This window comes from Cellvibrio fontiphilus, assembly GCF_042646205.1.
In the GTDB taxonomy this organism is placed as follows: domain Bacteria; phylum Pseudomonadota; class Gammaproteobacteria; order Pseudomonadales; family Cellvibrionaceae; genus Cellvibrio; species Cellvibrio fontiphilus_A.
Map to the genome: position 1 here is coordinate 57,672 of NZ_JBHRTF010000015.1, position 57,671 is coordinate 115,342.

At 49.8% G+C, this 57,671-nt stretch carries 55 protein-coding genes (2 of these 55 cut by a window edge); 16 read left to right on the forward strand and 39 right to left on the reverse strand.

The features are described 5' to 3' along the window. Positions 1-1,082, forward strand: the 3' portion of a protein-coding gene (locus ACFODX_RS16465; protein WP_378121180.1) for an endo-1,4-beta-xylanase. Its footprint begins 736 nt before the window's first position; only the last 1,082 of its 1,818 coding nucleotides appear in the window; its start codon lies off the left edge, out of view; its stop codon occupies positions 1,080-1,082. A 136-nt stretch (positions 1,083-1,218) separates the two neighbouring features. On the opposite strand, the gene ACFODX_RS16470 is transcribed toward ACFODX_RS16465, so the two are convergent. Together ACFODX_RS16470 and ACFODX_RS16475 are read right to left on the reverse strand one after the other, a co-directional pair. Then, complete coding sequence (locus tag ACFODX_RS16470) at positions 1,219-1,752, reverse strand: cytochrome b/b6 domain-containing protein (protein ID WP_378121182.1); 534 nt, start codon at positions 1,750-1,752, stop codon at positions 1,219-1,221. After that, positions 1,752-2,018 (reverse strand): PepSY domain-containing protein, encoded by a 267-nt coding sequence (locus ACFODX_RS16475; protein WP_378121184.1) that lies wholly within the window; start codon positions 2,016-2,018, stop codon positions 1,752-1,754. Before ACFODX_RS16475 ends, ACFODX_RS16470 begins: the two co-directional genes overlap by 1 nt. 336 nt (positions 2,019-2,354) lie before the next feature. Here ACFODX_RS16475 and manD point away from each other — a divergent pair, with 336 nt between their 5' ends. Together manD and ACFODX_RS16485 are read left to right on the forward strand one after the other, a co-directional pair. Further along, a complete protein-coding gene (gene manD, locus ACFODX_RS16480; protein ID WP_378121186.1) occupies positions 2,355-3,563 on the forward strand; it encodes a D-mannonate dehydratase ManD in 1,209 nt (402 codons plus the stop codon). A gap of 53 nt (positions 3,564-3,616) precedes the next feature. Continuing rightward, a complete protein-coding gene (locus ACFODX_RS16485) occupies positions 3,617-4,741 on the forward strand; it encodes a glycoside hydrolase family 43 protein (protein ID WP_378121188.1) in 1,125 nt (374 codons plus the stop codon). A 27-nt stretch (positions 4,742-4,768) separates the two neighbouring features. Here ACFODX_RS16485 and ACFODX_RS16490 read toward each other — a convergent pair whose 3' ends face one another. From ACFODX_RS16490 to ACFODX_RS16565, 16 genes are all read right to left on the reverse strand, one after another. After that, complete coding sequence (locus tag ACFODX_RS16490; protein ID WP_378121190.1) at positions 4,769-5,482, reverse strand: DUF6445 family protein; 714 nt, start codon at positions 5,480-5,482, stop codon at positions 4,769-4,771. Between the two features lie 17 nt (positions 5,483-5,499). Beyond that, positions 5,500-7,023, reverse strand: coding sequence for a tryptophan halogenase family protein (locus ACFODX_RS16495; RefSeq protein WP_378121192.1), 1,524 nt, complete (start codon positions 7,021-7,023; stop codon positions 5,500-5,502). 21 nt (positions 7,024-7,044) lie between these two features. Continuing rightward, positions 7,045-8,442 (reverse strand): tryptophan 7-halogenase, encoded by a 1,398-nt coding sequence (locus ACFODX_RS16500; RefSeq protein ID WP_378121194.1) that lies wholly within the window; start codon positions 8,440-8,442, stop codon positions 7,045-7,047. Next, the gene (locus tag ACFODX_RS16505) at positions 8,439-9,992 is read right to left on the reverse strand and encodes a tryptophan halogenase family protein (protein WP_378121197.1); all 1,554 of its coding nucleotides are present in this window, start codon (positions 9,990-9,992) and stop codon (positions 8,439-8,441) included. The genes ACFODX_RS16500 and ACFODX_RS16505 overlap by 4 nt, the downstream gene beginning before the upstream one ends. A gap of 132 nt (positions 9,993-10,124) precedes the next feature. Beyond that, entirely contained in the window at positions 10,125-13,634 is a 3,510-nt protein-coding gene (locus ACFODX_RS16510) for a TonB-dependent receptor (protein WP_378121199.1), read from the reverse strand. Between the two features lie 349 nt (positions 13,635-13,983). Then, on the reverse strand, positions 13,984-15,282 hold the full coding sequence (locus ACFODX_RS16515; protein WP_378121201.1) for an adenylosuccinate synthase: 1,299 nt from the start codon (positions 15,280-15,282) through the stop codon (positions 13,984-13,986). 42 nt (positions 15,283-15,324) lie between these two features. After that, positions 15,325-16,497 carry an ATP phosphoribosyltransferase regulatory subunit gene (locus ACFODX_RS16520; RefSeq protein WP_378121203.1) on the reverse strand — a complete coding sequence of 391 codons (1,173 nt, stop codon included), beginning with the start codon at positions 16,495-16,497 and terminating at the stop codon, positions 15,325-15,327. 261 nt (positions 16,498-16,758) lie between these two features. Further along, on the reverse strand, positions 16,759-17,634 hold the full coding sequence (gene hflC / locus ACFODX_RS16525) for a protease modulator HflC (RefSeq protein ID WP_324259728.1): 876 nt from the start codon (positions 17,632-17,634) through the stop codon (positions 16,759-16,761). Next, the gene (hflK, locus tag ACFODX_RS16530) at positions 17,634-18,764 is read right to left on the reverse strand and encodes an FtsH protease activity modulator HflK (RefSeq protein ID WP_378121205.1); all 1,131 of its coding nucleotides are present in this window, start codon (positions 18,762-18,764) and stop codon (positions 17,634-17,636) included. The genes hflC and hflK overlap by 1 nt, the downstream gene beginning before the upstream one ends. A 46-nt stretch (positions 18,765-18,810) precedes the next feature. Continuing rightward, a complete protein-coding gene (gene hflX, locus ACFODX_RS16535) occupies positions 18,811-20,139 on the reverse strand; it encodes a ribosome rescue GTPase HflX (RefSeq protein WP_378121207.1) in 1,329 nt (442 codons plus the stop codon). A 37-nt stretch (positions 20,140-20,176) separates the two neighbouring features. Then, a complete protein-coding gene (hfq, locus tag ACFODX_RS16540) occupies positions 20,177-20,443 on the reverse strand; it encodes an RNA chaperone Hfq (RefSeq protein WP_324259725.1) in 267 nt (88 codons plus the stop codon). 143 nt (positions 20,444-20,586) lie between these two features. After that, positions 20,587-21,588, reverse strand: a complete 1,002-nt coding sequence (gene miaA / locus ACFODX_RS16545; RefSeq protein WP_378121209.1) for a tRNA (adenosine(37)-N6)-dimethylallyltransferase MiaA — start codon at positions 21,586-21,588, stop codon at positions 20,587-20,589. A 1-nt stretch (position 21,589) separates the two neighbouring features. Next, positions 21,590-23,488, reverse strand: coding sequence for a DNA mismatch repair endonuclease MutL (gene mutL / locus ACFODX_RS16550; protein ID WP_378121211.1), 1,899 nt, complete (start codon positions 23,486-23,488; stop codon positions 21,590-21,592). Between the two features lie 15 nt (positions 23,489-23,503). Further along, on the reverse strand, positions 23,504-25,198 hold the full coding sequence (locus tag ACFODX_RS16555) for an N-acetylmuramoyl-L-alanine amidase (protein ID WP_378121213.1): 1,695 nt from the start codon (positions 25,196-25,198) through the stop codon (positions 23,504-23,506). Positions 25,199-25,326: 128 nt separating this feature from the next. Beyond that, positions 25,327-25,788 carry a tRNA (adenosine(37)-N6)-threonylcarbamoyltransferase complex ATPase subunit type 1 TsaE gene (gene tsaE, locus ACFODX_RS16560; RefSeq protein ID WP_378121215.1) on the reverse strand — a complete coding sequence of 154 codons (462 nt, stop codon included), beginning with the start codon at positions 25,786-25,788 and terminating at the stop codon, positions 25,327-25,329. 8 nt (positions 25,789-25,796) lie between these two features. After that, on the reverse strand, positions 25,797-27,302 hold the full coding sequence (locus ACFODX_RS16565) for an NAD(P)H-hydrate dehydratase (protein WP_378121217.1): 1,506 nt from the start codon (positions 27,300-27,302) through the stop codon (positions 25,797-25,799). Positions 27,303-27,462: 160 nt separating this feature from the next. Here ACFODX_RS16565 and ACFODX_RS16570 point away from each other — a divergent pair, with 160 nt between their 5' ends. The 8 genes from ACFODX_RS16570 to ACFODX_RS16605 all read left to right on the forward strand — a co-directional run bounded on the left by ACFODX_RS16570 (position 27,463) and on the right by ACFODX_RS16605 (position 36,279). Beyond that, the gene (locus ACFODX_RS16570; RefSeq protein WP_378121219.1) at positions 27,463-29,259 is read left to right on the forward strand and encodes a DUF1631 family protein; all 1,797 of its coding nucleotides are present in this window, start codon (positions 27,463-27,465) and stop codon (positions 29,257-29,259) included. 25 nt (positions 29,260-29,284) lie between these two features. After that, positions 29,285-29,671, forward strand: coding sequence for a PilZ domain-containing protein (locus ACFODX_RS16575; protein ID WP_378121221.1), 387 nt, complete (start codon positions 29,285-29,287; stop codon positions 29,669-29,671). Positions 29,672-30,023: 352 nt separating this feature from the next. Continuing rightward, complete coding sequence (locus tag ACFODX_RS16580) at positions 30,024-30,182, forward strand: hypothetical protein (RefSeq protein WP_378121223.1); 159 nt, start codon at positions 30,024-30,026, stop codon at positions 30,180-30,182. A gap of 68 nt (positions 30,183-30,250) precedes the next feature. After that, on the forward strand, positions 30,251-31,423 hold the full coding sequence (locus tag ACFODX_RS16585) for a hypothetical protein (RefSeq protein ID WP_378121225.1): 1,173 nt from the start codon (positions 30,251-30,253) through the stop codon (positions 31,421-31,423). Between the two features lie 10 nt (positions 31,424-31,433). Beyond that, a complete protein-coding gene (locus tag ACFODX_RS16590; RefSeq protein ID WP_378121227.1) occupies positions 31,434-33,242 on the forward strand; it encodes a DUF1611 domain-containing protein in 1,809 nt (602 codons plus the stop codon). Beyond that, positions 33,235-35,010, forward strand: coding sequence for a peptidase domain-containing ABC transporter (locus tag ACFODX_RS16595; RefSeq protein ID WP_378121229.1), 1,776 nt, complete (start codon positions 33,235-33,237; stop codon positions 35,008-35,010). Before ACFODX_RS16590 ends, ACFODX_RS16595 begins: the two co-directional genes overlap by 8 nt. Then, on the forward strand, positions 35,007-35,558 hold the full coding sequence (locus ACFODX_RS16600) for a hypothetical protein (RefSeq protein ID WP_378121231.1): 552 nt from the start codon (positions 35,007-35,009) through the stop codon (positions 35,556-35,558). The genes ACFODX_RS16595 and ACFODX_RS16600 overlap by 4 nt, the downstream gene beginning before the upstream one ends. 10 nt (positions 35,559-35,568) lie before the next feature. Next, entirely contained in the window at positions 35,569-36,279 is a 711-nt protein-coding gene (locus tag ACFODX_RS16605) for a S8 family serine peptidase (protein ID WP_378121233.1), read from the forward strand. Here ACFODX_RS16605 and ACFODX_RS16610 read toward each other — a convergent pair. Next, the gene (locus tag ACFODX_RS16610) at positions 36,274-37,101 is read right to left on the reverse strand and encodes a substrate-binding periplasmic protein (RefSeq protein ID WP_378121235.1); all 828 of its coding nucleotides are present in this window, start codon (positions 37,099-37,101) and stop codon (positions 36,274-36,276) included. The two genes, ACFODX_RS16605 and ACFODX_RS16610, sit on opposite strands and share 6 nt — an antisense overlap. On the opposite strand from ACFODX_RS16610, the gene ACFODX_RS16615 reads away from it, so the two are divergent. Further along, on the forward strand, positions 37,100-37,399 hold the full coding sequence (locus ACFODX_RS16615) for a hypothetical protein (RefSeq protein WP_378121237.1): 300 nt from the start codon (positions 37,100-37,102) through the stop codon (positions 37,397-37,399). The genes ACFODX_RS16610 and ACFODX_RS16615 overlap by 2 nt on opposite strands. Here ACFODX_RS16615 and ACFODX_RS16620 read toward each other — a convergent pair. After that, positions 37,362-38,111: an SIMPL domain-containing protein gene (locus ACFODX_RS16620; RefSeq protein ID WP_378121239.1), complete on the reverse strand. Its 750-nt coding sequence runs from the start codon at positions 38,109-38,111 to the stop codon at positions 37,362-37,364. The genes ACFODX_RS16615 and ACFODX_RS16620 overlap by 38 nt on opposite strands. A gap of 171 nt (positions 38,112-38,282) precedes the next feature. On the opposite strand from ACFODX_RS16620, the gene queG reads away from it, so the two are divergent. The 3 genes from queG (at position 38,283) to ACFODX_RS16635 (ending at position 41,801) form a co-directional block, all read left to right on the forward strand. Continuing rightward, the gene (gene queG, locus ACFODX_RS16625; protein WP_378121242.1) at positions 38,283-39,395 is read left to right on the forward strand and encodes a tRNA epoxyqueuosine(34) reductase QueG; all 1,113 of its coding nucleotides are present in this window, start codon (positions 38,283-38,285) and stop codon (positions 39,393-39,395) included. Positions 39,396-39,664: 269 nt separating this feature from the next. Beyond that, complete coding sequence (gnd, locus tag ACFODX_RS16630) at positions 39,665-41,119, forward strand: decarboxylating NADP(+)-dependent phosphogluconate dehydrogenase (protein WP_378121244.1); 1,455 nt, start codon at positions 39,665-39,667, stop codon at positions 41,117-41,119. 91 nt (positions 41,120-41,210) lie between these two features. Then, positions 41,211-41,801, forward strand: coding sequence for a hypothetical protein (locus ACFODX_RS16635; RefSeq protein ID WP_378121246.1), 591 nt, complete (start codon positions 41,211-41,213; stop codon positions 41,799-41,801). A gap of 397 nt (positions 41,802-42,198) precedes the next feature. On the opposite strand, the gene ACFODX_RS16640 is transcribed toward ACFODX_RS16635, so the two are convergent. The 4 genes from ACFODX_RS16640 to ACFODX_RS16655 form a co-directional block, all read right to left on the reverse strand. Continuing rightward, positions 42,199-43,239, reverse strand: coding sequence for a LacI family DNA-binding transcriptional regulator (locus ACFODX_RS16640; RefSeq protein ID WP_324259707.1), 1,041 nt, complete (start codon positions 43,237-43,239; stop codon positions 42,199-42,201). Between the two features lie 131 nt (positions 43,240-43,370). After that, a complete protein-coding gene (locus ACFODX_RS16645) occupies positions 43,371-44,306 on the reverse strand; it encodes a substrate-binding periplasmic protein (RefSeq protein ID WP_378121248.1) in 936 nt (311 codons plus the stop codon). Between the two features lie 121 nt (positions 44,307-44,427). Next, positions 44,428-45,057, reverse strand: a complete 630-nt coding sequence (ssb, locus tag ACFODX_RS16650; RefSeq protein ID WP_378121250.1) for a single-stranded DNA-binding protein — start codon at positions 45,055-45,057, stop codon at positions 44,428-44,430. Between the two features lie 98 nt (positions 45,058-45,155). Beyond that, on the reverse strand, positions 45,156-46,565 hold the full coding sequence (locus ACFODX_RS16655) for an MFS transporter (RefSeq protein WP_378121252.1): 1,410 nt from the start codon (positions 46,563-46,565) through the stop codon (positions 45,156-45,158). Positions 46,566-46,795: 230 nt separating this feature from the next. Here ACFODX_RS16655 and uvrA point away from each other — a divergent pair, with 230 nt between their 5' ends. After that, entirely contained in the window at positions 46,796-49,678 is a 2,883-nt protein-coding gene (gene uvrA, locus ACFODX_RS16660) for an excinuclease ABC subunit UvrA (RefSeq protein ID WP_378121254.1), read from the forward strand. A gap of 132 nt (positions 49,679-49,810) precedes the next feature. Here the strand turns inward: uvrA and rplQ are convergent, their stop codons facing one another. From rplQ to rplE, 15 genes are all read right to left on the reverse strand, one after another. Beyond that, positions 49,811-50,203: a 50S ribosomal protein L17 gene (gene rplQ, locus ACFODX_RS16665; protein WP_378121256.1), complete on the reverse strand. Its 393-nt coding sequence runs from the start codon at positions 50,201-50,203 to the stop codon at positions 49,811-49,813. 127 nt (positions 50,204-50,330) lie between these two features. After that, positions 50,331-51,317, reverse strand: coding sequence for a DNA-directed RNA polymerase subunit alpha (locus tag ACFODX_RS16670; RefSeq protein WP_007644499.1), 987 nt, complete (start codon positions 51,315-51,317; stop codon positions 50,331-50,333). A 26-nt stretch (positions 51,318-51,343) separates the two neighbouring features. Beyond that, complete coding sequence (gene rpsD, locus ACFODX_RS16675) at positions 51,344-51,964, reverse strand: 30S ribosomal protein S4 (protein WP_007644498.1); 621 nt, start codon at positions 51,962-51,964, stop codon at positions 51,344-51,346. Positions 51,965-51,976: 12 nt separating this feature from the next. Further along, positions 51,977-52,372 carry a 30S ribosomal protein S11 gene (gene rpsK / locus ACFODX_RS16680; protein WP_007644497.1) on the reverse strand — a complete coding sequence of 132 codons (396 nt, stop codon included), beginning with the start codon at positions 52,370-52,372 and terminating at the stop codon, positions 51,977-51,979. 56 nt (positions 52,373-52,428) lie between these two features. Then, positions 52,429-52,785 (reverse strand): 30S ribosomal protein S13, encoded by a 357-nt coding sequence (rpsM, locus tag ACFODX_RS16685; protein WP_378121260.1) that lies wholly within the window; start codon positions 52,783-52,785, stop codon positions 52,429-52,431. 231 nt (positions 52,786-53,016) lie between these two features. Beyond that, a complete protein-coding gene (gene rpmJ / locus ACFODX_RS16690) occupies positions 53,017-53,133 on the reverse strand; it encodes a 50S ribosomal protein L36 (protein ID WP_012486383.1) in 117 nt (38 codons plus the stop codon). A 22-nt stretch (positions 53,134-53,155) separates the two neighbouring features. Beyond that, positions 53,156-54,493, reverse strand: coding sequence for a preprotein translocase subunit SecY (secY, locus tag ACFODX_RS16695; protein WP_378121263.1), 1,338 nt, complete (start codon positions 54,491-54,493; stop codon positions 53,156-53,158). A gap of 10 nt (positions 54,494-54,503) precedes the next feature. Next, on the reverse strand, positions 54,504-54,938 hold the full coding sequence (gene rplO, locus ACFODX_RS16700) for a 50S ribosomal protein L15 (RefSeq protein ID WP_378121265.1): 435 nt from the start codon (positions 54,936-54,938) through the stop codon (positions 54,504-54,506). A 1-nt stretch (position 54,939) separates the two neighbouring features. Continuing rightward, positions 54,940-55,125, reverse strand: coding sequence for a 50S ribosomal protein L30 (gene rpmD / locus ACFODX_RS16705; RefSeq protein WP_040393171.1), 186 nt, complete (start codon positions 55,123-55,125; stop codon positions 54,940-54,942). A 34-nt stretch (positions 55,126-55,159) separates the two neighbouring features. After that, positions 55,160-55,669 carry a 30S ribosomal protein S5 gene (gene rpsE / locus ACFODX_RS16710; protein WP_378121267.1) on the reverse strand — a complete coding sequence of 170 codons (510 nt, stop codon included), beginning with the start codon at positions 55,667-55,669 and terminating at the stop codon, positions 55,160-55,162. A 9-nt stretch (positions 55,670-55,678) separates the two neighbouring features. Continuing rightward, the gene (gene rplR / locus ACFODX_RS16715; RefSeq protein WP_078045166.1) at positions 55,679-56,029 is read right to left on the reverse strand and encodes a 50S ribosomal protein L18; all 351 of its coding nucleotides are present in this window, start codon (positions 56,027-56,029) and stop codon (positions 55,679-55,681) included. Between the two features lie 9 nt (positions 56,030-56,038). Beyond that, positions 56,039-56,572, reverse strand: coding sequence for a 50S ribosomal protein L6 (gene rplF, locus ACFODX_RS16720; RefSeq protein ID WP_378121270.1), 534 nt, complete (start codon positions 56,570-56,572; stop codon positions 56,039-56,041). A gap of 13 nt (positions 56,573-56,585) precedes the next feature. After that, positions 56,586-56,978 carry a 30S ribosomal protein S8 gene (gene rpsH, locus ACFODX_RS16725; protein ID WP_378121272.1) on the reverse strand — a complete coding sequence of 131 codons (393 nt, stop codon included), beginning with the start codon at positions 56,976-56,978 and terminating at the stop codon, positions 56,586-56,588. Positions 56,979-57,008: 30 nt separating this feature from the next. After that, positions 57,009-57,314: a 30S ribosomal protein S14 gene (rpsN, locus tag ACFODX_RS16730; RefSeq protein WP_324259694.1), complete on the reverse strand. Its 306-nt coding sequence runs from the start codon at positions 57,312-57,314 to the stop codon at positions 57,009-57,011. Between the two features lie 9 nt (positions 57,315-57,323). Further along, on the reverse strand, positions 57,324-57,671 hold the 3' portion of the coding sequence (gene rplE / locus ACFODX_RS16735) for a 50S ribosomal protein L5 (protein ID WP_078045163.1). 192 nt of this gene lie beyond the right edge of the window; only the last 348 of its 540 coding nucleotides appear in the window; its start codon lies off the right edge, out of view — the gene reads right to left on this strand; the stop codon is at positions 57,324-57,326.

Consider the following 57,671-nt stretch of genomic DNA (forward strand, 5'->3'; position numbering starts at 1 on the left):
GCGTTTACTCTGCCAATGTTGCGCGTTTGCAAGCACTCGCCAGCTTCCCGATCGGCGCCGCTGTGACCAATAACGATGGCCCCAGCTTTAACATAGTGACCAATACCTCGGAACAAGCCGTGGTGGAAAAGCATTTTGGCGAGATGACGGCCGGCAACATCATGAAAATGAGCTACCTGCAGCCGAGCAATGGCAACTTCACCTTCACCAATGCGGACACCTTTGTGGATTACGCCAAAGACAACAGCATCAACGTACACGGCCACGCGCTGGTTTGGCACTCAGACTACCAAGTGCCTAACTTCATGAAAAACTGGAGCGGCTCGGCAGCAGACTTTATCGCCGAAGTGGAAGACCATGTGACGCAGGTGGTTACCCATTACAAAGCCAAGGGTAATGTGGTGAGCTGGGATGTTGTAAATGAAGCCATCAACGACGGCTCTCCGGTAGCCAACTTCCGCACTACCGATTCCACTTTTTATGTAAAAAGCGGCAACAGCTCGGTGTATATCGAAAAAGCATTCCAGGCCGCACGCGCCGCTGACCCAAGTGCCGTGTTGTATTACAACGATTACAACATCGACCAAAACAATGCCAAAACCACCAAGCTGGTTGAAATGCTGACCGACTTCCAGACCCGCAATATTCCTATCGATGGTGTGGGCTTCCAGATGCACGTTTTTATGGATTTCCCCAGCATTGCCAACATCAGCGCGGCGATGAAAAAAGTGGTGGATAAAGGCCTGAAAGTAAAAATTACCGAATTGGATGTAGCGGTAAACAACCCTTACAGCGGCGGCTGGCCGGGCAACAAAATCACCAGCTTTACTGACACTGTCGCCCAGGCACAAAAGAAGCGTTACTGCGAAATTGTAAAAGCCTATTTGGATACAGTACCGGCCGCACAACGCGGTGGCATTAGTGTGTGGGGCACCACCGACGCTAATACCTGGTTGACCACAGCGACCGCTGCCTACAATGGTGAAGCCATCGCCTGGCCGCTACTGTTCGACAACAATTACAACGATAAACCTGCCCTGCGCGGTTTTGCCGATGCACTTGAAGGCAAATCCTGTAATTAATTGCGGTCATTAATCAAAGACAAACGCTGTTATTAAAAAGCGGCGCAGCGCAAATAAAATAACAGCGCAGCGCACATAAAAAAGGCCAACCGGATTCGGTTGGCCTTTTTTAGTTTTTTAACATCGCCGGAAAAAATTAATCCAAAGGGCGACGCTTTCCGGTAATCATGGAAAGGGGTAAATTTTCCTTGAGGCGATAACTTTCAAACAGCGCTGCGCTGACATGCACCACCACTAAAGCCATCACCGAATTAGCGATCCACTCGTGCACATCCTCCACCCACTGCTCACCCCAGAAATAATCCACTTCTTCCAACATATAGCCGGTAACACCGAGCAAAAAAATGCCCAACATCATTAACAGCATTACCAACGCGCCGAGCGGTGAATGCCCCATGCGATGGTAAGCCTCGCCACGCAGCAATGCCTTGGTGTGCACAGCAAGACGCGCCGGTGTAGGGAAAAAATCCGCCCAGCGCGCAGCACCTTTGCCACCCATAAATCCCCATAGGCTACGCACCACTAGCCAGGCCACAGCCACATAGCCGAGCCATTGGTGCCAGTCATCACCCGCTTCATTAAAAAAATAATTGGCGATAAAAATCAGCGCAATCGACCAATGAAACAAACGCACCAGCGGGTCCCATAGGGTTGTGTTGGCAGCGCGCATTAGTCTTCAATTTCCTCTTTTACAACTTTGCCAGTCACCGGATCAAAATAAATTTCTACTTTTTGTTTGTCTTTGTTCCAGCCATAAATTTCATAGCAGTTGCCATCGGTCACTTTAAATACTTTGATCTCGTAACCCTGCTCTTTGAGTTGCTCCTGAAATTTGGTTTGATCCAGCCACTCGGATTTATCTGCCTTGGTACACTCCGGGCCGGCAAATGCGGCTGCACTTAACATTGCCAAACTTGCAAATACTAATTTACGCATAACGAATCTCCTTGAGAGGACAAAATTGAAAGTAAAAACGAACCACGTGTCACTATTAAAACATTGCCGCCCGACATTGGGTTAAGAACCGTAAGGAAAGGTTATACAGCCAACCAAACCACAGGGCCTGCGCGAGCATCAACACAGACAGGCGCAGGGCGGCTGACACTAACCAAGCCGGCAGCGCGCGTCAACCGAGGGAATATTAACTGGCAAAGCTTAAATAATCCTTAACGACTACTGCCAAAAACCTGAGCCCTTGGGTTATACTGGATAACACTAGTATACAAGTAGATCAGACAACTCTTTACTCCGCCCTTTTTGAGACGCCATTGAATGAAAATTGTTGATGCAAAAGTCATTGTGACCTGCCCCGGCAGAAATTTTGTCACGCTAAAAATTACTACCGACCAGGGTGTGTATGGTATTGGCGATGCAACACTCAATGGCCGCGAAAAAGCCGTGGTGTCCTATCTGGAGGATTATTTAGTCCCCGCCTTGATAGGCCGCGACCCGCAGCAGATTGAAGATATCTGGCAATTTTTTTATCGCGGTGCCTATTGGCGCCGCGGGCCGGTGGGTATGACTGCGCTGGCCGCGATTGATGTTGCACTCTGGGACATTAAAGCCAAACTCGCCAATATGCCGCTCTATCAATTACTCGGCGGCAAAAGCCGCGAGCGCATACTCACTTACACTCACGCTAACGGCAAAGACCTGGATTCCACACTGGAGGCTGTACGCAAAGCCAAAGAAAAAGGTTATGCGGCGATCCGTGTGCAATGCGGTATTCCCGGCATTGAAAAAACCTACGGCGTGGCCAAGGGCGATAAAAGTTATGAACCAGCGGATGCGGATTTGCCCTCCACCGAAATTTGGTCCACTGAAAAATATTTGAATTTTATTCCCGAAGTATTTGCACAGGTGCGCAAAGAGTTTGGCAATGACATTCATTTATTGCATGACGTACATCATCGCTTAACACCGATTGAAGCGGCGCGCCTGGGCAAAGATCTGGAACCCTATCGTTTATTCTGGATGGAAGATGCGGTGCCCGCGGAAAATCAGGAATCGTTTAAATTAATTCGCCAACACACTACGACGCCACTCGCCGTAGGCGAAGTATTTAATTCCATCCACGATTGCCGCGAATTAATTCAGAATCAGTTGATCGACTATATTCGCGCGACTATTGTGCACGCCGGTGGTATTACCCAGGTGCGCCGAATTGCCGATTTTGCCAGCTTGTTTAACGTGCGCACCGGCTTCCACGGCGCGACCGATTTATCGCCGGTATGTATGGGCGCTGCGCTGCATTTTGATTACTGGGTGCCCAACTTCGGCATTCAGGAACACATGGCCCACAGCGCACAAATGGATGAAGTTTTTCCGCACGCTTACGAATTTAATCGCGGTTATTTCACCCCCGGCGAAACGCCCGGCCACGGTGTGGACATCGATGAAAAACTGGCGGCAAAATACCCTTACAAACGCGCCTGTTTGCCCGTAAACCGCTTGGAAGATGGTACTCTCTGGCACTGGTAACAGCAGCGCTGTTACCGTCATGACTTATCAAACAATAATGATCGGAGCAGCAGATGTCTTACCGCAAAACATTACTCCCCCTGGCGCTTGGCGCCGCGCTCTTGGGCACAGGTTGCAGCGATAAAAACGCTGCACCTGAAACACCGCAAAACACCCAAAGCCTGATAAATTCCGCGAGCGCCAAGCCCGAGCAATTTATCAACCAACCACTGGTAACCCACCGTTATACCGCAGATCCGGCCGCGCACGTGTTTAATGATCGCGTGTATATCTATCCCTCGCACGATATCGATAGCGGCATCACCAGCGACGGTGAAGGCGATAAATTTGATATGAAGGATTACCACGTTTTTTCCATGGCAAAAAATAGCCTTGCCCAACCCAATGCGGAAGTCACCGATCACGGCGCGGTGCTAAAACTGGAAGATATTCCCTGGGCCAGCCGCCAACTCTGGGCGCCCGATGCCGCGGAAAAAAATGGCCAGTTCTTTTTATATTTTCCTGCAAAAGATAAAGACGGGATATTCCGCCTAGGTGTCGCCCGCAGCAATTCACCCAGCGGCCCCTTTGCTGCAGAACCCACCCCCATGGATGGCAGTTTCAGTATCGACCCGGCGGTATTTAAAGATGATGACGGCAGCCACTATTTATATTTTGGCGGCATTTGGGGCGGGCAATTACAGCGCTGGGCAAGCGGCAGCTATGAGGAAGAAGATAAATATCCCGCCAGTAACCAGCCTGCACTCAGCCCCAAAGTGGCGCGCCTGAGCGACGACATGCTGCAATTTGCCGAAGCACCACGCGATGTGCAAATCCTCGACAACACCGGCAACCCACTCTTGGGCAGCGACAGCAATCGCCGTTTTTTTGAAGGCGCCTGGCTGCATAAATACAACGGCAAATATTATTTTTCGTATTCCACCGGCGACACCCACTACATAGCCTACGCCACCGGCGACAATCCCTACGGCCCCTTCACCCACCAGGGAATTATTTTAATGCCAGTACTGGGCTGGACTACCCACCATTCCATTGTACAAGTGGACGGCAAATGGTTTTTGTTTTACCACGACAGCCAAATTTCCGGAGGCAAAACCTATTTGCGCAATATGAAAGTGACCGAATTGATTCACAACGACGATGGCAGCATCCGCACGCTGGATGCCTATTTGGATTAACTGGAATAAACCCAGCCTTGGCTGGGTTTAATTTCTATTGGTAGTGCCAATAAACGTATTGATCGTTAACCTTCCCTTGCGCGGATCTGCTTCAAACCTAAAATCAGATCCTATATTGCCTGAGTGCAAACTGGTACAGCGATAAATAATCATGCGATTGTAAACCGCTTCATAACTCGCAATCTGTTCAAACAACTGGTTGCTACCATTCATATAAGCCCGCGGATAGGAATGTTGTGTGATGCCCGCATTTAACTTTTCAAAATAAGTTGCTGTGCGTTCACTGTTGATATATTCAAACCCGGTATCCCGATGACGATAAAACGCAGTACCGCCCTTATCACTGCCACACAAATAGTGCACCGCTGCCAATTCAGATGAAATTAAAGAATCATAATGCGGTAAACACTGTGCCAGTTTTAATTGGTTAACCGGTGTAAGCACCATCGAATAATCGGCTTTAACATGGGTCACCATCGACTCATGTAACGCGAAAGTTTTGCCTATTTCTTCGCGCAGGTAGTGATAAATCAGCTGCAAATAACTATCCGGCGCAGCAGCACGCAAGCCCGGATACATAGCATCAATTTTATTTAGCCGTGTATAACGGGCACAGTGCTCAACCCAGTAAGCGGGGTCGCTGACAAAGTTATCCACGACTAAAACAGGCTGCTGCTCATCGCCAATAAAATCAACACGACAAGAAAAATCCGGGTGCAGTTGCATACCAAATGCGCTCACTATTATCCGATGAACAATTATTCTTTAGCGCAATGCTCCGCGATAAACTGGGCGTGTGAAGGCATATAGTCGACTGCGGTATCTATGACACGTTTAACCTGCGCCATGCGCCGATCAAATTCTTCCTCCGGCAACACATCAACCAGTGGATGATAGCCCTGCGGCGTCATTCGCTGCCCCAGCATGACCTCCACCCAACTGATTTCATTAAACAATTCGTTATTAAAACGAAACACATGGCCATTCGCTTTAAAGACATCGATTTTTTTCTGCAAGCTTTGGGGAATTTCCATTTCCCGACAATAATTCCAGAAGGCCGAGTCATTTCGCTCAGTCACTTTGTAATGCAATATTAAGAAATCGCGTATTTTCTCATACTCAAAACCAACCTGTTCGTTGTATGAGTCGATCTCGTGTTGGTTAAATTCTTTATGGGGAAACATCGCCATAATCCGCGCCAGCGCACTCTGCACTAAATGGATACTGGTAGATTCCAGCGGTTCCATAAAACCCGATGCCAAACCAATAGCCACACAATTCTTATGCCAAAATTCTTTACGCCGGCCAGTCGTGAATTTTATTAACCTGGGCTCAGCCAATTTTTCACCCTGAATATTTCCCAGCAAAATATTGCGAGCTTCATCATCTGACATAAACTTGCTGGAAAAAACATGCCCGTTCCCGGTTCTGTGTTGCAGCGGAATTCGCCATTGCCAACCAGCCGAGTGCGCGGTAGCGCGGGTGTAGGATGGCAAGGGGTCCAGCCGCTGGCTGGGCACAGCCCAAGCGCTATCGCAAGGCAGCCAGTGCGACCAATCCTCGTAGCCAACGCCCAAGGCCTTGGCTATCAGCAAACCTTTAAAACCGGAACAGTCAATAAAAAAATCACCCGCCAGCACTTCATGATTTTCCAGTTTTACACCGCTAATGAAGCCACTCTGCTCATCAAGAGCAACATCAATTATTTTTCCCTCGATACGCTTAACACCAAAATTTTCAGCGTAATTACGCAAGTATTTTGCATATAAACCCGCATCAAAATGAAATGCATAGGCGATATTGGATAACGGCGAATTACCCGCATCAATTGAACGCATAAATTTATTTTTTTTACTCGCCAGGGTATTCAAGCAATAATCGCCAATGTCCTTGGAGCGCCCCTGTTTTTGTAACTTTAACCAATAATGGTAAAAAGGCAGCGACTCCATATCATGGCCAACACTGCCGAATGCATGAATATAGCTATCGCCCTTCTGACCCCAGTTTACAAATTCGATACCGAGTTTAAAGGTCGCGTGAGTTTTGCGGATAAAATCATCTTCATCTATATTCAAAGATTTATTAAATAATTGAATCTGGGGAATGGTTGCCTCACCAACACCCACTGTGCCAATGTCATCGGACTCAATAAGAATAATTTCATATTTATTATTTTTTAAATATCTGGACAAAGTGGCCGCTGACATCCAGCCTGCGGTACCGCCACCAACTATCACCACTCTTTTAATATGATTGTCTTGATTGTTGATAAAACTATTCATAAATGGGTTAGCTCCCGCTTTTTATTTGACCGACGGCCAGGTTTCAACCTCTGCAGTAACAGCTGCTTTAATCCTATCAAACACATTGCGCATTTCAGCCTGGCTCAAATGGAAAGTGATAGGTTCAACATTGGAGGGCACCACCCCCAACCCCAAGAGCAACCACAACTGCCACTGCCTTTTATAAACTTCATTTTCATAAGCCGGCAATTTACCCCGATGCGCAAATAAATCCAACTTGTGCTGAAGCGGCGAAGATATTTTGCAATGGTTAATAACAGTTAAGGTACCAGGAAATTTTCGCTCAGTTTGAATAAATACGGCTTGGGATAAATCGCGTAAATTTTCATAAGCTGCAATCAAACGCTGATTGTACTCACTCACCACAGAAGGCCCATCAGGACATGCCGGATAAAATTGCTGGAGGATTCGCAATGCCACCCAAATTAAATCAACTTCGCATACCAATGGCGAGTGAAGGTTAATTAACGCCCTACCCAAATGTAATAGTTGATGAGCACGCGGACTTGCTACGCAGCCTGAAAAAAGATCAGCACTTTCCTCGCCCACCGACTCGTCAGGCAAGCCGTAGCAGGTAGTTTCTTGCAATGCGGTTGCATAACGGGTTATGCGCCATAGATTGTGATCAAACCCAACATCACTCACCAAGCGCTGCTGCGCTTGCGCAGTATTTTTGCGTGTCACTTGAGTGAAGGGGATAAACTCCTGCCAGGAATTATAGGGTGTAATTTGATGGCGCAATACCGGACAGGTATTTACCAAAAAATCAGCGCCTGCATGCTCACCGCTGGCAAACTCAATGACATAACTCCCTGAATGGTTCAGCAGTTTATCTACAGGCCGACTATCCTCCTGAACCGCCAAACTTCTACAAATCTGTTGTAGCAATTGAATGTAGTTTTTTGTCAGAAAACTATATGAGGTTTCATAGGTCGCACGAATGGATAGCGGATCTTTTGATGGCGGCATAAAACGATTTTTTTGTGCTGCCAGCGCCGCCACAGACAAATCATTTAAGCCATAGGCCATGGATTCATGCATTGCACGAATATAAAGCTGGTGAAACTCTATAGCGCCTAACGGAGAACCATATTCGCCCCAACCATGATAAAAACAATTATCCGGGCCTGGTGTCGGCTCATAGCGTGGAAAATGGTGATAGCAAGTCCCCAGAGTCGGAGTAGCTGCACAGGCAGAAATAAATTGTTGATCAGACACGCCGATGAGCGACAAAAAGCCGGAGAAATCGGGCATTGGATTTTGAATCAAACTATCGCCGGCAGAGCTTACGCCGGTGAATATCGATATGCTGGGGCGATGACTTGCCGGCTGCACGGCGAAAAACGCTGCTGCCATCCAAGCGGCCATATCATTTCCGATAATGGCTATAGATTTCATCGCGCACCACCGTACAGGCTCATCCGTGGCTTGACAGAATTAGCGGCCATTTTCCCACTTGATAAAGCATGTAGCGCTGCCGTATGCGATGGCATTTTTTTTACCAGATGGCGCAAGTGCTCAGGAATTTTTTGTACGAGCGGCAAGAGTTCGTGCGTTGATATTTGCTCGATACGCGAATCTATTTTTTCCGGGAACAACCCCTGACCAAAATACACTGCCAGCCAGCTGGGAGGCATAAACAAGCCGGCGTCATACTCCACAACAGAAGCACTCTCTTTAAACACCTCCATTTTATGCTGCAGTGAATCAGGGATATTCATGGTAGCGGTTTGCTGCCAGAAGCCCTCTGCGCGATTATTCAAGTGGTAATGCAGGATAATAAAATCACGAATTTTTTCGTATTCATCACTCACCATACGATTGAACTCTTTTGCATCAAGTTCAAAATCGCTGGAGATAGGTAAAAGCTCTAATAATTTGTAGATGCCAACCTGAATCAAATAAATACTGGTAGATTCAAGTGGCTCAAGAAATCCGCTTGCCAAGCCGATGGCCACACAATTTTTTTCCCAGGCGTGGTAACGCATACCCGCTTCAAAATCGATTCGACGCGGATCAGCAAGGGGTTTGCCCTGCACGTGCGCCAGCAAAATATCCACGGCTTGCTGATCGGTGCAAAACGATGAACAAAAAACATGTCCATTGCCCATGCGATGCTGCAGTGGAATTTGCCAACACCAACCGGCCGACTTTGCGCTGGAGCGGGTGTAGGGCCGGATATCGGCAGTCAATTCGCTGGGCATGGCAAACGCACGATCACAGGGCAACCAGCGATTCCAACTGGTGAAGGGAACCTTTAATTCCTGCCCCAATAAGCGCGCGCGAAAACCACTGCAATCGATAAAAAAATCACCCGCCAGAATTTTCCCATCGGCCAGATTAAGGCTCTGGATAAAACCCGTATCCTGATTCAAGGTGACGCTGACAACCTCGCCCTCAACCCGTTGCACACCGCGCGCTTCACTGTAATCACGCAAAAAGCGAGCGTAAGCACCTGCATCCAAATGGTAGGCATAGGAAAATGTAGACTCGACAGAATTCTGATTAGCGGAGGGATATATAAACCGCTCACTCGCTGCCATTACATTAGCCAGTGAGTAGCGATCAAATGTTTCCACCTCAGCCAACTTACGCGCACGCAGCCAGTAGTGATGGAAGGGAATACCTTTTATGGGGAATCCATGATCACCGAATGGATGAAAATAATCACTGGACTCACTGCCCCACCCATCAAACCTTATGCCCAATTTATAGGTGGCTCGGGTGCTGCGCATAAACTCGTCTTCGTCGATGCCGAGCATGTCATTAAACACACGAATATGCGGGATAGTTGCCTCACCTACGCCGACAGTTCCAATCGCCGCGGACTCCACCAAAATAATTTCTGTGGCCTCGGTTTTGACAAAACGCGACAGGGCCGCGGCAGTCATCCAACCCGCCGTTCCACCACCCAGGATAACTATTTTTTTTATCGTTGATTTATTCAAGGAGAACTCTCCCAGACCAAGATGGTAATTAGCCTATAAGTTTCACATTTATTTTTTGTAGATAAATTTTCTTTTAAAACAAAAAAGCGCGCCCTGTTAGGGGCGCGCTCTCCTTGCTACAAGCACAAAGGCTTAGAAGGTTGCTCTTACCAAGAAGGTGTAGCGACGGTCGTTAACGAACCACGAACGTCCTAATCTCAGATTATCATCAACCTGCATAAAGGTGCGGGTTTCTGTATTGAGCAAGTTAACACCCTGGAAGCCAACCTGAACATTATCCGTTACGTTGTAAAAAATAGATCCATCCATAAAGCCAGCATCATCGTTGTAAACCGGCAAGCCGGTAATTACATCGCGCGAGGTCAGCAGGTATTCCGAACGCCAGTTGTACGCAAGACGTACTGACCAATCGTTCTTGTCATACATCAACACGAAGTTGGCGGTATGGTCTGATTGCCCCTGCAGCGGAATGTCGCCACCGAAGGCAAAATCAGTTCCGCCATCCAGATTAGAGTTTGGTACACCGCGCGCTTCAATGTAAGAGTAGTTGGCCTGAATACCAAAACCATCCCATGGTGCTGGCAACATGTCATAGAACTGGGTGTAACCCAATTCAAACCCTTTCATCTCACCCTTGCCGCCGTTTTGTGGGCCAGAGACAAATACTGTCTGAGTCACACCGGAAACCGGGTTGGTAAATTCGCGGTTGTAAGCACCATTGATGAAGAAATTCTCCAGATCTTTGTAGAAGAATGACGCCGTCAATGAACCCACTTTGCTGAAGTACCATTCAAACGAGGCATCGTATTGAATGGATTCCATTGGCATAAGCAGTGGGTTTCCTGATGAACCAGTCCAACCACCAAAGGTAATACTATCCGCATCAACAATGCGCTGCTGGTTAACAATCTCACCATCAGGGCCTCTGTATACGGGGTTACCGGCTTCATTGAACTCGGGCTGACCAGTAGTCGGATCTATAGTTGCTGGCAATCCAGACACATGGCGCTCACCGGTTGCGGGATCAATGGGTGTATCCGGGTGCGGATTGTTTGGTCCCCAGTAGGGGTCCTTGAAGTTGTAGGTGAAGCCGTCGTTACTGCCGATGTTGGTGTAGTTGCGCAAATCGCCAATATCCGGCAATGCGATAGCTTTAGATACCGCAAAACGCCCTATCACTTCTGGAGTTAACTCCACCTTCAAGTTAAAGCTCGGCAGAATGTCATCGTAGGTGCGCTTGGCAACGTTGGGTGTGTAGGCATCGTTCGCAAAACCAATGTAGATATCATCTACATAGTTGGAAGGTGAACCGAGGAATTCATTCTCGGGATCAAACAGGTCGAAGTCAGCACCCGTTACGTTGCGCGGATCCCAATCAGCTGGCAGTTTTTCACTGCGTCTCAGTTCAGGATAAGTCGTAAAACCAGCAGTCTCGTTGGTAATACGCACGTAACGCACACCGATGTTACCGGAGGCGCGACGCTCGCCAATATCAGTTTCAAAGTCCACACGAACGTAGGCAGCCTGATTTTCTTCGGTGGTGGAGTTGATTTCACTATCGCGGAAGAAGCCGTTCAAGTCAGTAGAAGCCAGACAGCGGCCTGCTACCGGATCCCACTCTGACTGGACACGATCCGCAGAAGGACGCCATTCATCCGCACAGGTGTCATTGTCACTTGGGTTATACAGTGGCGCAAAGTAAGTTCCCCAGTTTGCGTAGTCCTTGACCAGCGCGTCACTTGGGTGAAGCATTTTGTTGCCGCCTTCAATATTTACCACATCGCCACGGTAGAAATCGCTCCAGTCAAGTGTCGTAACCTGAGCCATTGGCGTGTCTTTGACCACAGTAGAGTCCAACCAACCTACAGGGTTATCCCAAATTGGCGCTAAACGACCCCAGTTGTAGGCAGAGTTGCGAACAGTTTGCTCGCGCTCGGCAGCACGCAAACCTGCTTTTACTTTAGTGAAGAAGCCATCATCAAAAGCATAGGTACCATCGATACGCACGGCGTCAGACTGGCCTTCGCTGCGCTCATAGTGATCCATAGCGGCGTTGTAGTTGTACGAGCTGGGGTTCTGGAAGTAAGGCACTTCACCGTTTGCATAGTCGCGACCGTCAGCCGCATGCGCCGCCAGATTTTCTGGTGTAGCAAACGCCCATGGGTTGCTGATGCTCAATGAAGGCAGGCCTCTGAGGTCGTAATCCATAATGGCATGGGTCATCAACATCAAGGTGACGTCATCATCGTTGGTTTCTGCTTCGATGTGCTGGAAGTCAAAAATCAATTCAAATTTTTCGCTTGGCGCCCACTTCAAATTAAATGCATAGTCGTCAACGATAGTTTCGGTTTTCTTGTAACGGTTATCCGCCTGGAAACGGTGACCGAATGCGTAAACAGGAGAGGTACCCCAGCCTGCACTCGGAGAAACGTTATGGGGGATACGGTCATCGTCACCACGCCAGCCGTCGGCCACGTCAGCGAGAGATCCGTTTAAGAACACACCATTCTCGTCGAACTCATACTCTTCACCCGGTGCGCCCCAGGTTCTATCGGTATTGAAACCCGTTTGGTATTTAACTGCATTTTCAGTCCACGCCAGTGTTGCATCGGAGCGCATAAACTGCAGGCTTGCCAACAGCGTATCGTCAGCACTTTCCCATTGGGTAGCCAAGGCGATACCGGTGCGATCGCGCTCGTCATTCTTCATCGTCATATTGGCGCCGTTGGGAATAAGAACACCCTTAGTGCCTACTGGTGGAATGTTTGCGGTACCGCTGTTTGGGCCGGAAAAGTAAAAGCTGCCGTCATACACATAGGGGGTTTCGGCATACTCGAAGCCAGGCAATTGGACATTACCGCCCGGAGATAAGCGCGGCTCCAAGCGGCGGAACTCATAGCGATCAGTCTGAATGCCGTGGGAACTGGCCTCCAGTTTTGAATCAGAGAGATTAACCAGGAAGCCAAACTCACCCGCATCGGTTTCCCAGCGATCACTGAAAAGCGCAGATATAGTTGGCGTAGCTTCTTCTACCATGTCGCCATAGGTCACATCCGCAGACACAGCAAAGCGGCGACCATCCTGATCAAAAGGCTTACGGGTACGCAGGCTCACGGTACCAGAGATGCCACCTTCAATCATGTCAGCCGTTTGGTTCTTGTAAATATCTACCCCGGCCATCAGCTCAGGCGGCACGTCCTGGAAGTTCAAACCGCGCCCGGAGTTAGCAGTGAATGAATCGCGACCGTTAAATTCACTGCGGGTTTGCGACATACCCCGAATTACCGCACCTGACCCCTCTACACCAAAGTGATCCGGATCATTGGCTGCAGCAAAGCGTTCAATGGATACACCGGGTACACGCTGCATAGCCTCTAGCACACTGCGATCAGGCAGTGAGCCGATATCTTCTGCAGAAATAGCATCTACAAAAGTATCTGCATTGCGCTTGATTTCTTGAGCATTCTGCAAATCTGCACGAACACCGGTAACAATTATTTCTTCGACACTCGCGTCTTTTTCTTCATTCGCATCCTGCGCAAAAGAAGGCACGCTGAATGCCATGATGCACATAGCCAACATAGATTTTTTAAACTTGACGTTCTGCTGCTGTGCGGTCTTCTGATTTTTATGGAAACCCATAGCCAACCCCATTGTTAAATTTATCTTTAGGTTCGTTTTGACATTTACTTTCTAGCCACCAGCCCACTATTAGGGACTGGTTAACGCTGCATAGGCCTGTCTTTCAACTTGCATACTTGTAGGCAATCTGAGGAGACAGTCACAATCCTACGCCAATGCCAATTATTGTGTCAATCTGACCATAAGTCACTTTTGACGCCAATCACCAGGGGTAAAAAAAAGAAATTTGTTGTCGCAGTAAGGGCAATAACTGCCCAAACGAACATCCGTTTTCATGGGGGAAAAAACTTTTTACAAACAAAAAGCCCGCTACTGGAGCGGGCTTTGGGGAGCGTCAGGAGACCTGGGATCAGGCTTGGAATGGATGCCGCAGCACAATGGTTTCAATCCGGTCAGGACCGGTTGAAATGATATCAATCGGGGCTTTAATCAACACTTCCAAACGCTTGATATAGGCGCGAGCATTGGCTGGCAAATCTTCAAGTTTTTGCGCACCAACGGTGGACTCACTCCAGCCTGGCATCTCTTCGTAAATGGGCTTTAGGTCAGCCCAACCATCCGCATCAAACGGGATACCCACAATCGGGTTACCTTTGGCATCCTGATAGCCAATACAGATTTTTACGGTCTCCAAACCATCAAGCACATCCAGCTTGGTCAGGCAAATACCGGTCACACTGTTGATACGATTGGCATGGCGTACCGCAACGGCATCAAACCAACCGCAGCGACGCTTACGACCAGTGGTAGCACCAAACTCATGACCTTTTTTGCCCAGGTATTCACCTATCTCACACTCCAACTCGGTTGGGAAAGGGCCAGAGCCAACGCGTGTGGTATAGGCTTTGGTGATCCCAAGAACATAATCCAGATAGAGCGGGCCAAAACCAGAGCCGGTGGCGGTACCACCTGCGGTGGTATTGGAGGAGGTTACAAAGGGGTAAGTACCATGGTCGATATCCAGCAGCGAGCCTTGGGCACCCTCAAACAAAATACTCTGACCTTCTTCGCGCGCGGCATGCAGCAGCTCGGTTACGTCTGCCATCATCGGCATTAATTGCGCAGCCCATACTTTGCAGTCAGCCAGTACTTTGTCAAAGTCGACCGCCTCAACTTTGTAATATTGGGTCAAGGCAAAGTTGTGATAGTCGATAATGGCTTTGAGTTTGATGGCAAAACTATCCATATCGAGCATATCGCCCAGACGCAGGCCGCGACGGGCAACTTTATCTTCATAGGCTGGGCCGATGCCGCGACCAGTAGTGCCAATCTTGGCATCGCCGCGCGCCAGCTCACGCGCCTGATCCAGGGCCACGTGGTATTGCAGGATCAAAGGGCAAGCCGGGGACAGACGCAAATTTTTGCGCACTTCCACTCCATTAGCTTCCAGACCTTCAATTTCTTTAAGCAGCGCTTCCGGCGACAACACCACACCGTTGCCGATCAGGCAGGTTACACCATCGCGCAATATGCCGGAGGGGATCAGGTGCAGTACGGTTTTTTTGCCGTCAATCACCAGAGTATGACCCGCATTGTGACCACCCTGAAACCGGGTCACCAGGGAGACCTGATCAGTCAATAAATCTACGATCTTGCCCTTGCCTTCATCACCCCATTGGGTGCCCAATACCACGACGTTCTTGCCCATGACTGGTTTAACTCTCTGTGCTAGATAAAAAATAGGGTTTGTTTAACAGGCTACCACCTGGTAGCTGCCATCGCGCAACACCAGCTGACGATCGCAGCCTAACTCCGCCAAATCGGCATTGACGCTGACCGCCATCACTCGTTCGCCCTGCAGACGCAGGGTTTGGACGGTTTGCCACTGCAGTGGGTCGGCGGTTTCAACTACCGCAATGGCAGTCACTTGTCCTTTCTGTAACAAGCCGAGCTTACTGATAGCGGTAATGTCTACAGCAAAACCTGTTGCTGGGCGCGCACGCCCGAAAACCTCTCCAATATGGTCATAACGACCACCGCTGGCGATGGGGTTTCCATAACCCGGTGCAAATGCAGCAAACACCAAGCCGGTTAGATAGTGATAACCACGCAGTTCGCCTAAATCAAAATAAAGCTCGGCACTGGGATAACGCTGTTCAATGACCTGCGCCACCTGAGCCAATTGATCCACAGCCGCACTGGCAGCCGGAACCAAACTAAATAACTCACGCGCCTTGGCAAGCACCTGTTTATCGCCTGCGAGCGATGGCAGCGCCAAAAAGAGCAACGCTTTATTGGCATCCACAATATTGGCTGCAACCCAGCTGCGAATCTCGGTTGTGGCCTTGCGCTGCAACAACTCAAAAAAAGCATCTTCCTGCGCTTTGCTCAACCCAGCGTCAGTAGCAATCGCACGATAGATGCCTACATGCCCCAAATCGATGTGCTGGCGCGACAATCCCGCAACCTTCAGGGACTCCAACAGTAAAGATACTACTTCGATATCAGCAGCTATGCCTGGTTCGCCGTAGAACTCAAGGCCAGCCTGAATAGGAGTGCGCGTCGCCAAGGGGTTTTTCGGCCGGGTATGCACTACGTGCCCGGCATAACAGAGACGATTGGCGCCGGTGCGCTTGAAACTATGGGCATCCATTCGGGCAGTTTGTGGCGTTATGTCAGCGCGAATGCCCAAGGTACGACCACTGAGCTGATCAGTTACCTTGAAAGTAAGCAGATCAACATCGCGCCCCAATCCAATAAGCAAGGAATCGGTATATTCCAGAAGCGGCGGAATAACCATGTCGTAGCCCCAAGTGCTGTATAAATCCAGCAAATGGCGGCGCAAACTATCTATAGCTTTGGCTTCCGCGGGCAGAATTTCCTCTACCCCATCCGGTAATAGCCAGCGATCAGCGTAGGTCATAAGCGACTCTAGTAAAAAAACAAATCCGGATATTTCCGGTAAGCGCGCAAAAAATTGACCGGGAATCTTATTCAAGATCACCTGGCCATGGTTCGGCGAGAGACCACCAAGGAAAGTTGGTCATAAAAAAACCGAGCGATTGGCTCGGTTACGGCATTTTAACACTGTTTACTGAAGGATTTGTAGGTCAATTACACTCCACCCGAGGGCACAGACAAAATCGCCCGCAAATGCGGGCGATTTAACTCAAGCTTGGGTAACTTAATTCTTGCCTTGAGGATCTTTTAGGTAACGGAAGAAGTCGCTTTTGGGATCAACTACCATCAAGTCCTCTTTTCCACTGAAGCTTTGACGATAAGCATTCAGGCTACGCACAAAACTGTAGAACTCGGGGTCCTTGTTGTAGGCCTCAGCAAAGATAGCCGCAGCACGCGCATCACCTTCACCGCGAATACGCTCCGCATCGCGGTAGGCATTAGCTTCAAGCACAGCCACTTGTTTATCGGCATCAGCACTAATCACCTCAGCCTGCTCCTTACCTTGGGAGCGATATTCACGCGCTTCTTTTTCGCGGTCGGCAGCCATACGAGCAAATACAGACTGGCTAGCCTCAGCGGGGAAATCAATACGTTTTACCCGAATGTCCTTCACCTCAATACCCAGCGATTTGACTGCGTCCTGATTGATACTGGCAGTGATTTCACTCATAAGCTCATCGCGCTTACCAGAAACTACATCGTGCAAGGTGCGGCGACCAAACTGGTTACGCAAACCATCAGCAACACGCTGGGCCAGACGATTCTCTGCGATCATCTCCTCTCCACCCGTTGCTTTGTAGTAAGTTTCCACGTCTTTTACTTGCCATTTGATGTAGGAATCAACCATCAACCGCTTGTTCTCTACGGTAAAGAAGCTTTCAGTCGCCATATCGGCAGTCAGGATACGGCCATCGAATTTGCGTACTTTTTCCGCAAAAGGGATTTTAAAGTGCAAACCGGGCGGTACATCGGCTTGAACCAGTCGACCAAATTGCAACACAACAGCACGCTGGTACTCAGTCACTATATATACGGTATTGGAAGCAACAATCAGGCCTACCAGCAACACAACCAAAGAAAATAAACCTTTAGTGGACATTAGCGCATCTCCCGACGGACAAGGGGCTTGGTCGTTTCAACGGGCTGAACCGTGCGACTGTTGAAGTTCTCTGTTTGCACTTGCGGCTCTACCGCTGGCTGACGGTTACCCATACGATCCAGTGGCAAATAAAGCATGTTGTTGCCACCTTCGACATCCACCATCACTTTGGAAGAACGGCCCATTACCGATTCCATAGTCTCCAAATATAAACGCTGGCGGGTTACTTCCGGGGCGCGCTTGTATTCAGCAAGCAAGCTCTCAAAACGATCCGATTCACCCTCTGCGCGAGCAACGACTTCGGCTTTATAAGCTTCGGCTTCTTCAATCATGCGCTGGGCGCGGCCGCGCGCCTCAGGAATAATTCCATTCGCATAGGCCTGGGCCTGATTCTTGAAACGCGCCTCATCTTCTTTAGCGCGGATCACATCATCAAACGCAGAGCGCACCTCTTCAGGCGGACGAGCATCCTGAATGTTTACAGTGTTCACTTGTATGCCGGCACCATAGGTATCCAGGTAGGATTGCAAACGCTGCTTCACCTCTACCGCAATCGCCTGACGCCCTTCAGATAGCACCTGATTCAATTCACTCGAACCAATCACATGACGCACAGCTGAATCAGTCGCATGGCGCAAACTGGTTTCAGGGTCGCGTACATTCAGGACAAAGGCCTTGACGTCAGACACGTTATATTGAACCGATATCGGCAATTCAACGATGCTTTCATCCTCAGTGAGCATCAGACCGCGAGAAGGGTATTGACGCTCACCAGTGACGTTAATTATGAATACGTCGGTAATCAGCGGTGCATTCCAATTCAAACCTTCTGTTTTGATCTCAGAAAAGGCACCAAATTTAAGTACAACAGCGCGCTCTTTGGCATCAACCTGATAAACACCCGCGCCTATGTAAAACAGCAAAGCAACAACTGCAAAAATACCGAACAAAGGCTTCATATTGGCTCCGCCGGAGGAGCGCCCACCTGAACCGCCGCTGCCAAACATGCCATTCAGCTTGTCCTGCAGCTTTTTAAACGCCTCATCCAAATCTGGCGGTCCATCATTGCCATTTTTATTACCACGCCCCCCCCAGGGGTCTTTATCTCTTCCCGGTTCATTCCAGGCCATAATGCTTCTCCACGTAGAAAATAAAACAGAATTGGGACTTAAAACCTTATCCCTCAGCAACCGGTCTTTCCGACATTTCCGCTAACTCGTCCCACTGCAAATCCTCAAAAGCCACACTTTCTGCACTGAGAATCCGCAACAAATCATGCTTTGGTACACGTACACTCAATAAACTGGCGCCGTCTGCACGGTGATTTTCGCTTACCACCGCCTGCTGCGCATAGAGCATTGCACGCAGCCGCCCTTGAGTGGGCGATAACACCAAACAACCACAGATTACTTCAGTTCCGAGAACCTCGGAAATAGCGCGACTCAACAGTTCACAGCCGGCACCCGTTTGTGCCGACAACCAGACCGCTATGGGCTTACCCTGCTCATCTCGATCTATATGCGGCTCGGTATCAGTCAACAAGTCTACCTTGTTGTATACACGCAATTGCGGCAAGTCTGCTGCATCAATTTCATCCAGCACCAACTCAACCTGCTCGATATTACGCAAGCGCTCTTCAGCAGCAGAATCTATCACATGCAAGAGTAAAGTTGAGTTACTCGCTTCCTCAAGGGTCGCCTTGAATGCCTCCACCAAACGGTGAGGCAGATGACTGATAAAACCAACAGTATCCGCAAGGACAACAGCACCTATATCCGGTAATTCGATGCGGCGCATCGTTGGATCAAGAGTCGCAAACAATTTATTTTCAGCATAAACGTCAGCGCCGGTAATGCGGTTAAACAGTGTGGACTTACCCGCATTGGTGTAGCCGACCAGCGATACTGTTGGAATCGCCGCACGCTGACGCGAACGCCGCCCCTGCTCGCGCTGGGAACGCACTTTTTCCAGTCGCTGTTCAATTTGCACTATGCGATTGCGCAACAACCGACGGTCTGTTTCCAGCTGGGTTTCGCCGGGACCGCGCAGACCTATACCGCCTTTTTGGCGCTCAAGGTGCGTCCAGCCACGAATCAAACGCGTAGCGCTGTGGCGCAGTTGCGCTAGTTCAACTTGCAGCTTACCTTCAAAGGTACGGGCGCGCTGGGCAAATATATCCAGAATTAATCCGGTACGATCAAGCACCCTGCACTGCAGCTCGCGCTCAAGATTACGCTCCTGACTTGGCGTTAGGGTGTGATTAAAAATGACTAGCTCAGCACCATGATCAGCAACAAGTTCTTTTAACTCTTGCAGTTTGCCGGTACTGATAAGAAATTTAGCGGTGGGGACAACACGCGAGCCAGTTAAAAAAGCAACCGGATCGCCTCCGGCAGATAACACCAGCTCTTCAAATTCGCGGGGGTCTTCGGCGTCTTGGCCATGAGATAAATTCAGGTGAACCAGCACCGCCAGTTCACCTGATTCGGGACGATCAAAAAACAATTAGCGACCTCGAGCCTGTATCAAATGTTTTGATAAATTACTCGGCTTGCTCGTCTTCTTCGCCTTCAACACCACCCGCTTCATTCAAGAGTGGAACACGAACAGCGCGCGATGGCACAACAGTGGAGATGGCGTGTTTGTAAACCATTTGGCTTACCGTATTCTTCAACAGCACCACAAACTGATCAAATGACTCAACCTGGCCTTGAAGCTTGATGCCATTTACAAGATAAATGGACACTGGCACACGCTCTTTACGCAGAACGTTCAGGTAAGGGTCTTGTAAACTATGCCCTTTTGACATGTTTATTCTCCTCGGGACAATAAAAAAAGAAAGCTAAAAAATTACCCACCCATTAAGCCTAAACGTTAAAGGTATCTCCTTTTTACAACTGTAAGGAGAGGGTGGAAATGCATGAAAATCTGTCTAGGGTTCTCACTCTGGCATTATATGGCTGCGCGACCTATAAAATTCAAGGCGCACTGCACAATTTCTTCCTGAGTCAGCAAAATTCCCTGTTCAGTTTCCGTGTTAATCCAGTGTAGTTCACTATTTGAACTTGTCGACCAACTGCGCAACCAGGTGAATTGGCGTTTAGCGAGTTGCCGTGTAGCGATAATGCCCCGCTCGCGCATTTCGTTGTAATCGATTCGTCCATCCAAAAAATCCCACACTTGACGGTAACCCACCGCGCGAATCGCCGGCAGGTCTGGATGCAAGTCACCGCGTTCGTAGAGCACACGCACTTCATCCACCAATCCAGTGACCAGCATTTTTTTGAATCGTTCAGCAATACGACGATGCAAGATGGCGCGATCACGCGGCGCTATCGCCAATTGGCAAACATTAAAGCGCTCGCAAAATGTATTCTCAGGCGATTGCGCATGCTGAAGCTGACGCAACTGCGCCATAGTTTTGCCACTCAAGCGATACACTTCCAGTGCGCGACTCAGGCGCTGCGAATGGTTGGGGTGTATTTCCGCAGCGGTTTGCGGGTCGACTTGTGTCAGTTGCGCATGAATATAAGGCCAACCAAATTCCGCGGCTTCGCACTCAATTTGCGCACGCACCTGTGCATTGGCGGCAGGCATTTCAGCCAGGCCATCCAACAGTGCGCGAAAATAGAGCATGGTTCCGCCGACCAACAAGGGGACTTTTCCCTGCGCATGAATCGCCGCAATTTCGCGCTCGGCATCCGTTAAAAAATCAGCCACCGAATAGGGCTCCGCCGGGTCGCGGATATCAATCAAGCGATGGGGCGTTTCGGCAAGTTCAGCGGCTGAGGGTTTTGCCGAGCCTATATCCATACCGCGATAGACCAGTGCCGAATCCACACTGATTAACTCCACCGGCAACAATTTGCTCAAACGAATCGCCAAATCGGTTTTGCCCGATGCGGTTGGCCCCATCAAAAAAATAACGGGAGGCTTATGCGCTGCAGTGTTCATGTTATTGCCCACGCATAAATAGTTTGTCGAGGTCATCAAGTGATTGCAAAAGCCAGGTTGGTCGCCCATGGTTGCACTGACCGCTGCGCTCAGTCGCCTCCATGTCGCGTAAGAGTGCGTTCATTTCAGGAATAGTGAGTTTGCGATTGGCACGCACTGAACCATGGCAAGCCATAGTGCCGAGAATTTCATTGATGTGATGCTGAATGCGTTCGCTGCTGCCATGCTCGATTAAATCCGCCAATACATCGCGCACCAGCTGCTCCACCTTGGCGCGATTCAAAATCACTGGCAGCTGACGAATCAATAAGGTTTCTGGCCCAGCACGCTGCAATTCAAAACCAAGACTCTTGAAGACGTCACTAAAGTTTTCGGCAAAATCAGCTTCTTTTTCACTGACAGCAATGGATTCCGGAACAAGTAATGGCTGGGTTTGCAAACCGCCGCATTGGAAAGATTCTTTCATGCGCTCGTAAGTCACCCGCTCGTGCGCGGCGTGCATGTCCACCACAATTAGCCCTTGGGCATTTTCCGCGAGTATATAAATGCCCTTGAGCTGGGCTATGGCGTAACCCAGAGGCGGAATGTCTTCACTGGGCGATTCCGGCAGAGCAAAACTGCTGGTGCTGGCGGGGCGATGTAACTCACCGTAAACATTCATCTGTTCACGCACTGCACCGGCGTTAGTCGCTGCCGCTTGATAACCTGAATAGGATGAATAGGTCGGCGCTGCAGAATACCCCGCCGGGGATGTGCGAAACCCCATGGTTTCCTGGCCTTTGAATTCGCCAGCAGCAATACCCTGAACAGGTTTGGCTGTCGCGAGCGCAAAGGGATTACTGCCAGGGGTGAGTTCATCTGCCTCGCCCAACTCGCGTTTAGCCAGAGTATCTTCCGGCCGCACCTTGGCGAGCGCGTGGTGCAGGCTGGAGTAAATAAAATCATGCACGTTGCGATTATCGCGAAAGCGCACCTCGTGTTTGGTGGGATGCACATTCACATCCACAGTCGCTGGGTCCAACTCCAAATAGAGTACAAATGCGGGATGACGACCGTGATAGAGCACGTCCTGATAGGCTTGGCGCACGGCGTGACTGACAAGCTTGTCGCGAATCGCACGGCCATTCACGTAAAAATGTTGCAGGTCGGCCTGACTGCGCGAAAACGTTGGTAGCGCCACCCACCCCCACAGACGATAACCGTTGCGCTCTATATCCAGGTGCACTGCGTTTTCCATAAAAGCAGGGCCACACACCTGGGCGACACGACGCTCTTGCTCTAATTGCGAATCGCCGGCGCGCCATGAATAAATCGCGCGACCGTTGTGGCGCAAGTTGAAAGCGACATCAAAGCGTGACAGCGCCAAACGTTTTACGACGTCTTCCAGATGGGTGTATTCGGTTTTGTCGGTGCGCAAAAATTTGCGGCGGGCGGGCGTATTAAAAAACAGGTCGCGCACCTCTACGGTGGTGCCGCGCGGGTGAGGCGCAGGGGAAACCTGGGTTTCCATATCGCGCCCTTCTGCCACCACTTGCCAGCCGGCACTCTCGTCGTTGGTGCTGCTAATAAGCGCGAGGCGCGCAACTGAGCTGATACTCGCCAAGGCTTCACCGCGAAAGCCCAGAGTCGCAACGGCCTCAAGGTCATCCAGCTCATAAATTTTACTGGTGGCGTGGCGACTGAGCGCAAGGGGTAAATCGTCCTTATCGATGCCGCCACCATTATCGCGGACTCGAATCAGCTTGATGCCCCCCTCTTCCACGTCGATTTCCAAACGGGTAGCCCCTGCATCCAAAGCATTTTCCAGCAGTTCTTTGATGACCGACGAAGGGCGTTCAACCACCTCACCGGCCGCAATCTGGTTGGCGAGGCGTGGACTGAGCAGTTTGATTTTTCGCATGGGCAACCGGGGCGATTAAGATGTTGGGATTTTCAGGGTCTGGCCGAGCTTTACCGTAGTACTTTTCATGTTGTTGTGACGCTGGATAGCACCGGGGCTGACGCCATAACGACTGGCAATGCGCGACAAGGTGTCGCCGGCAACTACCTTATGCACACGGGGCGCCGCTGCAACCGCCGGACGGGGCGTTGACACCGGCGCTTGTTGTGCCACGGCAGGCGAGTTGGCCGCCGGAATTTTCAGATTTTGACCGACAGTGACGGTAGTGGAACGCAAGTTGTTGTACTGCATCAGGCGCTGCATGCTCACACCGTAGCGATTGGCGATGCCCGACAAACTATCACCCGCCACTACCGAATGTTGGCGCTCAAAACCGCCTACATTGCCCGACTCAACTTGCGCCGCAACATAGGTTCCGGCGGGTGGATGTTGGTAGAAATGTTGGCGAATCCCTTTAAACACCGACTGCGCCATTTGTTTACGATAAGCCGGGGTTGCCAGTTTGCGCGCTTCACCCGGATTGGAGATAAATCCTGTCTCTACCAGAATCGATGGCACATCAGGAGACTTCAGCACCAGAAACCCGGCCTGCTCCACGTGGCGCTTATGCAGGTGGGCTATGCCCCCCATGGAATTCAACACCTGCTGGCCGACCTGCAGGCTGGAGTTGAGTGTTGCCGTCATGGACAGGTCAACCAATACCCCAGCCAGAACCTGATCCTTATCATCCAGACGAATATCACCCACACCGCCAATTAAATCCGATTCGTTTTCACGCTCCGCCAGAAAGCGCGCCGTTTCCGAGGTGGCGCCGTGGCGCGATAGGGCAAATACCGAAGCGCCGCGCGCGCTGGGCTTGGTGAAGGCGTCAGCGTGGATGGACACAAACAAGTCCGCTTTCATGTTGCGCGCCAAATCGCGGCGCTTTTTCAACGGAATAAAATAATCGCCGGTGCGGGTCAGCTTGCCGGTAAAACCGGGCTGGGCATTAATCGCGGCAACCAATTCTTTGGCGATCATCAGAGTGACATCTTTTTCGCGCAGGCGATTAGGCCCCAGAGCGCCAGGGTCTTCACCACCGTGCCCGGCATCTACCGCAATCACAATAAACCGCTTACCACTCAGGTCGGCCTTGGCCACTGGTTGACTGGACGCTTGCGGGGCAGGGGCAGGTTTTGCAGCGGTTTGCGCCGCGGCACTGACTTTGGTGGGTGCGCCGGTTGTTGCTGTGGCCGCTGGAGCTGCTGTTTGGCTGGGAGCTGGGTTGCTTGCAGCAGTGGGAGCCGGTGAGGTTACTGCCGCTGTAGCGGCTGGCGTTTCATCGTAGAGGTCTATTACCAAGCGGTCGTGCATACCGCCATGAGCCTTGAGCAAAAAGCTGTTGGGTGCCACTTTGGTTTTTAAATCAAATACCAAGCGCAGGTCGCCATTGGTTTGCACCGATGAGCGCACCGCCAGCACGGGCGTATCGGCAATAGGCAACTGGCCGAGTGGCGCTTTGAGGCTGGTTTTTGCGACATCAACAATAATTCGATCAGGGTTACCGGCGAGGGTGAGACTGTGCTGCACAGGCGCATCCAAATCCAGAACTATGCGGGTGTGATCCGGCGCGCGCCAGACGCGAACACCGTCCACCTTTGCAGCATAAGCCAGAGGTGCGAGCATCACCCCCAGGCAGCAAACCCATTTCAGCCAGCGAACCACAGACATAGGCGATCTCAAAACCAAGCTACTCATGAAATATTATTTGGTACAAATGTGACAGCAAGCAAGATTTTGTGCCGCCGCTAATGGCAGGCACTCTACCGTAAAAGCATGAGCGCCCCTAACAAAAATGGCTAACAGCCCGCCAGCAAGGTATTGGCCGGCGCAGCGGCGATCAATTCCAGGCGGCGCCCCTCACCTTCCGGGTGAATATTGATCAACACATCCGGCGCTGGCAACACACCTTCTCCGCGCGCCGGCCATTCGATCAAACAGAGATTCTGGTCGCCAAAATAGTCGCGAATCCCCATGTACTCCAACTCTTCCGGGTCACCCAAACGATACAAGTCAAAGTGGTAGACACGGCGCGCGCCAAACTCGTATACCTCGACCAGAGTATACGTTGGGCTTTTGACCGCACCTTGATGACCAAAAGCGCGCAAAATTCCTCGCGTCAGGGTGGTTTTACCCGCCCCCAGATTGCCCAGCAGATTAACTGTCAATGGCCCCTGATGGGCAGCAAAAGCCCGCCCCAAACACTCACCAAAAGCGACCATAGCCGCTTCACCCTCGATTAACCGCACCAGAGTTTCCATAGCAGGCCTCAGAGCAGTTCGCCTAAATAGGGGATCAAATCGGTCGCCAGCAAGCTGCGCTGGCCAACATCTTCCGCCGCCAAATCAGCTGCACAGGCATGGATAACAGCGCCCAGGCGCGCCGCATCGGGTTGGGATAATCCCTGGGCCGCCAACGCGCCCAGAATACCGCAGAGCACATCGCCCATACCGCCGGTGGCCATGCCGGGGTTGCCGTCGGTGACTACTGCGATCTTGTCGCCACTGGCGGCGACCAAACTGCCAGCACCTTTAAGGATGACCGTGGCGTTGTAGCGGGTTTGAATCGCCTGCACGGCGGCGAAACGGTCGGCTTGAACTTCCGCGGTGGTGATTCCGAGCAAACGCGCCGCTTCCGCAGGGTGCGGAGTCAGCAGCCAGGGCGTGCTCTGTTCATTGCGCTGCCGGGCAGAAGGAACCACCCTGCCCGCCGCCAGAATATTCAGGGCATCCGCATCCAGCACTAAGGGCAGGCCACTTTTTACTGCCTGCTGCAACATCTGCTCGGACCAGGGCGAACGCCCAAGACCTGGGCCAACCACTAATAAAGTAGGACGAGCAAGCAAAGGCTCAAGTTCCTGCCCGGATACCACCCCGCACGCCATGATTTCCGGGCGGCGAGCAAGGATGGCGGGAATATGTTCGGGGCGGGTGGCAATACTGACCAATCCGGCGCCGGAGCGCGCAGCAGCCTCTGCCGCCATCAGTGCCGCACCGCCGTAACCGGTATCACCACCAATGACCATGACATGGCCAAAATCGCCTTTGTGCGCATCGGCCGCGCGCGGTGCGAGCAACCCTTGCAACTCTGCCAATTGTATACGTTCGGCACTGGGCGATGCTGCCGCGTAAGTCTTTTCAGGTACATCCAGATTAGCAAGCACTAACTCACCACACACAGCAGGGCCGCGCCCGGTGAGCAGGCCGCGTTTGATGGCAATAAAACTCAGCGTCAGGCTCGCCTGCACCACTTCACCGGCGACCGCGCCGGTATCCGCGTTAAGTCCGGAGGGAATATCCAGCGCGAATACGGGCAAACCGGTGCGGTTGATTTGCGTGATCGCCGCAGCAAACTCGGCGCGCGGGGCATCGCGCAGACCAATCCCCAAAAGCGCATCCACGATAATGCCCTCGACCGGTGCCTGCGCCGCTGCAAAAGGCTGCATAACCACCCCTTCCTGCAGGGCATATTCATAGGCTTGGCGCGCCTCACCGCTAAGCGCATCAGGCGGCGTGAGCTGAATGACCACCACCGGCACCAAACGCTGGGCCGCGAGTGCTGCAAGGATGTAACCATCGCCACCATTATTGCCCGCGCCGCAGTAAACCGTGATGCGCGCTGGCGCTGGAAAGCGCTCAATCAGCAGATCGTAAGCGGCACGCCCGGCGCGCTTCATTAACTGGATAGCGGGGATACCACTGGCAATGGCAGCAGCATCCAGGGCATAGGTTTCGGCGACGGTATAAAGCAGGGGCGAACTGGCGGTAATTTTCATGAAAGCATTGGCCTGAACAGCTAGGGATTGGATGACTGATCGCGATAATAAGGCGCGATTATACGCAGGTTGCCCTATCGGGGTTAAGGCAGAGCTGCCGTGAATTAGCTATATTGAGGGCCGCACCCAACCCTAAAATTGCCAGATTGATATACCAACCATGCCCAGTTTTGAACTACCGGCGATATTGGCCGGCGACACCAGCCAATTGTGTGATGCCCTCGCCTGCCTCTCTGCAGCAACCAATCAGCGCCCGGAAGATCTGCGCCAGCAGCTGGCAACCCAAGTCTATCGCCAGTTGATTGCGCGCCCACAACTGGACATGCAGTTGCTCCCCCTGTTCACCAACATAGAGCCACACTGGGTGCAAGGCATAGCACTCGACGACCATTTTTATAGCCAGCCCAATCACCCATTGCGACAGATGTTTGACCGCTTGCTGCCGGCAGCGAGCCACTGGTACGCCCGCGAAGGTAAGCAGGCGCAACAGTTTTACGACAAGATCTCTGCACTACTGGCGGCTCTGGCTGCCCTCCCAGCGGACAACACCCAAGGCAAGCAAGCACCTATCATTGACGAGTTTTTCAGCTGGCTTGGCGCCGAAGAAAAACGCGCCGCGCTGCTGGAAAGCCGCCTGTGCGAAACCGAGCTGAGCAGTCACAAGCTGGCGTCCGTGCAAGCCAGGGTGATCAACCTGCTCAACAAATATCTCGCCCAGCGCCCCCTGCCTCTGGAACTGCACACAGCGATTGCCACCATCCTCAAAAGCGAGCTGCAGTACTGGGCCTCAAATACGCCCGCAGCCGAACTGGACACACTCCCCCTCTGGCAGCACTGGCAGCGGATGCTGCCGCTTCTGGGGCAAGTGTTTGCGCTGGATGCCATCAAAGTTGATGATCAACAGCTCTACAGCCAAATCCCCGCGCTGCTCACAGAGTTGGAGCGCAGCCTGAACCAGCCCACCAGCAACCATCAGGCGTATCAACAATTGGTTGATAATTGCAGCCACAGCCTGATGCTGGCGATTCAAAAGCACCCCCAGGAAATCGCACTTTTCGCACCGCTACCGCCACCCCAGGTCCAAACTCTTGCCAACACCCGGTTGCCGCAAGCGCTGGTACAAGCTACCGAAGCTATCCAGCCGGGGGATTGGATCATCATGCGCGGCGATCAACAGGAAGGCATCCGCTGCAAACTAGTTTTAAAGGATGCGAACATCGACCAACTGTTATTTGTTGATCACGCCGGCCGCAAAGTCATGGGCAAAACCACCAAAGAGTTTGCGCTGTGCCTCTCCACCGCGCTGGCACAGCCACTGGTATTGACGCCGCTCGCACTCATCATCGAACAACAACTGGCGCCCTTGATTGCGCAAGCCAATCAGGCGGTCACCGCCAAACTACTGCAACAAAAACAAAAAGCGGAGGCACTGGTGCGCGCCTTTATGGCCGAACAACAAGCCTTGATGGATGCCGCCGAACGCGAGCACCAAGCGGAACAGGCACGCCTGCAGGCCGAACTGCAAGCGCGCAAAGCCGCGGCTCACAAAGCCATGGAAGAAGCGCGCGCACTGGCTGCCGAACAAACCCGCCGCGCTGCCGAGCAAGCCGTCGAACGTGAACACCAGGCCCGCGAACAGGCCGCCAAAGCAGCGGCGGAACAACAGCAGCGCGCGCAGGCGGCAATAACTGCGGTTAACCATTTACAGGTAGGCGCTTGGCTGGAGTTTAATAGCAGCACCCAGCCACCAGGCCTGAGAGCGAAACTGGCGGTCATTATTGGCGCCACAGGAAAATATATTTTTGCCGATCAAGTCGGGCGCAAACTGGCAGAGTTCACCCGCGAGCAATTGATACAACAATTGGCCAGCGGTGAATTAACGCTTTTGCGTAACGGCGATAATTTTGAAGAGCAACTTGCCAAAGTCATTCGCGGCTTGCGTCGCGATGTTAATTAACACCTGCGAAAATCAGGACCAAGCCATGAACAATAATGAAACACAAAAAACGGCTACAGCGATGGAGCAACGTCAGGAATATCGCCTGAACAATCAGCTCACGGTGATTATTGAACTGGACAGTTCGGCAGATGAAGAGCCCACGCTGGTGATCAGTAGCAGCCTGGACATCTCTGCCAATGGACTGCGCGCCATAGCACCAAGCGCCATACCCACTGACAATATCCTGCGCTGCTGCATTCGCGATGCAGTGAGCGATCAACAATTTTTGCTGGTCGCCGAAGTGAAATGGTGCCGCCCATACGAAACAAGCAGCGATTATTTAATCGGCCTCAGCCTGTTTGATTCAGAAGGCACCGATATTTTGCAATGGAAAGAATTTATTGCGCGCTGTTGTGCACCCAGCAACTAAAATCCATCACCCACCCCGCCACACTCTCTCTTATGTGCGCCATGCGACATTATGGCGCCGTTTTCATTATGAATACGTATGTAGCACTTTGAAGCTGCAGGCTCACGCCCTTTAAGATCACCCACATCAAAAATAATTCGAGCGCCTGTAGCAATGCAGATTAAAAACACGCTCATAAAATCACTTCATCATTTTATTTCCACTCCAAAAAAATCATACAACACGGATGCTTGTCACCAAGGAATGTAAGCAAGATTGCGCCGCTCGATTTGCAGTTATTACGGCATGCGCATTTATTTCTCCTCATTTCGAGAAAAACCAACATTAATTTAATCAAAAAAAGGAACTGAAAATGAAATATACAAGCCAAGATATCGCTGGTCTGATTGAAGAAGTGAATGGCCATGATGATGTAATAGGCCATTGCTGCTGGGGTGGTTCAGCCTGGTACAACTCCAGTGCACGCTTTGAAGATTGTGGCGGCGTACCGACCGAAGACCTTCCAAAGTAGTAGCTCCCTTTGCGCGGGAGTTTTCTTGAAAGGGAAAACTCCCGCGCACAAGCATCCTGGATTACATAATGAATAAAAATATCACTATCATACTCAACACTCACATGCCTTATGTGTTGGGTGGGGATCGTATTTTTGATGAACCGGAGAATTGGCTATTCGAAGCCATAACGGAAACCTATATCCCGCTTATCAATGCCCTGCACTCTTGGAAACCAGATAATACGCACGGAAAGAAAATTATATTTTCGCTAACACCTTGTTTGATGGAACAACTATCCAAATGCAAACCACGCTATTTGGAATATCTGGATATCATGCAAAAAATAGCTTTTTTTGAACTGGAACGAGCAAAAAATGGGGCGCTGTATGATCGGCACGAACACCACCCAAAGCACTTTACCAGCGATCAATTACGCTTAATTGAGACCACAGCAACTCATTATTTAACACGCATAAACAATGCTATTGAATTTATGCGCAGCCATGATTTGCTTATGGAAATAAAAAAAGTAGCCATACAAAAACCGGATCACATCGAACTCTGGACATCATCACCCAACCACAATTTCCTGCCATTTTTTAATGATGTCAGCAGCGCGCACTTTATTCGGCGCGGGATTGAATTGTTCGAGGAGCATTTTGCACAAAAACCGTTTGGATTCTGGCTGCCAGAATGCGCATTTCGTCCTGGGCTGGAAGATATTTTTATTAATGCAGGGGTTAAGAAAATCGCAGTAACACCACACTGCATCGGCGTACACCATACCGACATCAAGAGCGGGCATTACCAACATAAAGACCTGGAATTACTCGTGCATGATTATCGAATTGCCATGCATATCTGGAAGTCAGAACTCGATACGCTTCCTGCAAATCCGATATACCGGGAGTTTTATCGGGACATGGGTAAAGACGTGAAGCCGGAATATTTTACCGACCTTGGGCTAAACCTACCCAAGGCAGCGCAGGGTGGAATCTGGACCGGTTTCAAATACTTTGCCGGCACCGGACATCAGGTTCCGCTTGGCGAAAAGAACCTCTACGATCACGCAGCGGCACACCAACAACTGCTGCAAGATGTACCACGTTTTATCGAAATTCTTGATCAAAAACGCGATTTTACCTATGACCGATCCAATTTTGTTTTGGCTTTTGATACCGAACTATTTGGTCACTGGTGGCATGAAGGCGTGGATTGGTTGCAACATTTATTAAATTATAAAATTAACGACGAATAAGACCCTCACCATGAATAAATATCCTGAAGTCCCCAATCTGTTTTATTCAAGCTGGGGGACAGATTTTTACAGCGAACACTGGTTAAAACCAATCAACTGTTGGATGTTAGCCGTCATTAAGTTTGTTGAGGCCAATATCGATCTGGATAAACATAAAAACGCGATTCGCGCTTATGAGAAGCTCGCCGGCAGCGACTTGATGTTTATTTATCCGGACAAAACCCAGCGTGAATTAGTGAGCCAGGTTTTTGCCGAGCAATATCGAGCAGTCATCCAACACTTGCCCCAATTACAACCCGAGCTGCTTTGCACTTATCCGGTAGATCCATTCAAGACACTTTTTATTTATGTCACCCCCATCAAGCCGCACACTGCACCACAGTTCCTGATCGAGAAAACACTACACAACTCTGATCAAATCCAGCAACAAATAAACATAGAGCCAAACTACACAGAGTTTTGTGGCTTACATATTTATCATCAATTTTTTATGATGATGCCGGATTCACACTATCAATTCCGTCTCGATGGAGGAAGCAACACCCATAAGTTCACTACACCGCATTTTGGAATACCGCTGTATGTAGTGAATCAATTAAAAATGAAACCCAAATATAATCAATCAACACTTTATGAGAAGCTCAAGAAGATATGGGGCAAAAAAGACGTTATACCCCGCCGTCAAGATAAAACAATCAGCAGCAAGGTTATTCACCAACACCAGCAACTACAAAAATTACTCGCCGGAAAAACTGTTGCAGTCTTTAAATACAACAAGGAATTCTTTAGCTTGTTGCGCTTCAAAGAGCTCTCCCCTTACCAGCTGAGTGTCGTGTTCGATGAAGCCATCGCACTAGACGATGCAAGCGAATATATTCAGAGCGAATCCAGCAACATTCCCGTCATTAATAACATCAGCAAAATTGATAGCTGGAACTTCGATGCAATTATTCTCACCTGCGCGATTAACTATGAAACAGAAATTCCTTTTGTTAAAGCGTTAATGCGCCGCGCAGTTACCGAAAAAATGCCAGTTATTTCACTTTATGATGACATTCTTGAGTTCGATGTTTTTCCAGAACCGAATGTGGATGCGAGCCATTTTTATTGCATCGGATTGTCACCCAATGACACAGAGGCGCATACACCGGCAAACCCAACGGGAGAACCCCGCGCAGAAAATATACTGGCGGTATTTGGCACCGATACTGTACAGGGGAAATTTACCACTCAACTCTATTTGCGTGAGGCATTAAAAAAACACCTGCGAGTTGCTCATTGGGCCACTGAACCAACCGGAACACTGCTGGGTGCAGACATAGGCTATTCGCGTAGCTATAACGGATTAAGCGAGCAGGATAGATTTGATTATGAAGCAAGCCAAATCAAACAACTTGCAGCGAATCACGACCTGGTTATTACCGGCGGCCAAAACTCTATTATTTTTACCATGCCGGACTTACCCAAAGAGCAAAACGCATCCACATTTATATTCAATACTTTCCTTCCCCGATATCTAGTGCTAACCGTCGCGGTGGATACACCAGTCAAGTTAGTTGAGGAGTCCATTACCTACATTCATGAACTGGCTTCCGCACACAAAATCACAACCCAAGTAATCGCGCTAGCCATGATGGAAGGAAGAAAAATGCACGGCAGCCGCTGGACAGATACTTATTTTTCTGCAGTGGATGAAGAGGTAATTACGACAGCCAAAACACGCATGAAGGATAAATTTGATCTGCCGCTTTATGTAATTCCAGCTGAAACCGATGCCTTAGCGGCACAAATAACCAGGCTGATCAAAGAAGATGAATGAGCAATCCAAAAAAGACTCGGGGTTGAAGCTCTTTTTACGGCTGCTAGCACTCATCAAGCCTTATCGCAAAGCTATGCTCAAGGGTGTGATAGCTGCACCCTTAATCGGACTGTTAACCCTGGCCCCTCCTTATTTCACCAAACTTTTATTTGATCACGCTGGTGCAGATTACAACTATTCACTGATGACACTATTGGTGATTGGCATACTCAGTTTTTCAGTTGCTTCAGCCTTAGCGGAAGCAACACTTACTTACTACTCAAATTATTTGAGCATTAAACTGGAAAGTGCGTTTCACCTACTCTTTTTTAATCACATACAACATTTGCCTTATCGTTTTTTTTATCAGCGTCAGACCGGTGAAATATCCAGCCGCTTTCAAGATTTAAAACAAGCCTTGGAAAGCGTACACAGCTTTCTAAATATTACGGTTGGACAAGGCATTTACCTACTAATTATCCCGCCCTTTTTATTTTGGCTGCACTGGCAGCTAGCGTTAATCGCCTTATTAACACTACCAATCAGTGCTGCGATTGTTTATTGGAGCAGCAACAAGCTGCATAACACTTGGCGCCATGTAGTGGAGTCCCACGCCGATTTGGAGGCCAACCAAATGCAAATGCTGAATCAAATCGCCACTATAAAATTGCTGCAATTGGAAACGGACAATTATCAAACAACCTCACAGCAGCTCACCCGGATTTTGCAAGCCCACTTGCGCGCCCAAGGTATTAGCGCGCTGCTGCGGCTCACTGAAAAGTTAGTGAATATTCTTGCGCTGGCTATTTTCACCTGGTTTGGTTGGCACTATGTAATGCGCGGTGAAATTAGCCTGGGCGATTTTGTCGCTTTCACCGCTTATATTGGATATCTGCGCTACCCGGCCACCGACATTATTGGTTTTTTTAGTCAGTTCCAGCATTGGGCAGTACACCTCGAACGCATTTTTGAATATTTGGATGTAGCACCCGAACAAAATAGTCTGCAGGCAAGTTATCCCGCAGCAACATTAATTGCGGCCGATGCCCCAGGCACAATTCGCTTTCACAATGTGTCTTTTGCTTACAAGCCGGATGAACCCGTACTGCAAAATATTTCGCTGGAGGTGCCCGCAGGGGAATTGCTTGCCATCAGTGGCACCAGTGGTTCAGGTAAATCCAGCCTGCTGCGTTTGCTAACTCGCATTGAATGCGATTATCAGGGCGAGATCACTATCAACAATAAAAGACTTGAAGACATTCCATTGCACCAGTGGCGCAGACAAATTGCCGTTGTCTCGCAAGATATAGAACTGTTTAACGGCAGCCTGCGCGATAACTTATATTTGGGTACACACAAGCATTGGGATAACAGCAAAGATCGCGCAGATCTGCAGCAGGTAATTCACATCTGCGGTTTGGACGATATCATTAGCAATCTGGCCGCCGGGCTGGACACTCCCGTCAATGAACGCGGAGTCACGTTCTCCGGTGGCCAACGCCAACGCATTGCGTTAGCGCGAGCACTTCTGCGTCAATCGCCCTATGTATTTTTGGATGAAGCTACCGCACACCTCGACGAAGGCACAGAGAAACTGGTGATCCAACGTCTCGTCAACCATCTGCGCAACACCGGCACCAGCTTGATCATGATTACCCACAATCAGGCAATTGCCCAGCTTATGAATAGATGCATCCAGATTGAAAACGGGCGCTTGGTAAGGCCGGCACATTCTCCGCTGGAGCAATCACTACCGCTACTCACTAACACGCCTGAGCCAACAGCATGAGCAACACACCTACTCAAAAAATTCTAATGGAAGATCGCCCCGTCCGGCAGCATCAGCTGCCTCACTTAACCGAGCCTGCGCACTGGGGTGTTTTTTTTAATCGCCATTTAGTCTGGGCACTAACAATCATTGTGCTGCTGCCGGGATGCCTGATGTGGATGCTCGCCAGCAATACCCAGGTTGAGCAAAGCCACAGCGCTACACTGATTGAACAAAGCCGTTGCTTGCCGGAGCAAAGTGAGATGCTTTGCATAACCCTCTCACCAACACAACCTGTAACTGCGCGCAGGGATCACACTATTCGCTTACGTGTTGAATTTGAAAATCCATCGACATTCACCCGCACCAGTCGGGACGTCCACGCCATACCATTAACTGAGCACAACGGGCTGCCAACAAGATCGTTTAATCAGCCACTTTATCGCGCGGTATTGGCCAGCCCCGCATCCCAACCACACATTAAAAAGCTGTTAGTAATTAGCGAGACCTCCACTGCCTGGCAGCGGTTTTGTGAGTGGTTTAGTGCTCGATTACCAATAACAGAATAGTCAGCCGCCCATGACTTACACTTCCGATCAAGCGACTCAGTTGCCACTTAAAATTGGCATCATCGATAGCGGTATTACCAAAGAATTTTTACAACACACTGGCGCAACTGTTGCGGCTGCAGCTCGCTTCAATATCGATTGGCAAGCAAAACGCCTGACAATCCAGCGTTACGATACCAGTGACCTTGGCGCCTGGTTAGCCGGCACACAAACGCTGGAAATAGACGACGCAACAGGTCATGGCACTGCGGTAGTCAGTATTTTGCATCGTGAATTACAGCTTCCTGTCATTTACTACATCGCCAAGATTTTGAATGACAATATGAGCGGCTCGGCTATTTGTCTCACCGAGGCTATAGACTGGCTGAGCAGTGAATGCCAAGTGGATGCAATTAACATGAGCCTGGGCTGCGATAATTTTTATTGGCAAGCGCGAGTACAAGCCGCTGTCGATAGAGCAGGCGCCAACAACTGCCTCTTGTTTGGCGCCGCAGGGGATATTCCAACACTGCCCTCTGAGGCTGAGGGCGTGATCAGTATTGGCGTGGCCAGGCATCAGCAAAAGCGACCAACAAGAATCGATTGTATGGCACTGGATTCCGAGATAACTATTTTTCAACAAGGATATTGGACAAATGTTCCAATATCCTCCAGTTATGCCTGCCCGCAGCTTCTGGCCTGCAGTTTCAACTTGCAAGCCAAGCGCATCAGCACGTTATAAATTATTAATATCCAGCCACAACTCCGGCCGATTTACCGGTGTCTCTTTGGGCAAGGCGGGGTTATCCAAATAAAATACTTTGCGATTTTTAAGGTCGGCCAGTTCAATCACTTTTTTGATGGAGGGGTCATTTAAAAATTCGTGGTCAAAGGTTCCATCGGCAATCATCGCATTAAAACCGCTTTCAATATCGCGAGCGAGCGAGGGGTTATCGGGAGCGACAAAAATATAAAAAGGCATTTTGTACACCAGCATCAAACGTTTTTCTATCGCCAGTTCCAAGCCGGGAATTTTATTCACTTCGCCCCAAGGCTCTTGCACACCGCGCGGGAAGGCATCAAACCGCCCGCCATCCAACATATGAAAAAGATTTTCATATTTTTGCGTTTTAACAACCGTCAGCCCGTTGCTTTCCAAAATATTGGTATCTGCCCAGGTAGCCCCCTGACCAAATTTAATTTTTTTCAAATCATCGAGAGTGTTGATTGCATCAAACTTATGCTGGCTGTTTTTATGGATCAGGAAAATCCTGTGGCCCAACAACCCCTTCAGCAGGGGAATGCGCACCGGCGGCACCTGCGCTTCTATACTCGCGTCGGAGGCGGCCCACATCACATCGATGCGACCCGCGCGTAAATCCTCTATGTATCGCCCTTGGGTGCGCTGTCCACTCGCGGAGTCTTCTACGATTTCGTATTTGGTTGAGGCGCGAGCCAGTGAGAGTTTTAACATCCTCACTGAGTAATTATCTATATCGGTAAACGCCGGCATAATGACAATACGTTTACTGGATTGGGCATTGGCGCCGACACCAAGAGCCATGAAAAGCATCAGGCAGCAAACAAGTGTTGTGGCGCGAGAACGAGAACAGGTTGCAAACATAATGACCTCAAGCAGGAAAACTAGGCCCCGGCTTTTATGTGATTTATTGCCGAAGCTACTGGGCTGTAGCTGTTTGAGTATAGAGAGCGATGCGCCATTTAGCGCAAAAAAAACACCTGAAAAAGCAATGAAAACGAATGCAAAAAAAAATGGCAGCGAAGGCGCTGCCATTTTTTATAACCATTTTCAGATTTATTCGCCTATTTCAGCAGATAGACCACATAAACCTGAGCAGTGATTTTCATTACGCCCGGTTCAAATGGCTCACCGGCAACACGCTGCAAGGACATAGCATCCGCCTTCAGCGATGCCGAGCTGCCCATCAATTCGCGGTTAGGGCGCAATTCCCAACGCTCATTGCCGCGATTGTTAAATTCAGAAATCGACCAGGCATCGCCCACCTCACGCCCCTGCGCTTTTGCCAAACGGCTGGCGCGCGCTTTGGCATCATTAATAGCCGCTGTCTGGACTTTTTCCTCGGCCGCTTTTTTGTCGCTCAGGGTTAACTGGGTGTTAATGGTTTCGGATATTTTGGCATCCACCATCGCTTTCATCATGTCCGGGTATTTTTTTAAATCGCGCAGGTTGATATCCACCTGCCGCGATACGTGATTGCCGGTTAATACCCGCTGGTTTTCTTTGTAGTCATACTCCGGGCGAATATTTAACGCGGTGGTCGCAATATCATTTGCTTTGATACCGAATTTTTTTACTGTGTCGATTAACAGCCGGGAGCGCGCATCTACATCCGCTTTGGCTTTGGCAAGATCCAAATCAACCGTCTGGATACTCAGGGTAAACACCATCATATCCGGCTCGATCTCCAGTTCAGCCGCGCCTTCAACGTACACATGTGGTTGTTGTGGCAGTGGTGTTGCAGCGACATTGGCACAGAAAAGTGCAACCGCACTCAGCAATGCCCAAACTCCAGCAAAATAATTTACGCTCATAGATGACTCCTTTTTTAACCAACCCAATTAGCTAACCAGCCAAATAATGTATTGCCGTTGCACTATAGCGGCTGAGCCTGAACACCGGCCAACTCAACTGTTTAAAAATGTAACGGCGCCTGATTTCAGGCAAAATAACGCACCTTATCTTGCTCAATGAAAGCCACCACCATGCCCCACAATCTCGATCTGCATCAGCTTGCCAGCAACATCAAACTCTGGGGCCGCGAGCTGGGTTTTCAGCAACTGGGCATTACCGATATCAACCTGCAAGATGCCGAGATCAAATTGCAGCAATGGTTGGCCAAGGGCTATCAGGGCAGCATGGAATGGCTTGCCGCGCACGGCAATAAACGCTCGCGTCCGGCGGAATTGCTACCCGGCACAGTGCGGGTGATTTCGGTGCGCATGGATTATCTACCGGGCGATACGCAGCAAATCAAAATCCTCAAGGACCCAACCAAGGCCTACATTTCCCGCTACACCCTGGGGCGCGATTACCACAAGCTCATTCGCAAACGCCTGAGCCTGCTCGCGCAAAAAATTGATGATGCCCTACCAGAGGACTATCCCTTCAAAGGCCAAAACCGCGCCTTTGTCGATAGCGCCCCGGTCATGGAGCGCCCGTTAGCGGAAAAAGCAGGTTTGGGCTGGACGGGCAAACACACACTGATCATCAACAGTGAAGCGGGCAGCTGGTTTTTCCTGGGGGAGATTTACACCTTTGTCCCACTGCCAGTGGATGAACCACAGCAGCCCAACCAATGTGGCGATTGCACCGCCTGCCTCAAAGTCTGCCCTACCGATGCCTTCCCCCACCCTTACGAGCTGGATGCGCGCCGCTGCATTTCCTATCTCACCATCGAAAACAAAGGTGCGATTCCCGAAGAGTTCCGCGAACCTATCGGCAACCGGATTTTTGGCTGCGACGACTGTCAGGCGATTTGCCCCTGGAACAAGTACGCGCAATTCACCGGCGAGACGGATTTTTTACCCCGCCATGGCCTGGCCGATAGCGATTTGGTCGATCTATTCAATTGGACAGAAGACGAGTTTTTAGCGCGCACCGAGGGGTCAGCCATCCGCCGCGTGGGTTATGAAGGCTGGCTCAGGAATATCGCCGTAGGCCTGGGTAATGCACCGAGCGATGCCAAAATCATTAACTCACTACAGCAAAAACGCCACACAGCCACGCCATTGGTGCAGGAGCATATCGACTGGGCACTGGCACAACAGGCCATGCCGAAGCGGCGACGCAAACGGAAGATCAAACACAGCGAATAAACGATTAGCTAAAACAATCGCCAAAATAGCCTTAAGGCCGGGCGGCTTGGCTATTTTTTTGCGCCACAAACAGGAATAATACGCACCCTTCAAAAAAGTGCGGCAAGCTGGACAGACTTAGCATCAAAGAACTGCACTACTTAGGATTGAAATCGGTCAATCACTGCTCCCTGAACACCTCAGGACCGCAGCCTGGTGACTTTACTGCCGGAACTGTCCTGATGTTCTCCCGGGTAGGACATCAACCACAACGATAGGCTATTACTACTATGAAACCACTTTCCGATATAGGCTTGGTTGGCTTGGCCGTGATGGGCGAAAACCTCATCCTGAACATGGCTAGCAAAGGCTATACAGTTACCGCTTACAACCGCTCTGTAGAAAAAGTAGACAGCTTTATTGCTGGTCGCGCTGCAGGCAAAACCATTCGAGGCGCACGCTCCATTGAAGAGCTGGTCGCATCACTGGCCAAACCACGCAAAATTATGCTGATGGTTAAAGCTGGTAAAGCGGTAGATGACTTTATTGAACAATTAATTCCGCACCTGGAAGCAGGCGACATCATTATCGATGGCGGCAACACTCACTTCCCCGATACCGACCGCCGCACGGCGTACCTCGCGAGCAAAGGTTTGCGTTTTATCGGCACCGGCGTTTCCGGTGGTGAAGAAGGCGCACTGACTGGCCCGTCCATCATGCCCGGCGGCTCACCAGAAGCCTGGCCATTCGTGAAAGACATTTTCCAAAGCATCTCCGCCAAAGTGGACGATGGCTCACCTTGCTGTGACTGGGTTGGCGAGAACGGCGCCGGCCACTTTGTAAAAATGGTTCACAACGGCATCGAATACGGCGATATGCAATTGATCTGTGAAGCCTACCAATTGCTGAAAGAAGTGGTTGGCCTGACTGCAGACGAAATGCACGAAGTGTTCGCTGAGTGGAACAAAGGCGAACTCGATTCCTACCTGATCGAAATCACCCGCGACATCCTCGCGTACAAAGATACCGATGGCGAACCACTGGTTGAGAAAATCCTCGACACCGCAGGCCAAAAAGGTACCGGTAAGTGGACTGGCGTAATCGCATTGGATTTGGGCGTACCGCTCACCTTGATTTCTGAAGCAGTATTCGCGCGCTGCCTGTCATCACAAAAAGCGGAACGTGTTGAAGCCGCAAAAGTCATTAAAGGCCCAGCAGTGAATTTCACTGGCGACAAAAAAGCCTTTATCGATGATTTGCGCAACGCGGTATTCGCTTCAAAAATTATTTCTTACGCACAAGGTTATTTGCTGATGCGTGAAGCCGCCAAAGAATACGGCTGGCACTTGAACTACGGCGGTATCGCCTTGATGTGGCGCGGCGGTTGTATCATCCGTTCATCATTCCTCGGCAACATCAAAGAAGCATTCGACAAGAATCCTGAATTGAAAAACCTGTTGTTGGATGATTACTTCGCCAAGACTGTCGATGCAGCCCAAGCTGGCTGGCGTCGTGTTGCTGCGGCGGCGATTGTGAACGGCATTCCCGCTCCAACCATCACTTCAGCACTGACCTACTTCGACGGCTACCGCACTGCGCGCCTGCCAGCAAACCTGTTGCAAGCCCAGCGCGATTATTTCGGCGCACACACCTACGAGCGCACCGACAAACCACGCGGTGAATTCTTCCACACCAACTGGACCGGCCGCGGCGGCAACACCGCATCGACCACTTACAACGTTTAATTTTTTAAACGCGGTGTGAGAAAACAAAAACCCGAATCAGAAATGGTTCGGGTTTTTTGTAATCAAAATTTTTAACTAACGGTCGTAGTTTATGGAAAAATTAAAAGCGCTCAATGAACTTTGCAAAATGGATGCTAGGCAATCGGTTTTCCCTGTAAGGGATGAAATAAGTCAGCAATGGAGAAAAAGAACTCAGGAAGAAACTTATGAGCGAATTTCAAAAATACAACTTCATGAAAATGTACCAGAGGACATCCGAAGCCATTTTTCAGCATCACTCAACTTACTTGCTTACTCTTGGTATTGCTATCAATTCAACGGGACTGCCGAATTTATGGCTTTGGTCAGCGTTGAATTTTCTTTAAAGAAAATATACCCATCAAATAAATACCAAAAGTTTCCGATACTCCTTAGGCGAGCAGCCGATGAAAACTTGTTGAAAGATGAAAACTTTAAATATGCAAACCAATCCATTGAGGGAATTGGGGCAGTTCATTTGATACCGCCGATGTATTTTTCGACAGAAAAGACATATGTAGAGACACTAGTAGAATACTTGCCAAAAATGAGAAATAGCTTGGCTCACGGAGTTATATCTATACATAATTTTGGGATCGAATCAGTTTTTCTCTGCTCAGAAATTATCAATCAATTGTTTGCATCACCAGAAACCGATAAATAAACACTAATCAATTAACTCGTAGCTTGGGGTGAGGAACGAACCCCAACATTCGCAATCGCAATCGCAATCGCAAACCGCACATTGATTCATTAATAAGAAAAACAAAGACGCACGAATTCGGTGTTGGTGGTTGTGGATACATGGTCATGTTGGGGTTCGTTCCTCACCGCCAACCTACATTTACATCGATAATATTTATTGAGTGTTGCTATGAAAAACCAACCAGCAGCGCATCACCAAAATCTTCAACCGATTCAATTTTGGAGTCCATCAAAAAAAAGAGCAGAACGAGACATTAAGGATGGGAGGGTATTACACATGCACAAGCCAAAGAAAAACTTAAAAAGTGGCTTAAATATTGAGTTGCTTAGAATATAAAAAGCGCGAAAAACTCGCGCTATTTTTTATAAGGTTTGGCACCGCAAGAGCCGCGCACAACGAGATTGGCGGGTAGTAATAAAGATTCAGGGCGTTCGCCGCTAACTAGTTTTAATAAATTTTCTACCAACAATTCGCCAGCTAATTGCGTGTCTTGTTGGACTGTTGTGAGCGGTGGGTGGGTGTAGGCGGCCATGGGGATATCGTCAAAACCCATTAGGGCTACATCTTGCGGGACGTGTAAACCAGCTTCTTCCAAGGCGGTCATAGCGCCAATTGCAATAAGGTCACTCGCACCAAATACGGCATCAAAAGGTACACGACGCTGCAGCAAACTCATTGTCGCTTTGTAACCTTCTGCCTCTGAAGTTTCGGCGGCAACTTGCAGTTTAGGGTCAACCGCAATACCAGCTTCCTGCAGCGCTTTACAGAAGCCGTGGTAGCGGTCGGCGAACTCGGGGCTGTGTTCGGACACATCGCCGAGGAAGGCGATATTTTTGCGGCCCAGTTCGAGTAAATGTTTTGCCGCGTAGTAAGCGCTATTGAAATTGTCGCAGCCAATGGATACGCCAGGTTGCCCTTCAAGCACAGGCCCCCAGGTAATAAAATGGGCGCCCACTTCTGTGAGATAGGTTAGTTTTTTAACAAAGGTTTCGTAATCACCGTAACCCAAAAAGATAATGCCATCGGCGCGATTGGCATCTTCGTAGTCTGCATGCCAGTCCTCACTAAACTGCTGGAATGACACTAACAAATCAAACCCACGATTGGCCGAGGCGCGCGTGATGCTACCAAGCATCGACAGAAAAAACGGGTTGATCAGTGAGTTGCCTGTACCGTGATGTTCGCACAATAAAAGTGCAATGGTTTTGGTCTGTTGGGAGCGCAAGCTGCTCGCATTTTTATCTACTTTGTAATTCAGCTCGCGGGCGATTTGCTGCACTTTCAATCGCGTTTCTTCGTTGACCAAGGGGCTGTTGCGCAGGGCGCGCGATACGGTCGACTGTGATACACCTGCGCGATAGGCAATATCAAAGGATGTGGGTTTATCGTCTTTCAACTGGGTGACCCTCGCTGAGATTCTTTTGTTGTTGTTTTACTTTTGTTGTTGTTTTGATAGTCGCTTATTTTTTTACTGCAACTGACGAGGCTGATACTACCCCAGCCTCGAAGATAGGTATAGCAACGCGCTTAAAGTGATGGAGTAAACCCCTCCATCTCTGGCGGTAATATCGGGTTTTTCAGGGTGATTCTGGTTCTGGCGTTAAACTGTATCGCCGCCAACTCTTTGCCAAAATAACGATCAAAAAGCGCATCCAGTTCACCGTTGGCCGCAATAATTTTCAAGCCATTTTCCACGCGCTGTGCCAATTCAGGTTTGTTGGGGTTAACATAAAAAACCAATGGGAAGGGGTAATAAACCAGCAGTGAATGATCAACCAGCAACGCACCACTCTGGGCCGCGCGCTCTTTAAATACGCCAGCCACTTCATTTGCACCGAAGGTGACGTAATCAAACTCTTTGTTCTGCAGGCGGGTAAACAGCTCATCAAAACTCCCTTTCTCTACTACGGGATAACCATTTTGGCGGAACAGCTCCGCATCAGCCCAGGTAGCAGGAATACCCATGGTGAGTTGTTGCAATTGTTTAGCCGTTTTGATCGCCGCAAATTTTTCTTTGTCGGCCGCGCGAATAATTAAAATGCGATGTCCTAGCAAACCTTTCATTAGAGGCTGGGGCACTAGAATTTTTTTCTCGCCAGCCAATTTAGCGTTGCCCGCCACAGTACCAAAAATATCAAAGCCCTTAGTGCGAAATACGCTGGCTTCATCTTCCGCTTTAGGGTAGTCGGTTAAATCTTCTTCCAGCACCCAGTCACCCTTGCGCTGGCTGGTAGCCGCCAAGGCCAGCTCCAATATCTCCCGCTCGTACTGCTGGCGCGATGCCGTTTTATTACCATTCCAAAGTTTAATACTTGCCGTTGCTGTGGCATCAAGAGCGATGCTGTGGGGCGCCATAAGCGCCAGGGCACAAACCAGAAAAGCAGCACTTGAAAAATGCCAGCGATGGAGATGATGGAATCCGAAGAATAACGCGATTAACAAGCGAGAGGGGTATGCCGTCATGATGAAATCTCTTTTCATTTTTATTGTCACCCACGACTTATAACGCGGGGCTGATACAAAACAGGGCGCGCTCGGTTATAAGCGCGCCCTGTCCAAGCCTAACAAAAATAGCCGCCTGTGGCTAAAACGGAATATCGTCATCGAAGGAGTCAAAACCGGCAGGCTGTTGTGGTGGAACGTTTTGTTGTGCCGCCGGACGATTGCCCTGCTGACCAAAATTGCCGCCCTGATTGGCACCAGCCGGACGCGGCGCGGACTGGTTGTAGGCATTTTGTGCTGGAGCGTTGTTATACGGCTGGTTGAATTGCTGATTATTGGGCTGTTGATTGGCGTATTGGGGCGACTGATCAAAACCACCCGCCATGGCGCCAGCACCCATACCCGCTGCGCCCATGTTATTGCCCATACCGTCGCCGCGGCCATCCAACATTTGCATTTCGCTGGCGACGATTTCGGTGGTGTAGCGATCGCTGCCATCCTGCGCTTGCCATTTGCGGGTGCGCAGTGAGCCTTCGATGTAAACTTTGGAGCCTTTTTTCAGGTACTCGCCGGCAATTTCACCCAGGCGATTGAAAAACACCACGCGGTGCCACTCGGTGCGCTCTTGCGGTTGACCGGTGTTTTTGTCCTTCCAGGTTTCCGAGGTTGCTAGGCTGACGTTGGTAACGGCGCCACCGGAGGGCATGTATTTCACTTCCGGGTCCTGCCCGATGTTGCCGATAAGAATTACTTTGTTGATACCGCGAGCCATGGTGCATTCCTCTTGATTGTCCGAGCATCCGCCTTATGTGGTTATTCAGGGCGGCATTCAGGTTGATGGGTTATTGCCCCTGCGGGGCGCTGATCACTCTACACGTCTGCGCGGCCGTCCACAATTGCAGCCAATTGTTTCCGATCCACGCGACGCTGATCCACTTTCAGGTAAATAGTATTTTCTGAAGCAACTATTACCGCCTCGGCAACGCCATCCACGGCGCGCAGCTTTTCCAGCAATATCCGGGGGTCGGCAAGCGCTGCGCTTTTGCCCTCAAGGGGAATCAGCACGCTGGCTAAAAAGTGCGGCGGCTTCATCGACCAGGCCACCGCCAGCCACATCACAATTAATAGCGCATTCAATGAAAAAACCGCGTTAGCGCCTTGCTCCTGCAACAGCCATCCACCCAGTGCACCGCCGCCAAATACGCCCAGTACCTGACAGGTGGAGTAAATACCGGTTGCCGTACCCTTGGCACCCGCTGGGGCGATTTTGCTCACCATGGAGGGCTGGGTCGCCTCTAACACATTAAAAGCGATAAAGAATACAAACAGCACCAACAACGCAAGAATCCGGTTAGCGCCAACTAACATCAACGCCAGCTCAGCGAGCAACAACAGCGCTACGGCTAACAAGAAAACGCTTTTAATCTTGCGGCGTTTTTCGGCGATGATCACAAACGGCAACATCAACACAAACGCAAAGGCGAGTAGCGGAAAATAGATCAACCCGTGGTAATTGCGAGGTATATCCAATTGGTTTTGCAGCATTAGAGGCAACACGACAAAACTGGACATGAGCACAAAGTGCAGGACAAAAATCCCAACATTCAACCGCAACAATTGCGGGTGCAACAGGGTTTCACCCAGCAGCGCCGGCACAGCAACCGCTTCACGTTTGGGGCGAACACTTGGCGCCACCTGCGGCACCAGCTTCAACAGAATATAAATACCTACCGCCCCCAATAGGGCGGTCAGCCAAAAAATCGCTGCCACACCACCCCAGGCTGCCAGTAGTGGGCCAGCGGTCATCGCCAGGGAAAAGGAGACACCTATGGACGCGCCTATGGTCGCCATGGCCTTGGTGCGATTTTCTTCCGAGGTCAGATCGGTGAGCAATGCCATTACCACCGCCGAAATAGCGCCACCCCCCTGCAGGAAGCGCCCAAAAATCAACCCGTATACCGACTCCGCCAGCGCCGCGACCACACTACCCAAAACAAAGATCACCAACCCCGCCAGGATAAGAGGCTTGCGTCCGATACGATCAGACAGCACACCAAAAGGGATTTGCAGCAGCGCTTGGCTAAAACCATAAGCTCCTAAGGCAAGGCCTAATAAAAACGGACTGTGGTGGGCATATTCAGTGCCATAGAGCGCCAGCACTGGCAGCAGCATGAATAGACCAAACATGCGAAAGGTGTAAAGCGCCGCCAGCGACCAGACCACCTTTTTCTCGAAGGGCAGGGGAGCAGAATACTGAATGGAGCTGGCCGGATCTTGCATAGGATTTAAGGTTTCGCGAGGTTTTAACGGGGCGACAGTGTACCAACTCGCGCCGAGGCCAGACCACCAATCCCCGAAAGATTCTCACAATCCGGGATTGAGCCATTGACTCACGCCCCCCGAATAATCCATATCGGTGACATCTGTCAGTCAGGCATTCACGTATAATCGCCCCTCGGCGAAATAAGCTCGCCGTTTCTTTTTGTCAAAAGCCCGGGTGGACGCAGTAGATGGACAAAATTATCGTGAGGGGTGCGCGCACCCACAACCTGAAAAATATTGATCTGGATATTCCGCGCGACAAGCTGGTGGTAATCACCGGCCCCTCGGGTTCAGGCAAGTCCTCTCTGGCGTTTGATACGCTCTACGCCGAAGGCCAGCGTCGCTACGTGGAATCGCTTTCCACCTATGCGCGCCAATTCTTGTCGATGATGGAAAAGCCGGATGTGGATCATGTCGAAGGCTTGAGCCCGGCCATTTCTATCGAGCAGAAATCCACCTCACACAACCCGCGCTCCACGGTGGGCACCATCACCGAAATTTATGACTACCTGCGCCTGCTCTATGCGCGCGTGGGCGAGGCGCGCTGCCCCGAGCACAAGGTGCCGCTTGCAGCACAAACCATTAGCGAAATGGTGGATACCACCCTCGCCCTGCCGGAAGGCACCAAGCTGATGCTGCTGGCGCCCGTGGTGCGAGATCGCAAAGGCGAACACCTGCATATCTTTGAACAGCTCAAGCGCGATGGTTTTATCCGCGCGCGCATCAATGGCATTTTGTGCGATCTGGACGATACCCCCAAACTCGATAAGAAAAAGAAACACACAGTAGAAGTGGTTATCGACCGTTTTAAAGTGCGCGAGGATCTAAAGCTGCGCCTGTCTGAATCCTTTGAAACTGCGCTGAAACTCTCCGAAGGCATAGCCTGCATTAGCTATATGGATGGCGAGGCGCCCGATCGCCTGTTCTCCTCCAAACACGCCTGCCCGATTTGCGATTACAGTCTAACCGAGCTGGAGCCGCGCCTGTTTTCCTTCAACAACCCGGCAGGCGCCTGCCCTACTTGCGATGGTTTGGGCGTGCACCAGTTTTTTGATGAAGACAAGGTCATTCAAGACCCTGGCCTGAGCTTGGCAGAGGGCGCTATTCGCGGCTGGGATAAGCGCAACGTCTACTACTTCCATATGCTGGCTTCGCTGGCCAAACACTATGGTTTTGCTGTGGACACACCCTGGTCGAAACTCAAAGCCAAACAGCGCGAGGCAGTGCTCTATGGTTCGGGCGAGGATGTGATCGAGTTTAACTACATCAATGATCGCGGCGATGTGTACAAGCGCAGCCACAGTTTCGAGGGCGTACTGCCCAATATGGAACGCCGCTACCGCGATACCGAATCCAACTCAGTACGCGAAGACTTGACCAAATTTCTATCCAGCCAGCCCTGCCCTGACTGCGAAGGCACAAGGCTGCGCCTGGAAGCGCGCAACGTGTTTATCGACGAGCGGCCATTGCCCAAGATCACAGAAATGCCCGTCGCCGATGCCTATGACTACTACATGCAGCTGAGCTTCAGCGGGCGCAAAGCCGGCATCGCCGATAAAATTCTCAAAGAGTTACGCGATCGCTTCCGCTTTTTGGTGGATGTCGGCTTGAATTACCTGACCCTCAACCGCAGCGCTGAGACACTATCGGGCGGTGAAGCCCAGCGAATTCGCCTCGCCAGCCAAATCGGCGCAGGTCTGGTGGGCGTGATGTACATTCTGGATGAACCCTCCATTGGACTGCACCAACGCGACAATGAGCGCCTGCTGAAAACCCTCACCCATCTGCGCGATCTTGGTAATACGGTTATTGTGGTGGAACACGATGAGGACGCCATTCGCCTCGCCGATCACGTCATCGACATAGGCCCAGGCGCAGGTGTGCATGGCGGTCAGGTCATCGCCCAAGGTAACGTCAAAGCGATTATGGCCACTAAAGAATCCATCACCGGCCAGTACTTAAGTGGCAGTCGCGAAATCGCGGTACCTACTAAACGCCACACCTTCGATCCTAAGAACACCCTGCGTCTTATTGGCGCCAAGGGCAACAACTTGCAAAACGTCACGCTGGAAATTCCGGTTGGTTTGATGACCTGCGTGACGGGAGTGTCTGGGTCCGGTAAATCCACCTTGATTAATGCCACCCTGCACCCGCTGGCCGCCACTGCACTGAATGGCGCGACTACTCTCGATCCAGCCCCCTATGACAGCATCGAGGGCATGGAGCTGTTCGATAAGTGTGTGGATATAGACCAGAGCCCCATTGGGCGCACGCCGCGCTCCAACCCCGCCACCTACACCGGCATATTCACACCTATCCGTGAACTTTTTGCCGGCACACAGGAATCGCGCTCCCGTGGCTATCAACCGGGTCGTTTCAGTTTCAACGTGCGCGGCGGGCGCTGCGAGGCTTGTCAGGGCGATGGCGTCACCAAGGTGGAAATGCACTTCCTGCCCGATGTCTATGTGCCCTGTGATGTATGTAAGGGCAAACGCTACAACCGCGAAACTCTGGATGTGAAGTACAAAGGCAAAAACATCCATGAAGTATTGGAGATGACCATAGAAGATGCCCGCGCTTTTTTTGACCCCGTACCGGCGATTGCCAATAAACTACAAACACTGATCGACGTGGGGCTTTCTTATATTTGCCTGGGGCAATCCGCAACGACCTTGTCGGGCGGCGAAGCCCAGCGGGTAAAACTGGCCAAAGAGTTATCCAAACGCGATACCGGTAAAACTTTGTACATATTGGACGAGCCAACCACCGGCTTGCATTTCTATGACATCCAACAGCTGCTAAACGTGTTGCACCGTCTGCGCGATCACGGCAACACCGTTGTGGTTATTGAACACAACCTGGATGTCATCAAAACCGCTGATTGGATCGTGGACCTAGGCCCTGAAGGTGGTAGCGGCGGTGGGCAGATTATTGCTACGGGCACCCCTGAAGATATCGCCCAAATGGAGCACTCACATACTGGTCGGTTCCTGAAGCCAATGCTCAAGAGCCTGCCAGCAAAAAGCGCAAAAACATCGACCACCAAAACTACCAAAACGAAAAAAGCTTAAGCCTCAAACGCAAACGGCGAAGCAGCTGCTGGTTCGCCGCCTGGTTTAAACAAATATGGAATTCGCAATACCGGAAAATAAAAAAGCCAAGCAGTGATGCTTGGCTTTTTTATTTATCGCTTAAGGCTCAACTTATTCAGCTTCTACTGCGGCCTCTACAGACTTGCTTGGGCGATCTACTAACTCAACATAAGCCATTGGCGCTTTATCACCAGCACGGAAACCGCACTTCAGGATGCGCACATAACCACCTGGGCGAGCGTTGTAACGTGGGCCTAACTGGCTGAACAGCTTGCCTACGGCTTCTTTGCTATTCAAACGCGCGAACGCTAAACGACGGTTTGCAACGCTATCCACTTTTGCCAAAGTGATCAGCGGCTCAGCAAAACGACGCAGCTCTTTTGCTTTTGGCAAGGTGGTTTTAATCAATTCATGCTCAACCAAAGAAATAACCATGTTGCGAAACATAGCTTTACGATGTGAAGCATTGCGGCCTAATTGACGACCAGATAATTTATGACGCATGACAAAATTCCTTCAGAAAGGACTGCTAACAGCAATCTCGTTAATCACCTGCACCGAAGTGAGTTACAGGCGAACTAATAATAAAAGCCGCCTACCGGTTACAAAACCATGTAGGCGACTTCGGGTTTTAATCGTTTCTCAAACTCGCTGGTGGCCAGTTTTCCAAACGCATACCGAGCGATAATCCGCGTGAAGCCAGAACGTCTTTAATTTCGGTAAGAGATTTTTTACCCAAGTTTGGCGTTTTCAACAGCTCAACTTCTGTGCGCTGAATCAAATCACCAATGTAGTAAATATTTTCCGCTTTCAAGCAGTTTGCTGAACGAACGGTAAGTTCCAAGTCATCAACAGGGCGCAACAGAATTGGGTCAATAGCCTCTTCTTTTTGCTCTGGAGCTGATTGTTTTTCACCTTCTAAATCAACGAACACAGCAAGTTGCTGCTGCAGAATAGTCGCTGCGCGACGAATAGCTTCTTCCGGATCAATGGTACCGTTGGTCTCCAAATCCAAAATCAGCTTATCCAAATCAGTGCGCTGTTCAACACGAGCACTTTCAACACTGTAAGCCAAACGCTTAACAGGGCTAAAAGAGGCATCTAACTGCAAGCGACCAATTGCACGGCTTTCATCATCATCACGACGACGGCTGTCAGCTGGCTGATAGCCACGACCACGTGCGATGGTTAAGCGCATTTTCAATTCAGTATTGCCAGTAATGTTAGCAATCACATGATCTGGGTTTTTAATTTCCACATCATGATCTAACTGAATATCAGCAGCAGTCACAACGCCGGGGCCTTTTTTGGTCAAAGTAAGAACTGCGTGATCCTTACCATGCATAATTACAGCAACACCTTTGAGGTTCAGAAGGATTTCAATAACATCCTCACGAACACCCTCAATGGCACTGTACTCATGCAACACGCCTTCGATTTCCACTTCAGTTATGGCACAACCAGCCATAGAAGAGAGCAAAATACGACGCAATGCATTGCCTAAAGTATGCCCGAAGCCACGCTCCAATGGTTCCAAAACCACGCGTGCGCGGGTTGGCCCACTTTCTGAAACATCGATATGACGCGGAGTTAAAAATTCGTTTACTGCAGTCTGCATAGCAATACCTGTTAGCGGTTCGTCCCTTACTTAGAGTAAAGCTCGACGATGAGGTTCTCGTTGATGTCAGCAGGCAAATCAATGCGATCAGGAATGCGCTTGAATACGCCTTCTTTTTTCTCACTGTTAACATCTACCCACTCAACATTACTACGTTGGCCAGCCAAGTTCAGTGCGTTTTGAACACGCAATTGTTTCTTAGCTTTTTCGCGAACAGCAACAACATCACCAGCCGCCACTTGGAAAGACGCAACATTTACAGTTTTGCCATTTACACTGATTGCTTTGTGAGAAACGAGTTGACGTGATTCTGCGCGAGTTGAACCAAAGCCCATGCGATAAACAACGTTATCCAAACGGCATTCCAGTAACTTCAGCAAGTTTTCGCCGCTAGCGCCTTTACGACGAGCAGCTTCTTTGTAGTAACCACGGAATTGCTTTTCAAGGATGCCGTAGATACGACGAACTTTTTGCTTTTCACGCAGCTGCACACCGTAATCAGACAAACGACCACGGCGTTGACCATGTTGTCCAGGTGCAGTTTCAATTTTACATTTAGAGTCTAACGCACGAGCACCGCTCTTCAGAAAAAGATCAGTGCCTTCACGGCGAGACAGCTTACAGGTAGGTCCAATATAACGTGCCATTCTCTAATCCCCTTACACGCGACGTTTCTTCGGCGGACGACAGCCGTTGTGAGGAATCGGCGTTACGTCAGTAATGTTAGTGATTTTGTAACCAACATTGTTAAGTGCGCGAACAGCTGATTCGCGACCCGGGCCTGGGCCCTTAACTTCGACGTCGAGATTTTTTAAACCATACTCTTTTGCCGCTTCACCAGCGCGCTCTGCAGCAACCTGTGCAGCAAAAGGTGTACTTTTACGTGAACCACGGAAACCAGATCCACCGGAGGTAGCCCAGGCAAGTGCATTACCTTGGCGATCAGTGATAGTCACGATGGTATTGTTAAAAGAAGCGTGAATATGGGCAACGCCATCGATCACGGTCTTTTTAACTTTTTTCTTGGTTGTGGTTTTATTACTTGGCTTCGCCATAGCAACTTCTTCCTACTAATTTGTTACCGTAAGTGAATGAAAGACGTAAGCAAGAATTACTTCTTAATAGGCTTACGTGGGCCTTTACGGGTACGAGCGTTCGTTTTTGTGCGCTGACCACGGAGCGGTAAACCACGACGGTGGCGCAAGCCACGGTAGCAACCCAGATCCATCAGACGCTTAATATTCATAGATATTACACGACGCAAGTCACCCTCTACGGTGCGCTTAGCAACCTCAGCACGGACAGCATCCATTTGCTCTTCTGACAAACTGCCGATTTTTACATCTTCAGCAATGCCAGTGGCAGCACAGATTTGCTTAGCCGAGGTACGACCAATCCCATAAACGTAAGTCAACGAGATAACGGCGTGTTTGTTATCTGGTATGTTTACACCAGCAATACGAGCCATTCAAATTACTCCAGTAACACTTAAATTGCAGCGTTGACGGCATAAGCGCCACCCTCGCCCCTAAACAAAAGGCGCGCAGAATAGCTGCTAAGACACCATAAAGCAATAGCTGAGCAATTTCTCACCCAACGACAGTCAACGCCCCCAGTTGCTTATATTAATAGTCTTATAAACAATCAGGCTGGCCCCCATTAAGGACGCCAGCCTGTTATTTGAGCACAGACTTAAATATTAGCCTTGACGCTGCTTATGACGCGGCTCAACGCTGCAGATTACCCGCAGAACACCGTTGCGACGAACCATTTTGCAATTGCGACAAATCTTTTTAACAGAAGCACGAACTTTCATGATTCAACCTCAATATCGCGGATTAGCGAGCGTTACCGCTGCCATATCCTTTCAAATTTGACTTCTTCATCAATGATTCATATTGATGAGACATCAAGTGAGCCTGCACCTGAGACATAAAGTCCATTACCACAACCACTACGATAAGCAGTGAGGTACCGCCCAAGTAGAATGGCACGCCAGTGGCAACTACAAGGAACTCAGGCAGCAAACAAACTGCCGACATATAGATAGCGCCAACTACGGTTAAACGAGTGAGAACGCTATCGATATACTTAGCGGAATGCTCACCAGGACGAATACCTGGAATATATGCACCCGACTTTTTCAAATTATCTGCAACTTCTTTCGGGTTGAACATCAATGCCGTGTAGAAGAAACAGAAAAATGTTATTAATCCAGCAAAGAACAGAATATATAACGGCTGACCAGGACCAATAGCCAATGCTAATTCTTGCAGCATTTCATTTACTACCCCCTCACCGCCTTGACCAAACCATTGGGCAATAGACGCAGGGAATAACAAAATACTACTGGCAAAAATTGCAGGAATAACGCCAGCCATATTAATCTTCAAAGGCAAATGACTGCTCTGTGCAGCATACCCTTGTCTGCCCTGTTGACGCTTCGCGTAATTTACGGTAATGCGACGCTGACCACGCTCAATGCGAACCACGAACCAAATTACTGCTATAGCAAGGATGCTAATAATCAGTAATGCAATGATGTGTAAGTCACCCTGACGCGCACTCTCGAATGCCTGTCCAATCGCACTTGGCATACCAGCAACAATACCTGCAAAGATAAGCATTGAAATTCCATTTCCGATACCGCGCTCAGTCACCTGCTCACCCAACCACATCATGAAGACAGCGCCCGTCACTAAAGACACTACCGCAATGAAGTAGTAAGAAAAAGTAGGCTCACCACCAAAAGCAAATGACGAAAAACTAACAGCCATAGCCAAGGCCTGAACTGTTGCAAGAACAACAGTGAAGTAGCGAGTGTACTGGTTTATCTTGCGACGACCTGCATCACCTTCCTTCTTTAGCTGCTCCAACGATGGAGTAACTGCTGTAAGCAACTGCATGATAATCGATGCAGAGATGTAAGGCATGATACCCAACGCAAGAATACTCATTCTTTCCAATGCACCGCCAGAGAACATGTTAAACATGCCAAGTATGGTGCCTTGATTCTGATTGAATAAATTTGCGATTCTTTCAGGATCTAAGCCCGGTACGGGTATGTGAGTACCTATACGATAAATCACTATTGCCAAAAACAAAAAGCGCAGGCGAGCCCATAGCTCGCCCAAGCCCCTTTGATTTGCTAATGGCAGATTACCTGGAGTTGCCATTCGCGCCTCGTCACTCTTCTACTGTTCCGCCAGCGGCTTCAATCGCTGCTTTAGCACCCTTTGATACAGACAGGCCTTTAACAGTGACAGCTTTATTGATTTCGCCGGAAGCGAAAATTTTTGCACGCTTAATGACAGAGCTTATCAGACCAGCTTGCTTCAATGTTTCGATATCAACAATAGAACCTTCGACAGCATTCAATTCTGATAAACGAATTTCTGCAGAAACCAGACCGACACGGGAGGTAAAACCATACTTGGGCAAACGAATTTGCAAAGGCATCTGACCGCCTTCAAATCCTGGTCTTACAGAGCCGCCTGAGCGAGACTTCAAACCTTTGTGACCACGACCAGCAGTTTTACCTAAACCACTACCGATACCACGACCAACACGTTTTTTGGCATGAATTCTGCCCGGTGCCGGGCTAAGGGTGTTCAGACGCATCTTATTCTCCCTCTACCTTTACCAGATAGTTAACTACATTAATCATCCCACGAACTGATGGAGTATCTTCTACTTCAACAGTGTGACGGATGCGACGCAAGCCCAAGCCTCTTACACAGGCCTTGTGGCTCTCCAAGCGATGAGCAGTGCTCTTAACTTGGGTCACTTTAATCATTTTCTTTGACATGGTGAATTCCGCCATCTAGTAATCGAAAAATCGATTAGTTCAGAATATCTTCGACACTTTTACCACGTTTTGCAGCAACAGCTTCTGGAGAAGTCATTTCTTTTAACGCATTAAAAGTAGCACGAACTACGTTAACCGGATTGGTAGAACCGTAGCACTTGGAAAGAACGTTCTGAATACCGGCAATTTCGAGAACGGCACGCATTGCACCGCCTGCGATAACACCAGTACCTTGTGACGCTGGTTGCATGTAAACTTTGGACGCACCATGAACACCTTTAGTTGGGTATTGAATGGTATCGCCATTCAATTCAACTGTGATCATATTGCGACGAGCTGCTTCCATCGCCTTTTGAATTGCAGTCGGGACTTCACGCGCCTTACCGCGACCAAACCCTACTTTACCATTACCGTCACCAACAACAGTCAGAGCAGTAAATTGAAAGATACGACCACCTTTAACAGTTTTAGCAACACGATTAACTTGGACTAATTTTTCCTGCAAGCCTTCGTTGTTGTCTTCTTCTTTCTTAGCGTATGCCATATCTCACCTTTAGAATTCCAATCCGCCTTCACGTGCTGCGTCTGCCAGAGCTTTAACGCGACCGTGGTATTTAAAACCACTACGGTCAAATGCAACTTGAGTGACACCAGCTGCTTTAGCTCGCTCAGCAATCAGAGCACCAACGGCTTTAGCTGCCTCAGCATTACCAGTTTTACCACTGCGCAATTCTTTATCCAGCGTGGAAGCGCTCGCAAGAACACGAGCACCATCACCAGAAATCAGTTGTGCGTAAATATGGCGTGGAGAACGGTGAATCGTCAAACGAGTTACACCCAATTCACGAATCTTAGCGCGGGCACGGCGTGCACGGCGAAGACGAGTTTGCTTCTTATCGCTCATATCCTAGCCCTACTTCTTCTTAGCTTCTTTACGCAGTACTGTTTCATCCGAATAACGAACACCTTTACCTTTGTAAGGCTCTGGCTCGCGAAATGCGCGGATTTCTGCAGCCACTTGGCCAAGCAATTGCTTGTCAGCAGCTTTCAGTACAATTTCAGTCTGGCTTGGGGTTTCAACCGATACGCCCTGTGGAAGAACGTAGTTAACCGGATGTGAATAACCCAAAGACAGGTTTACAGTATTGCCTTCTGCTTTAACACGGTAACCAACGCCAACCAATGAAAGCTTTCTTTCAAAGCCTTGACTAACACCAAATACCATGTTGTTAACTAGGGCACGGGTAGTGCCTGCTAACGCATCAGACTGCTTGGCGCCATCACGTGGAGCAAAAGTAAGCACATTATTTTCGTGTTTAACTTCTACGCTCGCGTGAACTTGCAGCGCCAATGTACCTTTGCTGCCTTTAACGGACAGTGACTGTCCGTTAAGAGTGACAGTCACTGCAGCAGGTACTTCAACCGGACTTTTTGCAACTCGTGACATGACGATTTCCCAATTAGAATACTGTGCAGAGGACTTCGCCACCTACGCCAGCGGCGCGTGCAGCACGATCAGTCATTACACCTTTACTGGTAGAAACGATTGCGATACCCAAACCACCGCGAACGGTAGGTAACGCTGATTTACCAGCATAATTACGTAAACCTGGACGGCTCACGCGGTCAAGCTCAACAATAACTGGCTTGCCTTCAAAGTATTTCAGGTCAACAGTAAGTTCTTGCTTGGCGCCTTCGCTTACAGTAAAACCGTTAATGTAACCCTCGTCAGAGAGTACTTTCGCCACGCTTACTTTCAATTTTGAAGAGGGCATGGTTACAGATGCTTTACCCACGTTTTGCGCGTTGCGAATACGTGTCAGCATATCTGCCATTGGATCTTGCATGCTCATCAGATTCTGCTCCTAAGATTAAGCCGAGGCTTACCAGCTGGCCTTAACCAAGCCGGGGACATCACCACGCATAGCTGCTTCACGCAATTTATGACGGCACAAGCCGAACTTGCGGTAAACACCGTGTGGACGACCAGTTACACGACAACGATTACGCTGACGCGATGCACTAGCGTCACGTGGCATTTGTTGCAGCTTGATTTGAGCTTCCCATACCTGCTCTTCAGTTGATGAAGGGCTGACGATGATCGCTTTCAACTCTGCACGCTTGGCAGCAAATTTTTTCACTGTTTCTGCACGTTTAACTTCCCGTGCAATCATAGATTTCTTAGCCATGACGTCACCTTAACCTTTGAAAGGGAAGTTAAATGCTTTCAACAATGCACGACCTTCATCGTCTGTACGAGCAGTGGTAGTGATACAAATATCAAGACCACGCAGACGATCAACTTTGTCGTAATCGATCTCTGGGAATATGATTTGCTCGGTCACACCCATAGAAAAATTGCCGCGACCATCAAACTGCTTTGGACTAATACCGCGGAAGTCGCGAATCCGAGGAATAGCAATAGTGATGAGACGATCAAGAAACTCGTACATACGATCTGAGCGCAGAGTTACTTTGCAACCAATTGGCCAACCATCACGGATTTTAAAGCCCGCAATTGATTTACGAGAATTAGTTACAACCAC

What these genes read in the sequence shown, in the direction of transcription:
- ACFODX_RS16595 (WP_378121229.1), top strand. Translation starts at nt 33,235, where the DNA reads ATGAATGAGCAATCCAAAAAAGACTCGGGGTTGAAGCTCTTTTTACGG.
- ACFODX_RS16590 (WP_378121227.1), top strand. Translation starts at nt 31,434, where the DNA reads ATGAATAAATATCCTGAAGTCCCCAATCTGTTTTATTCAAGCTGGGGG.
- rpsK (WP_007644497.1), bottom strand. Translation starts at nt 52,372, where the DNA reads ATGGCGAAGCCAAGTAATAAAACCACAACCAAGAAAAAAGTTAAAAAG.
- queG (WP_378121242.1), top strand. Translation starts at nt 38,283, where the DNA reads ATGCCCCACAATCTCGATCTGCATCAGCTTGCCAGCAACATCAAACTC.
- ACFODX_RS16670 (WP_007644499.1), bottom strand. Translation starts at nt 51,317, where the DNA reads ATGCAGACTGCAGTAAACGAATTTTTAACTCCGCGTCATATCGATGTT.
- hfq (WP_324259725.1), bottom strand. Translation starts at nt 20,443, where the DNA reads ATGTCAAAAGGGCATAGTTTACAAGACCCTTACCTGAACGTTCTGCGT.
- ACFODX_RS16500 (WP_378121194.1), bottom strand. Translation starts at nt 8,442, where the DNA reads ATGAAATCTATAGCCATTATCGGAAATGATATGGCCGCTTGGATGGCA.
- ACFODX_RS16520 (WP_378121203.1), bottom strand. Translation starts at nt 16,497, where the DNA reads ATGACCTACGCTGATCGCTGGCTATTACCGGATGGGGTAGAGGAAATT.
- ACFODX_RS16620 (WP_378121239.1), bottom strand. Translation starts at nt 38,111, where the DNA reads ATGAGCGTAAATTATTTTGCTGGAGTTTGGGCATTGCTGAGTGCGGTT.
- ACFODX_RS16585 (WP_378121225.1), top strand. Translation starts at nt 30,251, where the DNA reads ATGAATAAAAATATCACTATCATACTCAACACTCACATGCCTTATGTG.
- ssb (WP_378121250.1), bottom strand. Translation starts at nt 45,057, where the DNA reads ATGGCTCGCGGTATCAACAAAGTAATTCTTATCGGCAACATCGGGCAG.
- ACFODX_RS16615 (WP_378121237.1), top strand. Translation starts at nt 37,100, where the DNA reads ATGAAAAGCATCAGGCAGCAAACAAGTGTTGTGGCGCGAGAACGAGAA.
- ACFODX_RS16515 (WP_378121201.1), bottom strand. Translation starts at nt 15,282, where the DNA reads ATGGGCAAGAACGTCGTGGTATTGGGCACCCAATGGGGTGATGAAGGC.
- rplQ (WP_378121256.1), bottom strand. Translation starts at nt 50,203, where the DNA reads ATGCGTCATAAATTATCTGGTCGTCAATTAGGCCGCAATGCTTCACAT.
- uvrA (WP_378121254.1), top strand. Translation starts at nt 46,796, where the DNA reads ATGGACAAAATTATCGTGAGGGGTGCGCGCACCCACAACCTGAAAAAT.
- manD (WP_378121186.1), top strand. Translation starts at nt 2,355, where the DNA reads ATGAAAATTGTTGATGCAAAAGTCATTGTGACCTGCCCCGGCAGAAAT.
- gnd (WP_378121244.1), top strand. Translation starts at nt 39,665, where the DNA reads ATGAAACCACTTTCCGATATAGGCTTGGTTGGCTTGGCCGTGATGGGC.
- ACFODX_RS16635 (WP_378121246.1), top strand. Translation starts at nt 41,211, where the DNA reads ATGGAAAAATTAAAAGCGCTCAATGAACTTTGCAAAATGGATGCTAGG.
- rpsN (WP_324259694.1), bottom strand. Translation starts at nt 57,314, where the DNA reads ATGGCTAAGAAATCTATGATTGCACGGGAAGTTAAACGTGCAGAAACA.
- ACFODX_RS16485 (WP_378121188.1), top strand. Translation starts at nt 3,617, where the DNA reads ATGTCTTACCGCAAAACATTACTCCCCCTGGCGCTTGGCGCCGCGCTC.
- rpsD (WP_007644498.1), bottom strand. Translation starts at nt 51,964, where the DNA reads ATGGCACGTTATATTGGACCTACCTGTAAGCTGTCTCGCCGTGAAGGC.
- rpsM (WP_378121260.1), bottom strand. Translation starts at nt 52,785, where the DNA reads ATGGCTCGTATTGCTGGTGTAAACATACCAGATAACAAACACGCCGTT.
- rplR (WP_078045166.1), bottom strand. Translation starts at nt 56,029, where the DNA reads ATGAGCGATAAGAAGCAAACTCGTCTTCGCCGTGCACGCCGTGCCCGC.
- ACFODX_RS16610 (WP_378121235.1), bottom strand. Translation starts at nt 37,101, where the DNA reads ATGGCTCTTGGTGTCGGCGCCAATGCCCAATCCAGTAAACGTATTGTC.
- secY (WP_378121263.1), bottom strand. Translation starts at nt 54,493, where the DNA reads ATGGCAACTCCAGGTAATCTGCCATTAGCAAATCAAAGGGGCTTGGGC.
- miaA (WP_378121209.1), bottom strand. Translation starts at nt 21,588, where the DNA reads ATGAACACTGCAGCGCATAAGCCTCCCGTTATTTTTTTGATGGGGCCA.
- tsaE (WP_378121215.1), bottom strand. Translation starts at nt 25,788, where the DNA reads ATGGAAACTCTGGTGCGGTTAATCGAGGGTGAAGCGGCTATGGTCGCT.
- ACFODX_RS16495 (WP_378121192.1), bottom strand. Translation starts at nt 7,023, where the DNA reads ATGAATAGTTTTATCAACAATCAAGACAATCATATTAAAAGAGTGGTG.
- ACFODX_RS16475 (WP_378121184.1), bottom strand. Translation starts at nt 2,018, where the DNA reads ATGCGTAAATTAGTATTTGCAAGTTTGGCAATGTTAAGTGCAGCCGCA.
- rplO (WP_378121265.1), bottom strand. Translation starts at nt 54,938, where the DNA reads ATGCGTCTGAACACCCTTAGCCCGGCACCGGGCAGAATTCATGCCAAA.
- ACFODX_RS16555 (WP_378121213.1), bottom strand. Translation starts at nt 25,198, where the DNA reads ATGTCTGTGGTTCGCTGGCTGAAATGGGTTTGCTGCCTGGGGGTGATG.
- ACFODX_RS16645 (WP_378121248.1), bottom strand. Translation starts at nt 44,306, where the DNA reads ATGACGGCATACCCCTCTCGCTTGTTAATCGCGTTATTCTTCGGATTC.
- ACFODX_RS16565 (WP_378121217.1), bottom strand. Translation starts at nt 27,302, where the DNA reads ATGAAAATTACCGCCAGTTCGCCCCTGCTTTATACCGTCGCCGAAACC.
- ACFODX_RS16605 (WP_378121233.1), top strand. Translation starts at nt 35,569, where the DNA reads ATGACTTACACTTCCGATCAAGCGACTCAGTTGCCACTTAAAATTGGC.
- ACFODX_RS16655 (WP_378121252.1), bottom strand. Translation starts at nt 46,565, where the DNA reads ATGCAAGATCCGGCCAGCTCCATTCAGTATTCTGCTCCCCTGCCCTTC.
- ACFODX_RS16600 (WP_378121231.1), top strand. Translation starts at nt 35,007, where the DNA reads ATGAGCAACACACCTACTCAAAAAATTCTAATGGAAGATCGCCCCGTC.
- ACFODX_RS16570 (WP_378121219.1), top strand. Translation starts at nt 27,463, where the DNA reads ATGCCCAGTTTTGAACTACCGGCGATATTGGCCGGCGACACCAGCCAA.
- rpmD (WP_040393171.1), bottom strand. Translation starts at nt 55,125, where the DNA reads ATGTCAAAGAAAATGATTAAAGTGACCCAAGTTAAGAGCACTGCTCAT.
- rplF (WP_378121270.1), bottom strand. Translation starts at nt 56,572, where the DNA reads ATGTCACGAGTTGCAAAAAGTCCGGTTGAAGTACCTGCTGCAGTGACT.
- rpsH (WP_378121272.1), bottom strand. Translation starts at nt 56,978, where the DNA reads ATGAGCATGCAAGATCCAATGGCAGATATGCTGACACGTATTCGCAAC.
- rpmJ (WP_012486383.1), bottom strand. Translation starts at nt 53,133, where the DNA reads ATGAAAGTTCGTGCTTCTGTTAAAAAGATTTGTCGCAATTGCAAAATG.
- ACFODX_RS16510 (WP_378121199.1), bottom strand. Translation starts at nt 13,634, where the DNA reads ATGGGTTTCCATAAAAATCAGAAGACCGCACAGCAGCAGAACGTCAAG.
- mutL (WP_378121211.1), bottom strand. Translation starts at nt 23,488, where the DNA reads ATGCGAAAAATCAAACTGCTCAGTCCACGCCTCGCCAACCAGATTGCG.
- ACFODX_RS16470 (WP_378121182.1), bottom strand. Translation starts at nt 1,752, where the DNA reads ATGCGCGCTGCCAACACAACCCTATGGGACCCGCTGGTGCGTTTGTTT.
- hflC (WP_324259728.1), bottom strand. Translation starts at nt 17,634, where the DNA reads ATGTCCACTAAAGGTTTATTTTCTTTGGTTGTGTTGCTGGTAGGCCTG.
- ACFODX_RS16575 (WP_378121221.1), top strand. Translation starts at nt 29,285, where the DNA reads ATGAACAATAATGAAACACAAAAAACGGCTACAGCGATGGAGCAACGT.
- ACFODX_RS16580 (WP_378121223.1), top strand. Translation starts at nt 30,024, where the DNA reads ATGAAATATACAAGCCAAGATATCGCTGGTCTGATTGAAGAAGTGAAT.
- hflK (WP_378121205.1), bottom strand. Translation starts at nt 18,764, where the DNA reads ATGGCCTGGAATGAACCGGGAAGAGATAAAGACCCCTGGGGGGGGCGT.
- rpsE (WP_378121267.1), bottom strand. Translation starts at nt 55,669, where the DNA reads ATGGCATACGCTAAGAAAGAAGAAGACAACAACGAAGGCTTGCAGGAA.